At 63.6% G+C, this 57,671-nt stretch carries 52 protein-coding genes and 1 pseudogene (1 of these 53 only partly in view); 17 read left to right on the forward strand and 36 right to left on the reverse strand.

What is annotated here, in order from left to right:
* Window position 1: 1 nt before the first annotated feature.
* Window positions 2-493 (reverse strand): FBP domain-containing protein, encoded by a 492-nt coding sequence (locus IV500_RS00260; protein ID WP_196394827.1) that lies wholly within the window; start codon window positions 491-493, stop codon window positions 2-4.
* Window positions 494-1,493: 1,000 nt separating this feature from the next.
* On the opposite strand from IV500_RS00260, the gene IV500_RS00265 reads away from it, so the two are divergent.
* Both IV500_RS00265 and IV500_RS00270 read left to right on the forward strand, forming a co-directional pair.
* Window positions 1,494-2,804, forward strand: a complete 1,311-nt coding sequence (locus IV500_RS00265) for an MFS transporter (protein WP_196394828.1) — start codon at window positions 1,494-1,496, stop codon at window positions 2,802-2,804.
* 101 nt (window positions 2,805-2,905) lie between these two features.
* On the forward strand, window positions 2,906-3,844 hold the full coding sequence (locus IV500_RS00270) for an EamA family transporter (protein ID WP_230854283.1): 939 nt from the start codon (window positions 2,906-2,908) through the stop codon (window positions 3,842-3,844).
* A gap of 179 nt (window positions 3,845-4,023) precedes the next feature.
* Here IV500_RS00270 and hrpB read toward each other — a convergent pair whose 3' ends face one another.
* From hrpB to IV500_RS00325, 11 genes are all read right to left on the reverse strand, one after another.
* On the reverse strand, window positions 4,024-6,825 hold the full coding sequence (hrpB, locus tag IV500_RS00275) for an ATP-dependent helicase HrpB (protein WP_376770172.1): 2,802 nt from the start codon (window positions 6,823-6,825) through the stop codon (window positions 4,024-4,026).
* A 189-nt stretch (window positions 6,826-7,014) separates the two neighbouring features.
* Window positions 7,015-7,824, reverse strand: a complete 810-nt coding sequence (locus IV500_RS00280) for a triose-phosphate isomerase family protein (RefSeq protein WP_196394829.1) — start codon at window positions 7,822-7,824, stop codon at window positions 7,015-7,017.
* A gap of 33 nt (window positions 7,825-7,857) precedes the next feature.
* Window positions 7,858-9,195, reverse strand: coding sequence for an MFS transporter (locus IV500_RS00285; protein ID WP_196394830.1), 1,338 nt, complete (start codon window positions 9,193-9,195; stop codon window positions 7,858-7,860).
* A gap of 180 nt (window positions 9,196-9,375) precedes the next feature.
* Entirely contained in the window at window positions 9,376-10,143 is a 768-nt protein-coding gene (locus IV500_RS00290; RefSeq protein WP_196394831.1) for an SDR family NAD(P)-dependent oxidoreductase, read from the reverse strand.
* 74 nt (window positions 10,144-10,217) lie between these two features.
* Window positions 10,218-11,165 (reverse strand): 3-hydroxyacyl-CoA dehydrogenase family protein, encoded by a 948-nt coding sequence (locus IV500_RS00295; RefSeq protein ID WP_196394832.1) that lies wholly within the window; start codon window positions 11,163-11,165, stop codon window positions 10,218-10,220.
* Window positions 11,166-11,168: 3 nt separating this feature from the next.
* Window positions 11,169-11,681 carry a ribose-5-phosphate isomerase gene (locus tag IV500_RS00300; protein ID WP_196394833.1) on the reverse strand — a complete coding sequence of 171 codons (513 nt, stop codon included), beginning with the start codon at window positions 11,679-11,681 and terminating at the stop codon, window positions 11,169-11,171.
* A gap of 1 nt (window position 11,682) precedes the next feature.
* On the reverse strand, window positions 11,683-13,404 hold the full coding sequence (dhaL, locus tag IV500_RS00305; RefSeq protein ID WP_196394834.1) for a dihydroxyacetone kinase subunit DhaL: 1,722 nt from the start codon (window positions 13,402-13,404) through the stop codon (window positions 11,683-11,685).
* A 37-nt stretch (window positions 13,405-13,441) separates the two neighbouring features.
* Window positions 13,442-14,464 carry a sugar phosphate isomerase/epimerase family protein gene (locus IV500_RS00310; RefSeq protein ID WP_196394835.1) on the reverse strand — a complete coding sequence of 341 codons (1,023 nt, stop codon included), beginning with the start codon at window positions 14,462-14,464 and terminating at the stop codon, window positions 13,442-13,444.
* A 130-nt stretch (window positions 14,465-14,594) separates the two neighbouring features.
* The gene (locus tag IV500_RS00315; protein ID WP_196394836.1) at window positions 14,595-15,284 is read right to left on the reverse strand and encodes a GntR family transcriptional regulator; all 690 of its coding nucleotides are present in this window, start codon (window positions 15,282-15,284) and stop codon (window positions 14,595-14,597) included.
* 80 nt (window positions 15,285-15,364) lie between these two features.
* Entirely contained in the window at window positions 15,365-16,282 is a 918-nt protein-coding gene (locus IV500_RS00320; protein ID WP_196394837.1) for an NAD(P)-dependent oxidoreductase, read from the reverse strand.
* 24 nt (window positions 16,283-16,306) lie between these two features.
* Window positions 16,307-17,755, reverse strand: coding sequence for a four-carbon acid sugar kinase family protein (locus IV500_RS00325; protein ID WP_230854284.1), 1,449 nt, complete (start codon window positions 17,753-17,755; stop codon window positions 16,307-16,309).
* Between the two features lie 267 nt (window positions 17,756-18,022).
* Between IV500_RS00325 and IV500_RS00330 the strand changes: the two genes are divergently transcribed.
* Window positions 18,023-19,342, forward strand: a complete 1,320-nt coding sequence (locus tag IV500_RS00330) for an MFS transporter (RefSeq protein ID WP_196394838.1) — start codon at window positions 18,023-18,025, stop codon at window positions 19,340-19,342.
* 42 nt (window positions 19,343-19,384) lie between these two features.
* Window positions 19,385-20,431 (forward strand): 2-hydroxyacid dehydrogenase, encoded by a 1,047-nt coding sequence (locus IV500_RS00335; protein ID WP_196394839.1) that lies wholly within the window; start codon window positions 19,385-19,387, stop codon window positions 20,429-20,431.
* A gap of 41 nt (window positions 20,432-20,472) precedes the next feature.
* Here the strand turns inward: IV500_RS00335 and IV500_RS00340 are convergent, their stop codons facing one another.
* The 11 genes from IV500_RS00340 to IV500_RS00390 all read right to left on the reverse strand — a co-directional run bounded on the left by IV500_RS00340 (window position 20,473) and on the right by IV500_RS00390 (window position 30,738).
* Complete coding sequence (locus IV500_RS00340) at window positions 20,473-21,789, reverse strand: MFS transporter (RefSeq protein ID WP_196394840.1); 1,317 nt, start codon at window positions 21,787-21,789, stop codon at window positions 20,473-20,475.
* Between the two features lie 57 nt (window positions 21,790-21,846).
* Window positions 21,847-22,671: a cyclase family protein gene (locus IV500_RS00345; protein WP_230854285.1), complete on the reverse strand. Its 825-nt coding sequence runs from the start codon at window positions 22,669-22,671 to the stop codon at window positions 21,847-21,849.
* A gap of 310 nt (window positions 22,672-22,981) precedes the next feature.
* Window positions 22,982-23,650: a 3-oxoacid CoA-transferase subunit B gene (locus IV500_RS00350; RefSeq protein ID WP_196394841.1), complete on the reverse strand. Its 669-nt coding sequence runs from the start codon at window positions 23,648-23,650 to the stop codon at window positions 22,982-22,984.
* Complete coding sequence (locus tag IV500_RS00355; protein ID WP_196394842.1) at window positions 23,647-24,342, reverse strand: 3-oxoacid CoA-transferase subunit A; 696 nt, start codon at window positions 24,340-24,342, stop codon at window positions 23,647-23,649. Before IV500_RS00355 ends, IV500_RS00350 begins: the two co-directional genes overlap by 4 nt.
* Window positions 24,343-24,373: 31 nt before the next feature.
* The gene (locus IV500_RS00360; protein ID WP_196394843.1) at window positions 24,374-25,585 is read right to left on the reverse strand and encodes a thiolase family protein; all 1,212 of its coding nucleotides are present in this window, start codon (window positions 25,583-25,585) and stop codon (window positions 24,374-24,376) included.
* Window positions 25,582-26,025 carry a 4-carboxymuconolactone decarboxylase gene (pcaC, locus tag IV500_RS00365; protein ID WP_196394844.1) on the reverse strand — a complete coding sequence of 148 codons (444 nt, stop codon included), beginning with the start codon at window positions 26,023-26,025 and terminating at the stop codon, window positions 25,582-25,584. Before pcaC ends, IV500_RS00360 begins: the two co-directional genes overlap by 4 nt.
* Window positions 26,026-26,136: 111 nt before the next feature.
* Window positions 26,137-26,940 carry an alpha/beta fold hydrolase gene (locus tag IV500_RS00370; protein ID WP_312875768.1) on the reverse strand — a complete coding sequence of 268 codons (804 nt, stop codon included), beginning with the start codon at window positions 26,938-26,940 and terminating at the stop codon, window positions 26,137-26,139.
* Window positions 26,937-28,400 (reverse strand): lyase family protein, encoded by a 1,464-nt coding sequence (locus tag IV500_RS00375; protein WP_196394846.1) that lies wholly within the window; start codon window positions 28,398-28,400, stop codon window positions 26,937-26,939. Before IV500_RS00375 ends, IV500_RS00370 begins: the two co-directional genes overlap by 4 nt.
* Window positions 28,397-28,993: a protocatechuate 3,4-dioxygenase subunit alpha gene (gene pcaG, locus IV500_RS00380; protein WP_196394847.1), complete on the reverse strand. Its 597-nt coding sequence runs from the start codon at window positions 28,991-28,993 to the stop codon at window positions 28,397-28,399. Before pcaG ends, IV500_RS00375 begins: the two co-directional genes overlap by 4 nt.
* Window positions 28,993-29,811 carry a protocatechuate 3,4-dioxygenase subunit beta gene (gene pcaH, locus IV500_RS00385; protein ID WP_196394848.1) on the reverse strand — a complete coding sequence of 273 codons (819 nt, stop codon included), beginning with the start codon at window positions 29,809-29,811 and terminating at the stop codon, window positions 28,993-28,995. Before pcaH ends, pcaG begins: the two co-directional genes overlap by 1 nt.
* 171 nt (window positions 29,812-29,982) lie before the next feature.
* Window positions 29,983-30,738, reverse strand: a complete 756-nt coding sequence (locus tag IV500_RS00390) for an IclR family transcriptional regulator (RefSeq protein ID WP_196394849.1) — start codon at window positions 30,736-30,738, stop codon at window positions 29,983-29,985.
* Between the two features lie 426 nt (window positions 30,739-31,164).
* Here IV500_RS00390 and IV500_RS00395 point away from each other — a divergent pair, with 426 nt between their 5' ends.
* Window positions 31,165-31,734, forward strand: coding sequence for an NAD(P)-dependent oxidoreductase (locus IV500_RS00395; RefSeq protein WP_196394850.1), 570 nt, complete (start codon window positions 31,165-31,167; stop codon window positions 31,732-31,734).
* A 250-nt stretch (window positions 31,735-31,984) separates the two neighbouring features.
* Complete coding sequence (locus IV500_RS00400; protein ID WP_196394851.1) at window positions 31,985-32,428, forward strand: YdeI/OmpD-associated family protein; 444 nt, start codon at window positions 31,985-31,987, stop codon at window positions 32,426-32,428.
* Between the two features lie 31 nt (window positions 32,429-32,459).
* Here IV500_RS00400 and IV500_RS00405 read toward each other — a convergent pair whose 3' ends face one another.
* The 6 genes and pseudogenes from IV500_RS00405 to IV500_RS00420 form a co-directional block, all read right to left on the reverse strand.
* Window positions 32,460-33,656, reverse strand: coding sequence for a 4-hydroxybenzoate 3-monooxygenase (locus tag IV500_RS00405; RefSeq protein WP_196394852.1), 1,197 nt, complete (start codon window positions 33,654-33,656; stop codon window positions 32,460-32,462).
* 190 nt (window positions 33,657-33,846) lie between these two features.
* Window positions 33,847-34,101, reverse strand: a pseudogene (locus IV500_RS00410) (ATP-dependent helicase C-terminal domain-containing protein); the annotation flags it as partial.
* A 135-nt stretch (window positions 34,102-34,236) separates the two neighbouring features.
* The gene (locus tag IV500_RS21180; RefSeq protein ID WP_230854287.1) at window positions 34,237-34,551 is read right to left on the reverse strand and encodes a hypothetical protein; all 315 of its coding nucleotides are present in this window, start codon (window positions 34,549-34,551) and stop codon (window positions 34,237-34,239) included.
* Between the two features lie 18 nt (window positions 34,552-34,569).
* On the reverse strand, window positions 34,570-35,016 hold the full coding sequence (locus tag IV500_RS21185) for a hypothetical protein (RefSeq protein WP_230854288.1): 447 nt from the start codon (window positions 35,014-35,016) through the stop codon (window positions 34,570-34,572).
* Window positions 35,013-35,627: a DUF4158 domain-containing protein gene (locus tag IV500_RS21190; RefSeq protein ID WP_230854289.1), complete on the reverse strand. Its 615-nt coding sequence runs from the start codon at window positions 35,625-35,627 to the stop codon at window positions 35,013-35,015. Before IV500_RS21190 ends, IV500_RS21185 begins: the two co-directional genes overlap by 4 nt.
* Window positions 35,628-35,786: 159 nt before the next feature.
* A complete protein-coding gene (locus tag IV500_RS00420; protein ID WP_196394853.1) occupies window positions 35,787-36,395 on the reverse strand; it encodes a DnaJ family domain-containing protein in 609 nt (202 codons plus the stop codon).
* 515 nt (window positions 36,396-36,910) lie between these two features.
* Between IV500_RS00420 and IV500_RS00425 the strand changes: the two genes are divergently transcribed.
* From IV500_RS00425 to IV500_RS00450, 6 genes are read left to right on the forward strand one after another with little or no spacing between them, the layout of a single operon-like run.
* The gene (locus tag IV500_RS00425) at window positions 36,911-38,428 is read left to right on the forward strand and encodes a fumarylacetoacetate hydrolase family protein (RefSeq protein WP_196394854.1); all 1,518 of its coding nucleotides are present in this window, start codon (window positions 36,911-36,913) and stop codon (window positions 38,426-38,428) included.
* Window positions 38,425-39,114: a GntR family transcriptional regulator gene (locus IV500_RS00430; protein ID WP_312875769.1), complete on the forward strand. Its 690-nt coding sequence runs from the start codon at window positions 38,425-38,427 to the stop codon at window positions 39,112-39,114. The genes IV500_RS00425 and IV500_RS00430 overlap by 4 nt, the downstream gene beginning before the upstream one ends.
* Window positions 39,115-39,153: 39 nt before the next feature.
* Complete coding sequence (gene hpaE / locus IV500_RS00435; protein ID WP_196394855.1) at window positions 39,154-40,674, forward strand: 5-carboxymethyl-2-hydroxymuconate semialdehyde dehydrogenase; 1,521 nt, start codon at window positions 39,154-39,156, stop codon at window positions 40,672-40,674.
* Between the two features lie 43 nt (window positions 40,675-40,717).
* Window positions 40,718-41,791, forward strand: a complete 1,074-nt coding sequence (gene hpaD / locus IV500_RS00440; protein WP_196394856.1) for a 3,4-dihydroxyphenylacetate 2,3-dioxygenase — start codon at window positions 40,718-40,720, stop codon at window positions 41,789-41,791.
* 12 nt (window positions 41,792-41,803) lie between these two features.
* Entirely contained in the window at window positions 41,804-42,589 is a 786-nt protein-coding gene (gene hpaH / locus IV500_RS00445; protein ID WP_196394857.1) for a 2-oxo-hept-4-ene-1,7-dioate hydratase, read from the forward strand.
* Window positions 42,574-43,383: an HpcH/HpaI aldolase family protein gene (locus IV500_RS00450; RefSeq protein ID WP_196394858.1), complete on the forward strand. Its 810-nt coding sequence runs from the start codon at window positions 42,574-42,576 to the stop codon at window positions 43,381-43,383. The genes hpaH and IV500_RS00450 overlap by 16 nt, the downstream gene beginning before the upstream one ends.
* A 147-nt stretch (window positions 43,384-43,530) precedes the next feature.
* Here the strand turns inward: IV500_RS00450 and IV500_RS00455 are convergent, their stop codons facing one another.
* From IV500_RS00455 to IV500_RS00475, 5 genes are all read right to left on the reverse strand, one after another.
* On the reverse strand, window positions 43,531-45,162 hold the full coding sequence (locus IV500_RS00455; RefSeq protein WP_312875770.1) for an HD domain-containing phosphohydrolase: 1,632 nt from the start codon (window positions 45,160-45,162) through the stop codon (window positions 43,531-43,533).
* A gap of 106 nt (window positions 45,163-45,268) precedes the next feature.
* Entirely contained in the window at window positions 45,269-45,862 is a 594-nt protein-coding gene (locus IV500_RS00460) for a peroxidase-related enzyme (RefSeq protein ID WP_196394859.1), read from the reverse strand.
* Between the two features lie 70 nt (window positions 45,863-45,932).
* Window positions 45,933-46,307 carry a DsrE family protein gene (locus tag IV500_RS00465; RefSeq protein ID WP_196394860.1) on the reverse strand — a complete coding sequence of 125 codons (375 nt, stop codon included), beginning with the start codon at window positions 46,305-46,307 and terminating at the stop codon, window positions 45,933-45,935.
* On the reverse strand, window positions 46,304-47,062 hold the full coding sequence (locus IV500_RS00470) for a hypothetical protein (RefSeq protein ID WP_196394861.1): 759 nt from the start codon (window positions 47,060-47,062) through the stop codon (window positions 46,304-46,306). Before IV500_RS00470 ends, IV500_RS00465 begins: the two co-directional genes overlap by 4 nt.
* Window positions 47,063-47,273: 211 nt before the next feature.
* On the reverse strand, window positions 47,274-47,885 hold the full coding sequence (locus IV500_RS00475) for a TetR family transcriptional regulator (RefSeq protein WP_196394862.1): 612 nt from the start codon (window positions 47,883-47,885) through the stop codon (window positions 47,274-47,276).
* Between the two features lie 219 nt (window positions 47,886-48,104).
* Between IV500_RS00475 and IV500_RS00480 the strand changes: the two genes are divergently transcribed.
* Together IV500_RS00480 and IV500_RS00485 are read left to right on the forward strand one after the other, a co-directional pair.
* The gene (locus tag IV500_RS00480; RefSeq protein ID WP_230854311.1) at window positions 48,105-51,236 is read left to right on the forward strand and encodes a glycoside hydrolase family 2 TIM barrel-domain containing protein; all 3,132 of its coding nucleotides are present in this window, start codon (window positions 48,105-48,107) and stop codon (window positions 51,234-51,236) included.
* A 120-nt stretch (window positions 51,237-51,356) separates the two neighbouring features.
* On the forward strand, window positions 51,357-52,142 hold the full coding sequence (locus IV500_RS00485) for an AfsR/SARP family transcriptional regulator (RefSeq protein ID WP_196394864.1): 786 nt from the start codon (window positions 51,357-51,359) through the stop codon (window positions 52,140-52,142).
* Between the two features lie 50 nt (window positions 52,143-52,192).
* On the opposite strand, the gene IV500_RS00490 is transcribed toward IV500_RS00485, so the two are convergent.
* Window positions 52,193-52,984 (reverse strand): AfsR/SARP family transcriptional regulator, encoded by a 792-nt coding sequence (locus IV500_RS00490; protein ID WP_196394865.1) that lies wholly within the window; start codon window positions 52,982-52,984, stop codon window positions 52,193-52,195.
* Window positions 52,985-53,121: 137 nt separating this feature from the next.
* Window positions 53,122-54,168: a hypothetical protein gene (locus IV500_RS00495; RefSeq protein ID WP_196394866.1), complete on the reverse strand. Its 1,047-nt coding sequence runs from the start codon at window positions 54,166-54,168 to the stop codon at window positions 53,122-53,124.
* A 156-nt stretch (window positions 54,169-54,324) separates the two neighbouring features.
* On the opposite strand from IV500_RS00495, the gene IV500_RS00500 reads away from it, so the two are divergent.
* The 3 genes in view from IV500_RS00500 to IV500_RS00510 are tightly spaced (at most 38 nt apart) and all read left to right on the forward strand, a layout consistent with a single transcriptional unit that may run on beyond the window.
* Window positions 54,325-54,918, forward strand: coding sequence for a Pvc16 family protein (locus tag IV500_RS00500; RefSeq protein ID WP_196394867.1), 594 nt, complete (start codon window positions 54,325-54,327; stop codon window positions 54,916-54,918).
* Window positions 54,906-55,754, forward strand: a complete 849-nt coding sequence (locus IV500_RS00505; protein ID WP_196394868.1) for a hypothetical protein — start codon at window positions 54,906-54,908, stop codon at window positions 55,752-55,754. The genes IV500_RS00500 and IV500_RS00505 overlap by 13 nt, the downstream gene beginning before the upstream one ends.
* Before the next feature lie 38 nt (window positions 55,755-55,792).
* A protein-coding gene (locus IV500_RS00510) for a phage tail sheath family protein (protein ID WP_196394869.1) crosses the window boundary here: on the forward strand, window positions 55,793-57,671 show its 5' portion. It continues 77 nt past the right edge of the window; the window shows 1,879 of its 1,956 coding nt (coding positions 1-1,879); it begins with the start codon at window positions 55,793-55,795; the stop codon falls past the right edge of the window.

Here is a 57,671-nt window from a genome sequence, read left to right on the forward strand (position 1 = left end):
GCTAGGCGCGCACTCGGGCGACGAACTTCCCGGTCCGCTCGCGTAGACCGCGGATCTGCCGGTCGACGACGACGGCCGGGTCCGGCTCAATGTCACTGGCCGGCGGCTCCTTCCGGACGTTGGCCGAACAGAGGAACTGCGCGCAGATGAGCGTTCCCAGGGTATTTCCGTCCCGGCCGGGCTGGCCGGCTCTTTTGGCTACCCACAGGTAGACATCCTCTTCGGAGAAGACATCGCGGCACAGTTCGCACAGGACCTTGCGGTTCCTGGCGTTACCGCCCTGCGGGGCGCGGAGCATGAGCCCCACCAGCCGGTCCCCAGCGTGGCTGACGAGATACCCACGTTGGGGCATCTTCTCATCCCGCCAACCCAGAAAATCCAGCCGGTCCCATTCCAGCGTTTGGAAGTCCGCAGGCAGAGTCAGTTTCGCCGCCTCTGAGCGGCTGGCATTGACGAAGCAGGCACGAATTTGTTTCTCAGATATTTTGTCCACAGCAATGCGTCCTCATGGTAGGAAGTTGCTCCCTTGGAGCCGGTCATGCAGAAGGCAAGGGCGACAAGCGGGGCGGCCAGCTACCCAAGACCTCTTTCCCGGGTAGCCAAAATCGTCACCGTCAGCGTCCTTGCATGCCCGCAGCCGCAATGCAGGCCTTTAAGGCCGCCCCGCTTTCCGCGGGTACGCTCAGCTGATTTGCTGTCGTCATTGCTGCCGTCCCCCTATCAGTGTGGAATCCTACCTGCGGAAGTTTAGCATTCAGGCATGCGCAGGGCGCCTGCTGACTAATGCGTGAAGCCGGCCCCGACACCGCAGCCCCGACTCCTGCACCCGGCAATCACCACACACCGGGAATTCCGCGGTACAGCCCGCCGGCGGGCATGCTCGGTGGGATGTTCAAAAAAATAGCCCGGAAACCAATGCCAAATCCGTGCGTTAGCGGTAGACCGGATGCCACAGAGGCCGATCAGAATGCCGAAGATAAAGGCGCCATATCGCGGGCATTTCAGCTGGGTCTCGACGTGATCTTGACAAGCATATTTCCCGTATCTATAACTGAAATATAGTCGTTGTTGCCGTGGACCTGGCAGCACCCCTATTTCAGTGAAGTCAGGGAGCAGCACGTGTGTCTCTTCCATACGGCAAGCATCCGTGACAGCCGTCGCCAAGGAGCGGCGGCGTCCGGTATTACATCCGTCAGGTCCACAGCTTTTTTGCGGCCTCAACGGCATATGGGTGAGGGCCTCTGCATGGATCGCGAAGGGGATCCGGAAGTCCGCCTTTCCGGTCGAGGTGCAGCGGGCCCAAAGGACAGCGCTGCGCTGCTGGCTACCCCACCGGCTGCGTGCCGGCGCACATCAGGCTTGATCGCAATGCGCCACCCCGGTCCTGGTGTTGCAGGCAAGCTTAAAGAAGCAAGGCCCTCATGGAAACTTCCAGATGCGTTGACCGCAACACCCAAGGGTCGCAACCGTCCCCGTGAGGAAGTGTGGTCGCTATGACCATCCCAAGCGCGTCAAATGCGCTTTCTTCTGCTCGATGGCGTCGGCTGGTGCCGATCGCCTTCATCACATATTCGTTTGCGTACCTGGACCGATCCAACTATTCAATCGGAGCGGCCGGAGGACTGCAGGATGCTCTCGGGATAACCTCGGGCCAGACCGGTCTGCTGGGCGGCTTGTTCTTCATCGGTTACTTCATTTTCCAAGTCCCGGCGGCGCGATTTGCTGAACGACGCAGCGTGAAGACGCTGATGTTCTGGTCGCTGATTCTGTGGGGCATTCTTGCCGCTTTGCAAGGTGTTGTCCCATGGTTCTGGGCCTTGCTGGTGATCCGTTTCCTGCTCGGTGTTGTTGAGGCCGCCGTTCTCCCGGCCATGCTTGTGTTCCTCGCGCACTGGTTCAGTGCGTCGGAACGAGGGCGGACTAACACGTTCCTCATTCTCGGCAACCCGGTGACGTTGCTGTGGATGTCGGTGGTCTCCGGATATATTATCGCGGCCACTAGCTACCAGTGGATGTTCATCATCGAGGGACTGCCCGCGATCGCGTGGGCGTTCATCTTCCGCGCGGTGACCGCTGACCGCCCGGCCGACGCCGACTGGCTGGATGAGGCCGAACGCAAGTCCATCGAGAAGAAGCTTGCCGAAGAACAGGCCGCCCTGCCGGAACCGCTCGGACTTCGCCAAGTACTGACGTCGCGCAACGTCATTATCCTCGCCATTCAATACGCCTTGTGGAGCGTCGGGGTGTACGGTTTTGTGTTCTGGCTTCCGACAATTATTGAGTCGGCCAGTCAACAAGGGATTGGCCTGACCGGCCTGCTCTCAGCAATACCCTATGCCGCCGCAATTGTGCTTATGATCATCGCCTCGTTTTTCTCTGACAGGTTGGGGCACCGGCAGCGGTTTGTCTGGCCCTTCCTGCTGGTGGCGACTGTGGCGTTCTTCGCGTCCTACCTGATCGGCCCCGGAAATTTCGTATTGTCCTTTGTGTTGCTCATAGTCGCCGGTGCGGCCATGTATGCCCCGTATGGACCGTACTTCGCATTCATTCCCGAGTTTCTGCCTGCGGATTCCGCAGCATCGGCAATCGGCGCAATTAATGCCTTCGGGGCGCTGGGCGGGTTTGCCGGTGCCTACGTCGTCGGGCTGCTCGGCGGCGGCACGAAGTCAGGGGCCGCGTTCGTGTTCATGGCTGCCTGCCTGCTCGCCTCGGCCGTGTTGATATTCTTCGTCAAACAACCGCAGGCTCCGGCCAGGGACACCGCTGGAGGGAGCACATCGGGCCGGCCTGCACCCACACGTTGAAACCGAAAGAAGTTAGAGTCCCAGGCCAACAGCACCGCTGGCAGTGTTGTTTGGGCAACATCACATGGACATACCCGGGCGGATCCGGGTCTACTTAGTACATGTTCAGCAACAACTCTGACGGCGTCCGTGCCGGCACAGCGATGGCCGTAGCGGCCATGTGCTGCGTGCAGTTGGGCCTGGCCGCATCGATCGGGTTAGCCGATCAGCTCGGGCCCGAGGGCGTGGCATGGCTGCGTTTAGTGTGGGCCGCCGTCATAATTGTCGCCGTGTCGCGTCCTTGGCGGGCGCCGTTCAGCCCTGCGGTGCTGCGCACCTGCGTACTGCTCGGAATTGCGACGGCGGGAATGACCATGTTGTTCATGGCCGCGGTTGTCCGGTTACCGCTCGGGACCACCAGCGCATTGGAGTTTCTCGGCCCCCTCTACGTTGCCGTCCTGCGCGGACGCGGAACGGCCCGCTGGTGGGCACTTGTCGCCGCGGCCGGGGTTGTGGCTCTGACCGAACCGTGGCAGGGAGGTACCGATCCGTTGGGCATTCTTTTCGCCCTCGGCGCTGCCGCCTGTTGGGCCGCATATATTGTGCTGACGCAGAGGGCCGGTGATGCTGTGGCCGGCCTGCACGCGCTGGGCATCTCCATGCCTGTTGCCGCCGTTGTCTCGACCATCGCAGTCGGTCCCTCGATCCTGGGCCACCTCAATTGGCAGCTGCTGCTCGTCGGTGCCGGACTGGCTCTGCTGCTCCCCGTGGTCCCGTTCAGCCTGGAACTGCTCGCGCTGCGCAGGCTGCCGGCGTCCGCCTTCGGGACGCTGATGAGTCTGGAGCCGGCCATCGCCGTAATGATCGGGCTCAGCGTCCTCGGCCAGGTCCCGCGCGTCAGCGCCCTCATCGGGATTGTGCTGGTCATCGTCGCGGGAATCGGCGTCACCGTGGAGGCAAACGGACCGAACGTGCGTGCGGCCCGGAACAATACCGAAGGCCCCGGGCGGGCTGCGGGCGAATCCCCGGTCATCGTTTCGACGGAGCGTGAGAGCCGGTGAAGTGCTCCTCAAGGGTATTCCAGCTACCTAAGCGGGCACCGACACACCCGCAGCGCTGCGTGCTTTCGTTGGTGTCGCCCGGGCGACGCTGCGCATATTGTCGGCCTGGGTAAGGTCCGAGTCCGACGACATCCGGGATCAGAACGCCGGCGGATGCAGTTCCCCGCCATGACCGGCAGTCATGGTCGGCCCTTGGTCCGTGCCGTAGCCGGTGCCGTCCACGGGTCCTCCGGCCAGGGATGTTTCGGATAGCGCCCGCGCATCTGCGACCGCACCTGCGCGTATGGACCCGACCAAAACGAAGCCAAATCATCCGTGACAGCCAACTGCCGACCTGCCGGAGAGAGCAGATGGAACAGCACCGGCACCCTCCCATCCACCAGCTGCGGCGTCTGTGCCCAGCCAAAGCACTCCTGCAGCTTGACCGCCACAACCGGCCGGCCGCCGTCGTCCGACACGTCCGGGTAGTCGATCCGCACGCGCGAACCGCTGGGCACCGTGAGCCGTTCCGGCGTCAGTTCATCCAGCCGCGCCGCGTCCGGCCACGGCAGCAGCCGCCGCAACGGAACGGCCAGATCGACAGTGCTCGTGGCGGCCCCGCCAGCCAGAGCCGCAAGCTCCGGCGCCAGCCACTGCTCGAGCCGGGCCAGCAGGGCCGGCCCGGAAACGTCCGGCCAGGGGGCGCCCAGTTCCCGGTACAGCAGGGCCAAGCGACGGCGCAAGGCCTCCGCTGCCGTCGACCAGCCGATCATCCCGAGCCCGTCCTTCTCCAGCGCCCGCGCCACTGCCGCACGTCCTTCCTCCGCCGAAGGGCGCACCGGCGTGGAGGAGAGCAGTATTGCCCCAAGCCGGCGTTCGCGCCGCGCTGTGACCTTGCCGTGGCCAAGCCGTGCCTGCGCCGTGTCACTAAGCAGATGCCGGGCGGCGGTCTGCGCAGCATCCGCAGTCAGCGGTGCCGCTGACCGGATGACGGCACCGGTCCCGGCCGCGTCACGGCCCTGCGCCCGCGACACCTCGGCAACGGCCAGCCAATCATGGCCGGATAGCGGGCTGCCGGCCGGTAGTCCCGCCTGCGTGCCCGAGGACAGCAGATAGCGCTGCGGCCCCGCGCCCGGGACGCGGCGCGCCACCCGGTCCGGAAACGCCAGGGCGACGACGAACCCCACGGACTCCGCGGCGGTCACCGGTGCGGCGGTCACCGGCGTACCAACGGCCTTCGCAGCGGTCACCGGCGTAACGGGCGCGGCGGCGGCTGGCATAACGGCTGCGGCTGGCATAACGGCGGCGGCGGCGGCTCTGGCGGCTGCGGCGGCGAACCCGGGCAGCTCTCTGCGGACGATCGCCTCCATTCGCCGGACATCCTCCGCCCATCGACGGGACGCCGGCTCCTTGCCCGACCGCAGCATGCTCAGCTGCCGCGTTAGGTCAGCATCGGCAGCCCGCTGGTCCCCGGACACCAGTGCAACCACCTCCGCAGCAGTACGTTGACCTACGACGGCGGCACCGACCAGCAGCGCGCGGGCCAGCCGCGGATCCGCAGGGATACTGGCCAGCATCTTGCCCAGATCCGAAGCGAGGCCGCCCGGTTCGACCGCTCCGAGTTCGCGCAGCACCTCAACGGCCTGATCCATTGCGCTCTGGGGCGCCGCATCCGGCAGAGCCAGGCCACGGCCCCCGGGTGCTCCCCAGCAGGCCAGGAGCAGCGCCGCACTCGTCAGGTCCGCCACCGCGATCTGCGGGGTTTGATGCGCCGGCGCGGCAGCAAATGCCTGCTGTCCGTAGCAGCGGATCACGCTCCCAGGCCCCTGCCGGGCGGCCCGTCCGGCGCGCTGTTCTGCCGACGCTTGGGAGCAGGAGACCGTCACCAGGCCGGACATGCCGCGCGTGGAGTCGCGCCGCGCTTCGCGGGAGAGCCCCGAATCGACAACCAGCCGGACGCCTGGAACGGTCAACGACGATTCGGCGAGCGCGGTAGACACGATGATCCTCGCGGGGCCGCCGGGCTCCCGCCCCGAGACCGCTCGGTCCTGAGCCGCCGGGGTTATCGAGCCGTGCAGTTCCAGCACCTCCACGCCGGCGCTGGACCGGCCGCGCAGACCGTCCCTGATCTGGGCGGCGACGTAGGACACCTCCCATGCACCCGGGAGGAACACCAGAGCGTCGGTGTCCGGGTTGCCGGCCAGCGCTTCGGTGTGCGCCGCCATGGTTACTTCCGCTACATGATCCTGGAAGGGCCGCGTTACTCCGCGTTCATCCAGCCGGGGAACCGACGCCGGCGCCCAGTGGGTCGTCAAGGGGTGGAGCACTGACGGACAGCTCACCACAGGGGCCGGCGCCCCGTCGTCGTCCGTTCCGAGCAGGGCCGCGAAGCGCGTCGTATCCAAGGTGGCCGACATGGCGACGAGGATGAGGTCATCCCGGAGCTGGCCCACCTCGGCCAGCATGCCGACCAGCAGGTCCGTCTCCAGGCCCCGCTCATGAACCTCGTCAAGAACCACCGCCCTGGTGGATTCCAGCCCGGGATCCGCAAGCAGGCGACGCAAAAGTATCCCCGGAGTGACAAACTCGATCAGGGTGGCTGGGCCGACGTGGCGTTCCCCACGTACGGTGTACCCCACGCGGTCCCCTACTACGCTGCCGTCGAGGGCCGCGAGGCGTCGGGCCGCGGAACGGGCAGCGACCCGGCGGGGCTGGGTCACGACCACCCGCAACTGATGGCCGTTCCCCCGCAGTGCGGCGGCCTGTGCGGTGCTGGCCTGTGTGGTGCCGGCCTGTGCGGCGGCGATGTTGGCCAACAGCGGCGGAACCAGCGTGGTCTTACCTGTACCGGGAGGTGCCTGCACGATTGCGGCCCTCCTCGAGTCAAGTGCCCCGACCAGCTCCCCTAACGCCGCTGTGAACACCAGACCTGCGCCGATCGTCTCCATCTCAAAGGGCACGCTGGCGTCGGCGGCGAACTGAGGTGAGTGCGGGGAAGTCACGCCTCCATTGTGCCTGCAAACTTTGTAGTCAGCGCGAAGGGTCACTGATGCTAAACCGGGGACGTGCTGATAATGAGGTCGATTACATCTGACGCTTCGTACCTTGAAAGGACCCCGGCCCTCCTTTGGCGAACAGAATGCACGGATAAAGTTCGATAGCTACGCGGTCCTTTTCGGCAGAATCAGGGCTTACCGAGGCGCCTGTCCATGAGATCGGCGGTCCAGTGCTTCATCGAGAACCAGGCCAAAGTTTTTCGTATCGTGCGCAAACCTGCCGAGAAACAATCCATCCAATAACTGCAGTTCAGGCAGAAGCCCTGGCCCGGCGCTGCCGCCGTAAATGATGGCGGGAACTTCCTCGGTCCGCTCCGCCAAGAGCCGCCGCAGCCTATCTCCCACCTCGTTGACATACTCCGCGGGTGCGGGAGCCGGAGCGCCGATGGCCCACACTGGTTCATAGCCCAGCAGGAGCCGGCCGAGGCTTTCCTGCTGGCCGGTGGGTCCGATAGCCGAAAGTACCTGGGCCAGGCAATGGCCGGCGGCCGCCCGAGGAGTCATCCGAACGGATTCGCCCACGCACAATAACGGTTCCAGCCCCGCTGCCAGGGCCTTTTTTGTTTTTAGGGCGACGACGGCGTCACTTTCGCCAAAGAGCGAGCGGCGTTCGGCGTGGCCGATCTCAACCACGCTCACGCCCAGCTCGGCCAGCATCGCGGCGGAAACTTCTCCGGTTAACGCGCCCTCACCCCAGCTGCAGTTCTGCGCGCCGAGCAGGACCGGACTGCCCGCTAGTATTTTTCCGGCGCTTTCCAGTACGGGATATGACGGGATCACAATGACCCGGACGGGACCGCCCGGGTAGATTCCCGGACGCTCTGCAACGACGCGCCGAATCTGCTCAAGCCACCGAAGGCTTGCGTTATAACCCAAATACATCTTCGTGCTCACGCCGATGCAGGTGGCCGCTAACGCGCCTTCGGTGGTCTTGTGCGTTGTCATCAGATTCCTTAGGGTTGCCGCCTCAGGTTTGGCCTAAAGCAGCTCATCGGCCTTGTTCTTGAACCTGCGGGTGTAGAACATCATGGCGGCGGCCAGGAACGGGAGGACTCCCAGCGCATAGACGCCTGCGGACCCGGTAGGAGACTTGGCAGCCTCATTGACCGCTGTGCGCAGAATCGGAGCAACAAATCCGCCGAGGTTGCCCAGCGAGTTAATCAGGCCAATACCGGCTGCGGCCGCTGTTCCGGTAAGGAATGCCGTGGGGTAGGACCAGGTAATGGGGCCGACGGCAAGAAAGCTGCAGACGGCCAGCGTGATGAAGATCAGTCCCAAAACGGGCTGATGATTCGTTCCTGCCCATGCGGAACCGAAAATACATAACCCGGTGGAGGCGAACAGGATGCCGCCCATATTGCGCCGGCGTCTGATGGTCGTTGCAGCCTTTCCCATGAAGTAGCAGGCAAAGATACCAAAGAACCATGGAATGCCGACCAGTAGTCCGACCGCGAGGCCAACCTTCTGACCCGTCAGCGAGGCTACCTGCTGCGGAAGGAAGAAAGTAACACCATAGACCGCGACCTGCAGGCAGAAGTAGATGACCGTGAAGTACCAGACTTTACCGTTCCGCATGGCCGCCCATACCCCCCGTGGACCTGTCTCGTCCTTGACGACGTTCTCCAAGGCCATAATCTCCTCCAGCGCGTCCTTTTCCGCTCTGCTGAGGAACGTGGCCTTTTCCGGTCCGTTGATAAGGAATATCAATGCCGCTATTCCTGCCAAAACGGCCAAGGAGCCCTCGACGAGGAACATCACCTGCCAACCGTGCACGCCCGGGATCTGGTCGCCAATATTGATAAGCCAGCCGGAGAGCGGATTGCCGATAATCTGCGAGAATGGCTGCGCCAGGTAGAAGATCGCGAACATTTGCACGCGGACCTTGTTGGGGAACCAATCGGCCAAGAACATGATCACGCCCGGAAACAGACCGGCCTCAGTTACGCCGAGCAGGAAGCGCAGGACAATGAACGAGGTTTCCCCCTGCACAAATGCAAAGCATGCCGAGACAATGCCCCAGGTAATAGCTATGCGGGCGAGCCAGATCTTGGCGCCTATTTTTTTCAGCAGGAGGTTGCTGGGGATTTCGAAGATCGCATAACCGATGAAGAAGATCCCGGCTCCAAGGGCAAAAGCACCCGCACCCACTCCCCTATCGGTCTTGAGGGCTGCCTCGGCAAAACCGACGTTGGTGCGATCAAGGAAGGATACGACGTAAAGGATCACGAGCATCGGCATAAGCCGCTTTGCTGCCTTGGAGATGGCCGCTTTAAGGACCGGCGACTCCAAGAGTTCCCTACTGGTGGTGGTGGACATCAAGACTCCTCATTGAGCTCATAAAGGGGTGGTGAAGAACAAGTGCTTGAACCGCATGCCAGCGGTTAATGGCCGCCGACAATCATGAAGATGCCGAAGGCACAAATCAGGATCCCGATCGCCAGATACAGCAAGCGCGACCGGTTCCATCCGGATTCTGGTGGTGAGACCATGACGCTCCTAATGCATGTAGAGTCCGCCGTCGACGTTGAGTGTCTGACCGGTGATGTAACCGGTGTCTTCGCTGATCAGGAAGGCTATGGCTGCGGCGATGTCGCGGGTGGTTCCCACCCGGTTCACCACGAGGTCTTTGACCATCTCGTCTTTACGTTCATCAGTCAGGGTGCCGCCCATGATGTCCGTGTCAATGGGACCGGGCGAGATGGCGTTTACGGTGACGTTGAACGGGCCAAGCTCACGGGCCACGGAACGCGTCAGCCCGATCACGCCGGCCTTGGCCACAGAGTAGGGGGTTTTGCTGAAGGTGCCTCCGCCGCGCTGGGCCGAAACGGAGGAGATATTCACAATCCGTCCGATGCCGTTCTTGACCATGCTTTCGGCCACGCGCCGGGTGGCGTAGTGAACGCCGTTGAGGTTGATGTTCAGTACGCGGTCCCATTCGGCGGCGTCCAGGTCCAGATACGGCACCGGCGAGCTGACGCCCGCCACGTTGGCCAGCGCTACGATCTGCGGCAGGGTTGCTTCCAGCTGGTCGACGGCGGCACGAACGGATGCCTCGTCCCCTACGTTGGCACCGGCACCGGCGGCCTTGATCGGGTACTTGTCGCTCAACTCGCGCGCCAGCTCTTTGCTGGCGGCGTCGTCGAGATCGATGACGCCGATGTTCCAACCCTGTTCAGCCAGGTAATGGACCGTGGCCCGTCCGATGCCGCGGGGGGAAACGGCTCCGGTAACGATGACGGTGCGTTCGGCGGGAAATTCGCCCATGGTGATTCCTTCGTAAGGTATTCGGTTTATGCCGGATGGTCATCCGCCGCTGGACGGCGTTGGTCTGGAGCGCGCTATTTAATGGGGGCTGGGCCAAGCTCTTCGATGAGCTTCTGCATCAGTACGTAGGCCTTGTTACGGTATGCAATCAGCTCGGGAATCCGCTCGGCCGGGACATCAAGGAAGCCGGATCCGGTTTTGGTGCCAAGCTTTCCTTCGGACACCAGATCGGTGAGGATCTTTGGGGTGGCGAAGCGCTCCGGGAATCCGGTCTGCAGCGACTTGTAGCAGAAATCGTAGACGTCCAACCCGGCCATGTCAGCGATCGCAAACGGGCCAAAGAACGGCAGCCGGAACCCGAAGGTGGTGCGCACCAGGGTGTCGATGTCCTCCGCGGTGGCGGTGCCGTCCTCCACCAGCTGCGTAGCCTCGTGGAAGAGGGCATACTGCAACCGGTTCAGGACAAATCCCGTGACGTCCTTGACCACGGCGGTGGACTTACCGGATTCGTGCACCAGTTCGCGGGCGGCGCTGACCGTCTGTGGGTCCGTACCTTCATGCGGGATGATCTCCACCCCGGGGATAAAGGGGGACGGGTTGGAAAAATGTACGCCCAGGAAGCGACCGGGGTTCGTGACGGCAGTGGCCATGTCCCCAATCGAAATGGTGGACGTGTTGGAGCCGATGATGGCGTCCGGGCGGGCGGCGGCGCTGATTTGTGCCAGCGTGTCCCGCTTGATGTCCAGCACCTCCGGAACGGCCTCTTCGATGAATTCCGCATCTGCCACGGCCTCGGCCAGGCTGGCGGCCCACAGGTTCTTTTCCAGCGTTTCGGTGGCACCGGCCGGGAACAGACCGTCCTTGACAAAGTCGCGCGACTCGGCGATGAGCCGGTGGTAGTTCTTCTCCGCCACCTCGGCGCTGACATCCGCCAAGGCCACCCGGGCACCGGCAAGGGCCAGCACTTGGGCAATACCTCCGCCCATGTAGCCCGATCCGATGACTGCGATATTCCTGCTCATTCTCTACCCCTCATTCGATGCTGCCGGCGACTGCAGATCGGACATATCCGCCTCATAGGAGCTGATCGCGTCCACCTTTGCCGCGGAGGACGAGGCGGGATCGAACCGATATCCCAGCCACTCGGAGACGAGCCGCTTGGCCAGTTCAAGTCCGATCACGCGCTGGCCCATGGTCAGCACCTGCGCGTTGTTGCTGAGCACCGAGCGCTCCACAGAGTAGCTGTCATGGGCAGTGACTGCACGGATTCCCGGAACCTTATTGGCCGAGATGGCCACACCAAGTCCCGTGCCGCAGATCAGCAGCGCTCGGTCGGCTTCGCCGGAGGCGATCCTGCGCGCCGCTTCTACGGCAAGGTGGGGATACGCCGTTTCGTCGTTGGCGCCCACGCCGACGTCCTCGACGGAAGCGACCCGCTCATCGGCGGCCAGCAGATCCCGCAGCGCCGTTTTGTATTCGACCCCCGCCGAATCGTTTCCTATGACAATACGCCATCCTGTTTTCTGTTCGTCGCTCATCTCATGCTCCTCTTTTTTTCAGCAGTGGTTCCAGAGTGTTGGCGACACCCTCGGCGATGAGGCCGAAGGAGATCGCACCAGGATCCGGGTGGCCGATGCTTTTCTCAGCCAGCGGCCGTGCCCGTCCCTTTTTTGGGCTCAGCTCGGCGGTGCTGTCGGCCGCCCGTTTGGCAGCCTTGGCAGCGGCCGCGAGGGCCTGGGACAGCGTCGCTCCGCCGCTTTGCTCGTGAGTGAAGGTTTCTGCGTAAGGCAGAAGCGCGTCCACCATGGTCTTGTCCCCCGGGTCGGCTTTCCCCAGCTCGATAACAGCCGAGACGAAGGCGTTAACACAATCCGCGGCGTCTTGATCGCCATAGGTGCCCCTGTTGCCCAGTGAGTTCGCTGCGGCAGTCAACGCAGCGCCCCAGAGCGCACCGGAGGTGCCGCCGGCCTTTTCGCTCCATGCCTCAGCCGCTTGGAGCAATACATTGCGCACCCCGGTACCCCGTGCTTCCGCGGCCGCCGCCGACGCCGCGTCAGCGCCGCGCCGCATCCCGATTCCATGGTCTCCATCGCCGGCGATTGCATCCAGCTTTCCCAGGAACGTCTCGTGTTCGGCGACGACGGCGGCGACGGCGTCGAGGGCCGACGCCGCGTACTCTCCGAGGCGGATTGCCTCGTCAGTTCCCTGTTCTACTTCTTCGGTGGCCTCAATGAGCGCCGTGGTGTCCCGGGGCGCACGAGGAGACAGATTTCCCTTCCTGTAGGCGGGGGTATCGGCGGGAGCGGACCAGTGCGTTGCCAGTTCGTCATCGAGCCAGAGCAGCGTCAGGGAGAGTCCCGCCATGTCCAGGCTCGTCACCAGCTCGCCGCATTCAGGCTCTACGATCTGAAGACCGGCGGCCACAAGCAACGTCTCAACCTTGCCGAACAGCAGAAAAAGCTCGTCGTATTTGACCGTGCCCAGACCGTTGAGGATCGGCACCACGCGGGTGCCGGCGTCGTCTGGCTTGTCCTGCAGCAGCCGCTCCACCAACAGCTCGGCCAGCTCCGACGCCGTCGGCATCTCATGGTCAGAAATCCCGGGCTCGCCGTGGATACCCAGACCCAGCGACATGTGCCCCTTGGGTACGTGAAAAAGCGGTTCGTCGGCGCCCGGAAGCGTGCAGCCGTCGAAGGCAACACCGAGGGAACGCGTACGATAGTTGGTTTTGACCGCCAGCCGTTCGACGTCGTCCAGGCTCAGCCCCGCTTCGGCAGCGGCGCCGGCGACCTTGAAGACGGTCAGGTCCCCGGCAATGCCACGACGGTTCTGAAATTGGTCGATCGGTGCGCTGGCAATATCGTCCGTGACCAGGACGGTCCGGGTTTCGATGCCTTCTTTGTTGAGCCTTTGTTGGGCCTGACCAAAGTGCAGCACGTCACCGGCGTAGTTTCCATACGACAGGAGCACTCCCCCGCCCATATTCGCCGCTTTGACGACCCGGTAAATCTGGCCGGCCGCAGGTGAGGCGAACAGGTTTCCACACGCTGAACCAGCGGCCAGGCCCGGGCCGACCAAGCCTGCAAATGCCGGGTAGTGACCCGATCCGCCGCCGATGACGAGCGCTACCTGGCCGGACGACATTTCGGTGGACCGGACGACGCCGCCGTCGACCCTTGCGACGTACTGCCGGTTGGCGGCGACGAAGCCGTCCAGGGCTTCCTCCGCAAAGGTTGCAGGATTGTCAAATATTGAAGTCATTGATTCCTCGTTGAATCCGGTCGGGTGGATGGAAGGATCAGCTGGATCCCAGCGGCGACGCTTCGGACGACCGTGGCCGCCGTTGCGCTACAAGGCTGGTTCCGAGGACGTAATCAGCCGTCTTCGGCAGGACCCGGGACCGCAGATAATCCTGGTTGACGGCAGATACGCTCAGTCCGTCGCCGCCGTAGTGCTCGGTGCAGATGATGCCCTGGAAACCGACCGAGATGGCCGTGCGGAAGGCCTCCCGGTAGTTGATCAATCCACTCTCCATTGGCGCTGGTACCGCAACGTAGTAGCCGCGCGCCACGTCCTCATCACGCGCGTAGTTCTTGACGTGCCAATAGTTCGCGTACGGGAGGGTCTTGGCAACCAGGTCCTGCCAGGACTCAATGGGGCGGTGCAGACGGATCAGGTTGCCAATGTCCGGGTTGAGTCCGACATTGCTCAGGTCGATGTCCTGAACCAGGTTGACGGCCGAATCGGCGCTGCCCAGGTAGGTATCCTCATACAGTTCCAAGGACATCAATACACCCACCTCAGCTGCGTGCCGGCCCAGCTCCTTTAGCCGCGAGACCGCCGCTCCCCAGACTTCCTTATCGCCGATGGGGTCCTTGTGTCCTTCGACAGTCCAAAACCACAACTGCTTGCGTTGCTCGGCCGTCAGCGCCTGGTGGAGTCCGAAGGAGACAACCTCGCAACCAAGGCGGGCGGCGGCGTCAAGGGTGCGGTGGCTGTAGGCCAGATTGTCTTCCCAGTTTTTGGCATCGATAACGCTGCGCCTGATGGCCGAGATAACGGGAAGGCCGGTGCCGGCATTATCCGCGGCCAGCTTGAGCTCAGCCAGACGGTCCTCGGACAAATCCCCCGGCCGGACCCAGCTGTCGGTCAGATCCGTGTTGGCGAAGCCGGCTTCAGCAACCTCCGCAAATGCGGCCTGCCAGAAGTCGGGATCCGCATCGTTGACGCTGCGGCCCTGCGGATCAGTACCGGAAAACTGCAGTAGCGCGGCGGATATAGGCCAATTTTCGGCTGTGTACGGAGTGGGTTCGGTGGACATAAGTTCTCCCTCGGTGGAATCCTCTTTCCTATAGGATTCCCTAAGACAGCGGAGGTGTCAAGAGTCACAGTTTATCACGCGCTGACGACGAAGCGCCGGGAAGGTCGCCGATGGACCACCTCGGGAAAGGCTATGCGTGGTCCGCGACATCCTTTACGGCCCGCTGCTTGACGCCGGAGATATGGGCAACCATGGCGCGTTGGGCCTGCTTGGGGTCCCCTGCGGTAAATGCGTCGAAGATTGCCGTGTGTTCTTCGATTGCACATTCCGCATCGGTCACGCCCAGCCCGCTGAAGAACCGAAACCGCTGGACTTGGCCGCCCAGTGAATTGTAGGCGGACAGGATGAATTGGTTGCCGCTGCTTTCTGCTATCAACCGATGAAATCGTTCATCGGCCTCCCAATATTCGCGGAATTCGGCGAAGGAGACGCCCCGTGGTGCGGTACGCAGATCCGTAATGGCCTGCGCCAACGCCTGGTTCAGCGCCGGGGTTCTGCGCTCGCAGGCCCGGAAGGCATTAACAGGTTCAATGACAAGTCGGGCATCCATTAGCTGCGCCAGGTCCTCCGCGCTGAACAGCGGAGCAACGCTGTACCCCTTCAACGCCACCCTACGCACCATTCCTGTGGCCTCAAGCCGGGCCAAGGCCTCTCTGACAGGAGTCGGCGAGACATCCAGCTCCCGGGCCAAGCCGTCGATGCTGATTCCAGCTCCAGCCATCAGCCGGCCATCCATGAGGGATGCCAGGACTTCTTGATAAACATGATCTGCGAGTACTTGGCGGTTCACAGTGCGCGGTTTATCAATTCTCGCAGTCATAAATAGATCCTATAGGTCCGCTCCGTCCGGGCCGCCGCTCGTTCTCTTGTGGTGCACCGGTATCTGCCCGCGCCACGGACTCAGTGCGGAGGCCCGGAGGGCGCGACGACCCTAATCACGGCGGAATCGTCCGCTGTGCCAAGTCCCTGCGCCTGGCCCAGGAGATATAGCTGCTCCGCGGCTGCCGCTACCGGGGCCGGCAGGCCCGCGGCCCGTGCGGCCTTGCCGACTATTCCCATGTCTTTGACAAAAATGTCCAGACGGCTGAGCACCTCGGCACCTCCTTCTGCATAAGCCTGAAGCATGCGGGGGCCGCGGTTAGAGAGCATGAACGAACCGGCGGCGCCGGCTTCGAGCGCTGCCAGAGTCCGTGCACCGTCCAATCCAAGCGCCGTTGCGAGTGCAAGGGCTTCCGCCGCAGCGGCAATGTGCACTCCGCAGAGCAGCTGATTGACCGTTTTCAGAGCCTGCCCGTCGCCGGGCCGGTCGCCCACGATGGTCAGCGTCGAGGCGAGCAGTCCCAGCACCGGACGCGCCTGCTCCAGCGCCGCCGGGTCGGCCCCCACAACGATCAGCAGGTCTCCGGTTCCGGCGCGGGCAGGTCCCCCTGACAACGGCGCATCCACTAAAGCGATGCCATGCTCAGCCAGGCGCGCTACCGCTGCGGGAATGGCTTCCATGCCCACCGTGCTCGTGAGAATTACGACAGAGCCGGAATCCAGCACCTCGGCGATACCGTCCGCGCCGAAGAGTACGTCGTTGAGTTGGTCGGCATTTCGCACGGCCAGCAGTACGGCGTCTGCACCACTGGCTGCCGCACGGGCGGATTCGAAACGCGCTATGCCCGCCGCAGCCGCCAACGCCAGCCGATCCGCGGAAATATCGAACCCGTGGACGGTGAGTTGGCTGGCCAGACGTGTGGCCATGGGCAGACCCATGGCACCAAGTCCCAGGACTGCGACCAGGTAAGCGGAGGAAGCGTTGTTTTTTATCGGCATGACATGTCTCCTGTCGTGAAGGAATCAGATTTTACTGCTGAGTTTGCGCACCACGTCCAGAAGCGATGAGTCGTTGCCGACATTGCCGGCGAATATTACGTACGGAATTCCCTTGGCTGGACCGTCCACGGGTGCCCACAGCGAGACGATGCCGGGGAGCATCGGACCCCGCACTATTCCGTGCCGGATTTCCAGCCCGTGCGCGGCCACATCGGAGGACGTAATACCGCCCTTGGCTATCACGAACCGCGGCGGCCGGATTTTTAGGGTCCGTTGGACAACCTCGACGACGGCGGCAGAGACCGTCCGCGCGATCTGCAGACTTTCGACCGCATCCTCGGCCGTGACTACGAGGCGGCTGGTATGGACGACGACGTCAGCTTGTGCCAGCGCGGCGCTCACCGCTGCAACCGTGTCAGCAATGTGTGCGGCTGCCCGTTCTCCATCGAGCAGTAACTCGACCTGGATTTCCACGAACTTAGCCAATGAATGATTCTCCCGCAGCACCTTTAACTGCCGTGTGGTGACGCCAACATGAGAGCCAACAACGATCAACCCGCCGCCGGGCGCAGGAGCACTTCCTGCATAGGCCTCGTCGCTGGTGAGCGGAAGGCGCTCATCCTGACCGATTCGGGCACGGACAAAAGGAGGTCCCACGCGGTACAGCAATTTCATGCCGCGCGCTTCGGAAGCAGCCAGTCCCAAGGCCAGGGCGCGCAAATCATTTTCGCTCACACAATCGACGACGATCGGAGTGGAATCCGTGGCTTTGGAGAGTGCATCCGCAATACCTTCCGTGCCGCCGCGAACAATATTCAGGTCCAAAACCACAACGTCCTCAGCGCGGTACCGACCGCCGGATTTTTCCTCGACGTACTTGGCGAGCCCGGAGCTGGTGAAACCGAAACTCGCGTCCCGGGCGAACTCCGTCTCGGCGACGGGAGTTAAGCCGCCGGATCCGTCCCGCGTGTAGTGCTGACCACCGATGGTGACCCGGCCCGCATCGGGGAATGCAGGAACAATCACAACGCCGTCGATTCCTTGTCCGGTTTCCTGCAGAAGGGTCGCTGCGATGACGTCGGGTTCGAGCGGGTAATGCCCGCGCAAGGTGGAATCACTGCGGCTGACGAATGCGACGTCTGTACCGGTTTCCGAGGCTGCGGCGAGGGCATTGGTGACCACTTCACGGTTGCGTGCCGCTGCCGTGTCAGGATCCAGGCTCCGCGTATTCGTTAGTACGTAGACTGCGGCGGCAGGGCCGTCGTCGATCCGGAAGCTGAACGCCCACCGGAAGTCCTCGACATCCCAGCTGGTGAGCACCGGGAGGTTCGAGACGGACTGGGTTCCGGTCGGATCATCATCCAACACGACCAGGACCTTCCCGGTGCCGCGCTGAACCGCCATCACCACGGAGGCTGGCACGGCTACCTCCGGCAGGTACTGCGTTAACAGGTCTTCTTCTTTAATCACCATTTATCCCTTCGGCCCGACGAGCAGGTAAGCCACATCTGTCAGACATCTTACGTTCCTGTGCCGCTGCGGCGGCGGCAAGTCACAAACCTTCTGGAAGCGAAAAAATTTTGCAGTGGACTCTGGAAATTGAACAATCCTAGGTCTATCGTATAGGAAATAGGATCTGAAAGCCTACCGCCCAGCGGTATACGGGGCTGACCTCATCCCACCACCGGAGCGATCATTCATCGTGGAATTAGCACAAAAATTTGCGCACAAAGGAGTGTCATGAGTCAAAAAACGGGAACCGTCGCCAGCACCCGAGAGAAGGACTACAAGAAGGTAAAGAACCTTCGATACTGGGTCCTCGGGTGGTTGCTCTTCGCCGGAGTACTCAACTATCTGGACCGGTCAGCCGTCTCGATCGCAGCGCCCAATATGATCAAAGATCTCGGCCTGACCAAGACCGATATCGGTCTGCTGGGAACCGTATTCTCCTGGACTTACGCCTTCTTCCAGCTGCCGGCCGGCTACCTTATTGACAAGTTCGGGCCGAAGAAGATGTACTTCATCGCGATGGCTGTCTGGAGTGTGGCCACCGCCTTGATGTCGGCCGGGCGTACGATGACGCACTTCATAACCTTCAGGATCCTGCTCGGAATCGGTGAGTCCCCGAACTCCCCGAACTGCTCCAAGATCACTACTACTTGGTTCCCACGCGAGGAGCGCGGCCAGGCTTGCGGGATCTGGGACAGCGGGTCCAAATGGGGTTCGGCAGTTGCGCCGCCTCTGCTCACGGTCCTGATGCTGGCGTTCGGGTGGCGTGCGATGTTCGTCGTCATCGGCGCGGCTGGCATCGTACTCGCGTTGGCGTTCTACCTGTTCTACAAGTCCCCGGAAGAAGCCAAACACCTTTCCGAAGACGAGTACCGCTACATCCTGGCCGGTCGGGACAACTCGGCTGCCCCGGCCGCCAGCATACCCTGGCTGACGTTCTTCAAGTACCGCCAGACCTGGGGCATGATGCTCGGATTCTTTACCTCGATCTGGATCTGGAACATCTTCATTACGTTCCTGCCGCTCTTCCTGCAGGACACCCTCGGAGTCTCTATCGCCAAGACCGGATGGCTTGCGGCCATCCCGTATCTCGCGTCCGCAATCGCAGGAATTTACGGCGGCCGGATCACCGTAATGCTCGTGCGCCGTCGGGGACAGACGGCGATGGGCTCCAAAAAGCTGGTGCTGATCATTGCTTCGGTTCTGACAGGTGCGCTGCTGATCATCATTCCGTTTGTGCACTCCCTCGTGTTCGCTATCGTCGTGTTGTGCCTGGCACTCGGGCTCATCGCGATCATCCAGTCGCAGTCCTGGGCCTTGACGAGCGATATCGTCCCGGACACACATGTGGCCCGTTTCGGTTCCATCATGAACTTCGGTGGCTACTTCGGCGGCGCGTTGGCGCCTGTTATCACCGGAATCATTGTCGACCGGACGGGGTCTTACACACCGTCCTTCATCCTGGCAGGCTTCATCGCGGCCCTCGGGGCGCTGTTCTTCGGGCTCATGGTCCGTCGGCCGATCGAGGCGAAGGAAATAGTGGCTGCGTGATCGGCATATCCAGCGGACAAGGATCGAAAAAGGATGAGAAGCATGGCTCGGAACAATAGGGAGTACGTCGTAGGTCTCACTCCTGACGGTGCAGGGCCAGACGGTTCGACCATCTTCGGTGATATCGGCCTGGGGCGGCTTGAGGAGGCGGGCATCACCTGGCGGCTCATGCCGGAAGTGACGGCGGGCCAGCCGGTGCACCGCATGTTCGATGGGCTCGATGCCGTGCTCTCGTTCGGGCACATGCCCTTCGACGCCGAACTGGTACGCCAGGCTCCGCGCCTTAAGCATGTGGCGAGGTTCGGCGCCGGTTACGACGGCATTGATTCCGTAGGGCTCGCCGCTGAAGGGGTCATCGTGACGACCGCCCCAGCCGCCGTCCGGAAACCGCTGGCGCTCGCCGGGTTAACGCTCGTGCTCGCTGCCGCGCACAGGCTGATCGAGAATCATCAGGTGGCTGTGTCCGGACAGTGGGACACCGGACGCGGAAAGTACCGAGGAATCGGCGTGGACGGCAGGACAGCCGGCATTATCGGCTTCGGAAGTGTGGGGATCCAGCTTGCTGAGTATTTACAGGCTCTTGGCGTTACGGTGATCACAACTGAGCGCAATGCCAGCGCAGCCCAGCAGCGCGGTATCGACAGTCATCCGCTGTTTGAGCTCGCCCGCAGGTCCGACTTCGTCATCGTAACCGCCGCACTGACCGATGAGACGCGAGGGATGCTTGCCGCCGACTTCTTCGCCGCGATGCAAGCGAGCGCTTACTTCGTCAATATCGCCAGGGGCGGCCTGGTGGACCAGGCGGCGCTTGTCCGGGCGCTCCAGGAGGGCGAAATCGCTGGTGCCGCCCTGGATGTGTTCGATCCTGAACCGCCCGCGAAGGACGATCCCCTGCTTGCGCTCGAGAACGTGATCCTTTCACCCCATGCGTTGTGCTGGACGGCTGACTTCACCCATAGCGTCTCGGCAAGTGTGATGGCATCGGTGGTCCAGGCTGCCCGAGGAGAGATACCTGCGGCCGCCTTAAACCGTGATCTGCTGGATCCCAGCACGTGGCGCGGCGCCGCTCAGAGTTCCTCCACCCGCTAACCGGCGCCGGCTAAGCCGGTATTTTTAGCATTGAACGGGAGCTAGTCAACAATTGCTTCCAGCTCTTGACCGGGTTTAATGTTCGGCAGGAAGAATGTGCTGATACCTTGGGCGAAGCCAATGATCACTGCGATGACGATCCAAGTGATGATGAGGCTTGTGGTAGCCGTCATCCCGGTCCATATCGCGCTGCCGATGAGCTGGCCGCCAACCATCATGGCTCCCATCCATCCCACGGCGGTTCCGCGAACCCGGGTTGGGAAGCATTCCGCCTGGTAGGAGTAGCCGGCTCCGGACCAGGTTCCATTGGTGGCCTGATAAATACAGAAGAAGACGATTGCTACCCAGGTGTGATCCGAAACGATGAGAATCAGCAGGTTGAGAGGACCAACAAGGCACCCCGACACCAGCATCACGTTTCGTCGACCGAATTTCTCGCCCAGGAGACCGCCGAACACGTAGAAGAAGAACCCAATACCGCCACAGACAAGCAGCAGGACCGCCGCTTCACTGGCCGTCCAGCCTTTCACTTGGGTCAGCCAGTACGCAATGAAGACATTCGTGGCAACAAACGAGATCGCATACAGCAGCCACGTCACCGTCAACCGGGTGAGCGCCGAGCGAACCGGACCGGCTGTTGAGAACAGCTGTCTAACAGAACCCTGCTTCAGGTCCTCCACCTTCACCGGACGCTGGGCCTGCAAACGTTCCACTTCGCCGCGATCGCCGCCCTTCACTGCCGCGCGAAGAGCCTTGATGTGTACATAACGATCCGATTCCCGAACCTTCCAGCGACCAATCGCGACCAGGAGCAGGGGAATGACGCCAAAGACGTAAACGACCCGCCAACCGAAACTTCCGACCAGCAGGTACAGCCCGGAGGCCAGGAAGACTCCGATGGGCCAGCCACCTTGGACAATGGAGTACAGAAAACCGCGGCGCTTGGCGGGAACTTGCTCGTTGACCAGAGTCACAGAAACGGCGAGCTCAGCGAACGCGAAGGCGGAAGCTATTGCGCGGACGAGCGCCAGTTGCCAGAAATTCTGAACGAAGAATGTCAGGCCCGTGAATATACCGGCAACGGCCAGGCAAATCATCCACATGTTCTTCCGGCCTGCACGGTCCATTCCCCAGCCTACGAACAGCGCGACAATGACTTCGGCACCGAAGACGATGAATTCCAAGGCTCCAAGATCGGTGGCCGACAAGTGCAGATCTTTTGCAATCGCCGGCATTGTTAACGTGAGGAGATTCGAATCGTATGACGCCAGGGACCACCCGAGCAGCGCGATGATGATGAGGTAGATGATGTACTTGCGGTCCTTGGATTCAGATGTTGCCAAGGTGTCGGCAGACATTGTGGCCACCGTTCCTTTCTTCCTTATTCGCCTCAGTGCTGTTTTACAACCCGCCCGTCACAGTTGCGGGACCCATGCGAATGCACGGCCCGGCGCGCCGGTGCCGCGGGCGATCTTCAACGGCGCGAAACAGAAAACGGCACCGCGGACGGGCAGCCGGTCGAGGTTCCCCAAAGCCTCGATGAACGCCACCCGCGCTTCCAGCCCCGCGTAATGGACACCAGCCCCGTCATGGCAGGACCCCATACTCACCCCGTCCGTCCCAACGCAAGTCACACCACGATCCATAATGTGGCGCATTGCGTTGCTGTCCGGGGCGGGCCAACCGGGACCATCCCGTGTGACGAGCGCGCGATAGCAGTACTCGAGCCCTGCAGAACCCGGCAGATAGCGCTTGTCCCAACCTGTACGGAAGAGAACAATATCGCCGACGGTAAGCTCACCGTTGTCACGCTCCCATTTAGCGATGAAATCCTTGGTGATCGTGGGCGACACACCCGGCGCCGAATCAGGAAGATTTGCTGGAATATCGATCACCACGGCCGGACCGATGAGCTGATTCAGGGCTATCTGTTCCACCGTTACGGAGCCAACGTCCGCAGCATGGGGTAACCCGGTCTTCACTTCGGGGATAAAGTGAGCCGGGGCATCGACGTGGGTTCCAGTGTGCTCGTCGATGAGCAACCATCGGGTCTGATAGGGCCCCGTTGCATTCTTCAGCGGAGCTGCCTGATCGTCAACGTTGTTGAAATAGTTGAACGTCTTTTGCTGGTACGGCATATGCGTCGCCCAGGCCGCCGGCAGTTCCTCTGCAAGGAGCAGCGTGAGGTCGACAATGGTCAGCTCCGTTAACGAGCGCGCTGTGGAGTCGTCGAGCGTCATGGTAATGGCTTCCCGTCTGTGACGGACTTCCATAAACCGTACTCACGATCCGTAGCATACAAGGCCGCCGTTTGTTATTATCCGCGTCGATTGGGGGAAGCGTCAATGCCCCAGGTGCCCCCGCGTATCATTGCGAACACCGCGATCTGCTGGTCGGCTACGCGATCCGGGACATGGTCTTGCTCGCCCCGCAGGACGGCCCGCCCAGTCCTTTTCCATCGCTGACGTGCTGCGCACGCTGGACAAAACCAGCCGGCAGCACCGCGCCTGACGCCGGATCAGCAGCAGGCGATTCACGGTATGAGCTCGACTAATCGTCAAGCAGCTCGACGCCGATCCGCTCCTGCAGTTCCGCAAACGTGGTCCCGAAGGTTTCCCGGACGCGCACGCCGTCGGGCCCGATCAGGAAAACGGCTTCATTCGTGTATATCCGGGTCACGCAGCCAACACCTGTCAGGGGATAGCTGCATGTCTGCACCAGCTTGGCCGCGCCTTCCTTGGTAAAAAGGGACATCATCACGTATACGTCCTTGGCGCCCGTGGCCAAGTCCATGGCCCCGCCCACGGCGGGAATCGCGTCCGGTGCGCCGGTGTTCCAGTTCGCCAGGTCGCCGGTAGCGGATACTTGGAAGGCTCCGAGGACACAGACATCCAGATGTCCGCCACGCATCATGGCGAACGAGTCCGCGTGGTGGAAATAGGAGGCTCCGGGTAGCTCCGTGACGGGGATCTTGCCGGCGTTGATCAGGTCCTCGTCGATTTGATCGCCCACGGCCACCGGGCCCATGCCGAGCATTCCGTTCTCGGTGTGCAGCGTCACGTGCTGTTCCGCGGTCAAGTAGTTGGAGACCAGCGTCGGCTGGCCGATGCCCAGGTTCACGAAGGATCCTTGGGCTATATCACCGGCCACCAGTTGGGCAAGTTGCTCCTTGCCCAGTCGTTGGCTGCCCGGTCGTTTACTGCTGAGTCCTTTGCTCATTGCCGGCTCCGCTCTCTTTCGGTTCGAGCTGGTGCATCCAACCGGACGACCGTGTTGACGTAAATCCCCGGCGTGACGACGTTCTCGGGATCGAGGTCACCCGTGGGCACCACGCTGCCCACCTGCACAATCGTATTGATCGCCGCGGCGGCCATGATCGGGCCGAAGTTCCGCGCTGTCTTCCGGTACACCAGGTTCCCGGCTTTGTCTGCCGTGAGGGCCTTGATCAGGGCGACGTCGCCGTAAATCGGGGTTTCATAGACGTGTCCGCGCCCATCGATCATTCTTGTTTCCCGGTCTTCGGCCAGCATCGTGCCGTAGCCGGTGGGCGTGAAGAAGCCGCCGATTCCCGCCCCGGCGGCGCGGATGCGTTCGGCCAGGTTGCCTTGCGGAACCAGCTCCAGTTCGATCTCCCCGGCACGGTAGGCGGCGTCGAAGTGCCACGAATCCGACTGGCGGGGGAAGGAACAGATGACCTTGTCCACTCGGCGTTCCTTGATCAGCAGCGCCAAACCTGCATCCCCTTGACCGGCATTATTGTTGACCACTGTCAGTCCCGTCGCGCCGCCGTCGAGCAGGGCTGTGATCAGTTCCATTGGCTGCCCGGCGTTGCCGAAACCACCGATCAGCACGGTTGCCCCGTCGCTGATGCCGGCCACTGCCTCGGCAGCGGATTGCACAAAATTGAGCATCAGCTCAGCCTCCCTAAGTGTGTGAACGTCCTCAATTGCGGGCCGCGTGGACGTTTTCCAAGACGACGGCCAGCCCTTGGCCCACCCCGATGCAGATCGCGGCCACACCCCACCGCTCACCGCTGCGCTCGAGGCGGCGGGCCAGCGTGCCCAGAATCCGGATGCCGGAGGCACCCAGCGGGTGGCCGATGGACACGGCACCGCCCCAGGCATTGACGATCTCCGGAGCGATGCCCCACGCATCGATGCAGGCCAGCGATTGTGCCGCGAAGGCCTCATTGAGTTCGACGGCGGCTACTTCACCCCAGCCGATTCCGGCCCGTTTGAGCGCCAAATTCGCGGCCTCCACGGGGGCAAAGCCAAAGAATTGCGGTTCGAGGGCACATGCGCCGCGCCCGACGATGCGGGCCAGCGGTTCCGTTCCCAACAGGCCAGCCGCTCGCTCCGAACCAATCAGCGCAGCAGAGGCGCCGTCGTTCAGCGGTGAGGCATTCCCGGCGGTGACAGTGCCGCCGTCGTCCGTTTCGGACTCCTTACGGAAGACTGTCTTCAACCCAGCCAGCTTCGCAGCAGAACTGCCGGGACGGATGCTCTCGTCGCGATCCAGCGTGGTGCCCGGGACCTTGACAATCTGGTTGTCGTAATACCCTGCGGTCCAGGCAGCATCGGCCCGATTGTGCGAGGACGCCGCGAACTCATCCTGGCGCTGGCGCGAAATGCTGTGCCGTTGGCGCAGCTGCTCGGTGGCCTCGCCGAGGGAAACAGTCCACTCGGCCGGCATCGCCGGGTTGACCAGCCGCCAGCCCAAAGTGGTCGATGCGAGGGCAAGGTCACCAGCCGGGTAAGGTCTTTCCGTCTTGGGCAGGACCCACGGGGCACGGCTCATGGACTCAACCCCACCGATGGCGATCAGCTCGGCTTCACCGGTATTGATTTGGCGGGAAGCGATAATCGCCGCATCCAGGCTGGAACCGCAGAGCCGGTTGACCGTGGTCCCTGGAATGGACGTCGGCAACCCAGCCAGCAACGTCGCCATCCGCGCTACGTTGCGGTTTTCCTCACCGGCACCGTTGGCGTTGCCGAAGACGACCTCATCAATGTGGGCCGGATCCAGAGCCGGAGCCCTGGAAATTATTTCCCTAAGCACCAGCGCTGCCAGGTCATCCGGACGGACGCCGGCAAGAGCTCCACCAAACCTGCCAAACGGTGTCCGGACTGCGTCGTAGAGAAAGGCCTGATTCACTGTGCTCCTTCAACGGGATTCTCATTATCAATTGTCGCAAATACCCCTTGGGCGATCTTGAACCCACTGTTCGCGGCCGGCACCCCACAATATATAGCCGAGTGCAGCAAAACCTCTTTAATCTCCGCGCGGGTCATGCCGTTAGTCAGGGCGGCCCGAACATGCATGGCGAACTCCTCCCAGTGCCCGTGGGCAATCATGGCGGTGAGCGTAATGGCGCTGCGGGTGGCGCGTGGCAAGCCCGGGCGGGTCCAGATGCTTCCCCACGCATAACGGGTGATCATGTTCTGAAACTCGTCGGTGAAGTCATCGATGCCGGCGTTGGCACGATCAACGTGGGCATCGCCAAGGACTTGGCGGCGGACGGCCATTCCCTCGTCGTAGATGCTTTGCTGGGAGGCGGCCGGATCGGTACTGGCCGGAGGGGAAGTTGCGTTCATGGGTGTGGAGTCCTTTTGTCGGCGGGCGGGCGGGGCGGCCACCGGGCGTGGCGGCGAGGGCGGGCGACGGCGGGTATGCGGCTAGGCGGTGGGCGCCGGTCGGATGGGCTGCTAGGCGAAGAATCCGCGCAACAGGGCGGCCGTTTCTTCCGGCGCCTCAAGTGGCGCCTGGTGTGCAGCACCGGGTACGACGGCGGAACGGCCGTTCCGGACGCCTGAACCGATCGTCTCGGCGACGGCGGGCGGGCAAATCGGGTCGAGTTCGCCTGCGATGGCCAGCAGCGGCGCCTCGATGGCACCGAGGCGGTCGCGGACATCGAAGTCCGCCAGCGCCCGGCAGGCGAACGCGTAGCTGAAGCGGTCGGCGTCTTGGAGCGAGTGCAGGAGCGCTGCGGCGCGGTCCGGGTAGGCTTCCATGAAGCCCGGAGCGAACCAGCGCTGAGCCGATCCGACCACCTGCGTGGGCGTCCCCTGCACGCGCACGGTTTCAGCCCGGTCCAACCATCCCTGCGGCTCGCCGAACTGTGCGGAGGAACAGATCGCCGCGACCGCCGAGAACACCCCCTCGTGACCGGTCCCCTGGTCCAGCGCCAGCTGTAGCGCCACCCCACCGGCCAGTGAGACACCGGCGTAGTAGACCTTCCGGTCCGCTCCGTCGCACAACTGTGCAGCGATGTCCCTGACGCCGGAGGCGAGCTCGGCGACGCTGAATGCCTCGGTCGCCGCCGGGCTGGCACCGTGACCGGGCAGGTCAACACCCACCACCTCAAAGCCCTCGAGGTAGGGCACCGCCGCGCCCCAGAGAGCCCGCACACCCGTGCCCAGTCCGGCACCCACGATGAGCAGCGGCTTGGCAGTAGCCGGTAGTGGGTTGCCCGCACCCAATAGCGTCGCAGTGATTTTCGGGATGCTCACGTGGCACTCCATTCCTGATGGGTGGCAATTATCCGGAAGATTAGTTCGTCCGCGGCACCGAGGTACTTCGACGGATCCAGCAACGCTGCGAGCTCGGCATCATTGAGCCGCTCGGGCGGAACCGTCTGGCGGAGGGATTCCGCCAGTGCTGCGGGGCCACCCCGCGACTCCTCCACGAGGGCCTGCACCCGCTTCTTCCCGGCCCCGGGATTCCCCTCGTCGAGGAGGGGCGCCACGACGGCCATGATCTTTTCGCTGAGCAGCAACGGTCCCGTAAGTTCCAGGTTGGCCTGCATACGGTCGGCGTGCACCTGGAGGCCGGTGGCGAGTTCGGCAAGTTTCGCGGCTGCTCCGCCAGCAAGCCGAAGCAGCTGCCGAAGGGCCTGCCACTCGACGTGCCATGACCCGTCCGGCCGCTGGTCGACGACGGCGCCGGCGGCTGCTTGAAGCTGCACCTGGTAGCCGGGGCCGGCCAGTGCCGCGCTGTGGATGAGCACGGAGAGCACCGGATTTTGCTTTTGCGGCATGGCAGATGAGACTCCCCTGCCGGCGGCAACCGGCTCGGATACCTCGCCGATTTCGGGCCGGTTGAGCAACAGGACGTCGTTGGCCACGGTCCCAGCAGCGGCCAGCACATCGGCGAGGGCCTGGCCAAGTTCGGTGACGGGCAGCCGGTTCGTCTGCCAGGGAAAACCAGGATCCGTCAGCCCCAATCGAGCGGCGAGGTCGGCGGCGAGGTCCAGCGCGCCGCCGTCGGCTGAGCCTGCCGCCCGTCCACCGATTTGGCGACGCTCGGTGAGCAGGCTTACGCCCGCCATCGTCCCGGCTGCTCCTCCCCACTGTAACGGCAGACCGGCCGCGACGGTGCCGAGCCGGCTACCGGCGTGGCCCACGCCGGAGAGCCATTGGGCGGCTTTCAGTCCGAAGGTGGAGGGCAGCGAATGTTGCGTCAGGGTCCGGGCGGCGCACAGAGTACGGCGGTGCCGCTCGGCCAGTGCGGCCATGGCCCGGGCCGCGGTGCGCAGGTCCGCTTCGATCAGTGCCACGGCCCGATGAGCCACCAGCATCAGTGCCGTGTCCACAATGTCCTGGCTGGTGGCGCCCTGATGGATCGCGGCCGCTGCGGCCGGGTTGCTGGTACGGACCTGTTCGCGCAGGTCCGCCAGCAGCGGGATCAGCGGGTTGCCCCCGCCCTGGGAACGGGCTGCGATGGACGCCGCGTCATACCGATCCTGACTGGCCGCGGCCAACACCGGATCTACTAGCTCCGGATCCAGGTAGCCAGCGTCGGCCAGGACGCGAACCCAGGCGGCTTCGACGTCGAGCATCGCTTGGATCAGCGCACGGTCACCGGTCCGGGCAGCCACGGGTGTCCCAGCCCAAGCCGGTGAGAGCAGGCCGACGTCGGCACTGTCCGCAGCGTTGTCGGCGGCGGCGGCAGCGGAATCCGGCACGCTCATGCCTCCGCGAAGCTAAGGAAAACCGTCTCGCCAGGTCCCTGGAGTCGGATGTCCCACAACAAGTCTCCGCTGGATTCGCGGGTGGCGATAAGCGTGTCGCGGCGGTCCTCGGGCAGTGCCGACAGTACTGGATCCTGCGCCAGCGCGGCGGTATCCTCCGGCAGGTATACGCGGGTGTGCAGCTTGTTCAGCAGTCCGCGCGCGAAGACGACGACGGCGATGAAGGGTGCGCTGCCGGGTTTCGTCGCGCCGGGGTTAAGCGTAGTGAAGGTGTAGGAGCCGGTGTTGTCCACCGACTCGCGCCCCCAGCCGGTGAAGGTGTAGCCGTCCCGGACCAAGGAACCCGGTTCCTGCACGATCGTGCCATCCTCGTCCGCCTGCCAAATTTCCAGCAAGGCATCCGGAATGGGGTCACCCTGGCCGTCATAGACGGTCCCGTGCAACCGGAGGGCGCCCGGCCGCGCCTGAGGGACAAGTTCTCCATCTTTGGCATATGGCAAGGCATATTCGAAGAACGGCCCAATGGTCTGTCCGGGCGTGGCGGGAAGCTTCGGGATAGTCCGCGTTGCTTCAGTGCCTGTTTGTTCTGGCATTATTCTGCATCCTCGTCTTCCATCCAGGTCCGGTTGCTACCACTGAGGACAATGTCCCAGTTGTAGCCGGTGGCCCACTCGTGTGTCGTGATGTCGTGATCGTAGCGCGCCACGAGCAGGTCCCGGGCCTTCTGGTCCGTGATGGACTGGTAAATCGGGTCCAGCGCAAACAACGGGTCTCCGGGGAAGTACATCTGGGTGATCATGCGCTGCGTGAAGTCTGTGCCAAAGATCGAGAAGTGGATGTGCGCGGGCCGCCAGGCGTTGTAGTGGTTCTTCCATGGGTACGGGCCCGGCTTGATGGTGGTGAACTCATAGCTGCCGTCGGCACCGGTAATGCACCGCCCGGCGCCGGTAAAGTTTGGGTCGATCGGCGCCGGATGCTGGTCCCGTTTGTGGATGTATCGACCGGCCGAGTTGGCCTGCCAGATCTCCACCAGCTGGCCCCGCACCGGGTGACCATCGCCGTCGAGCACCCGGCCACGCACCTCCAACCGTTCCCCCAGCGGCTCACCGTTGTGCTGGATGGTCAGATCGCTTTCCAGTTCGTGGACGTCCCGATGCCCGAACGCGGGGCTCCACAATTCAATGGTCTCCGGATCGGCATGATGCAGGTCCTTCGTGGGGTGGCGCAGAACGGAGCTTCGGTAGGGGGCGAAGTCAATACGTGGCTGCGTTTCCTGGGCCGCCCCGCCCGCAAGCCCATCCTGGTAACTGCGGTGGACGGCCTCGATTTCGGCACTCAGCGAGGCTTGGCTGTCAGCTGCCGCCTCGGAACTGACGACCACGTGGCTGTCGTCAAAGGTTTCATCTGCCATGATATGAACTCCTATTCGTGGTTTGAGTATGGTGTTCCGGCTGTGATGGCGTCGAAGAGCACCAACGTGCCGGCCATTGGGTCTCCCGTGACAAAGCTGATGTGAACCTCTCTCCACTGTGACAGGGACTACATTTCACCGCCTTCCTTTTCTCAATCAATGAGAATGTGACTAGTCAACATGCTCCCCCATCGCCCGGGCTATTCCCCGGGCACCGGTCAGCAGGACAGGAAGGATTGAATGGACTTTGCCCTCATCGCGGGCAACCACGACCCCCAATGCGGCAACGGCAATTCGCCCGCGGCCCAACACCGGAACGGCGATCCCCGTCGTCTCCTCGTCCACCAGTCCGTTAAAAGCGGCGAACCCCTGTCCCCTGACCAAGGCGAGAGCCTGCCTGGAGTCAGCCAGTCCAGTTTCAGAAGGCAGGAACGCATTTGGGTGGCCGCGCAGATACGCCTCCTGAACGTGGACGGGCGCAAAGGCCAGAAGCACCATGCCGGCAGAGGTCCGATGGACGGGAAGCCGACCCGCCACGCGGGCCTGATTGACCACCGAATCGCGGCCGGAAAGCCGTTCGATGACCAGCACCTCATCATCTCGAAGCACCGCCAACTGGGTGTGCTGGCCAACCACCGCCTGAATGTCCTCCATGAAGGGCATCGCGGCTTCCCGCAGGTCCAGGGCAGCGGAACTCCTGTTCGCCAGCTCCCACAAGCCGAGGCCAAGCCGCAGGCTCCCCGATGCATCTTTACGCAAAAAGTCGTGGGACAACAACTGATCCGCCAAACGATAAGCGGTTGCCAGCGGGACGTTCGCCCGGACGGCCAAGGCACCAATTGTGAGCGACGGAGCATCCGCCCCAAAGGCGCTCAGAATCCGCACCAGCCGATCCAGCGATGAGTCCCCCGACTTCGAATTAGCCATAATGCCATGCTGCCACGCCCCAACCACTGGAGGTGATTTCCCCATCCTCGAGCCCCCGGAATTCAGGTCTCAGGTAAAGAGCCCGGCAAGGCGCCTAAGGCACGTCATACAGTGAGGCAACGGTGGCCTTTTCCCTCGATGCCTCTGACTTTGCTGGGACGCTGCACCGTTTTGTCCACAGAGCAAGTCGCAGTACTGGTAATCGCCAACGCTGCGACTCTTGAATAGCATGTTCGGCAGCACTCTGCCGGTCCCCGAGACGTGCCAGAATTCTCCCCAGATGGATCTGACTGAACCTGCATCGCCCGGGCCAGCCTGCCGGCTGGCACCGGCCGGACAAATCTCCTTTGGAGCACCGTCCGGCGATCACCGATATGGTTTAGTTGGCAAGGTTCGGCTGCCGAATAGGCCGGACAGGAATCGAAAATGGAGCAGAAAACGGCACGCATCACCGTCCTCGGTGGGACAGGATACGCAGGCAGCGCAATCGTGAAGGAGGCCAGCAGGCGCGGGCACGAGGTCACGTCAGTCAGCCGTTCGACACCCACTAAACCATTAGGCGGAGTCAGCTACATCGCTGGTTCGGTCCTGGACCAGGAAGTCATCACCCAAGCGGTCGCCGAGCGCGACGTCGTCTTCGAAACGTTATCCCCGCGGGGAGACATGGCGGGCAAGGTCGAAGGGATTGTCGACACCCTGATCAGCCTTACCGCTGGCACCAGAACCCGTCTCGGTGTACTTGGCGGAGCGTCCTCGCTCCTCGAAAAGCTCAAGGCCAGCCCTGCAGACCTGGACTGGTTCTACGTCAGCCCTCCCGCCGAGTTTGGCGCATGGGCCCCCGCAGAAGAAACCGGCACCTACCGCCTCAGTGACGACGTCCTCCTCAGGGACGACACCGGCCGCTCGAACATCTCAGCGGCCGACCTCGCCAGGGCGGTACTCGACGAAATGGAACAGCCGAAGCACCGCCGTCAGCGCTTCCACGCCGCCCACTGACACCAAGCCAACCTCATTTCCGGCCGTACGAGTATTTTTGACATGTGGGGTGGGACTCCTCAGATCCCAGCGGGCGCCGTTACGGCGTCGACCCGCGCTTAGTGCCGTTTCTGCCAATTGGCTGAGAATTTGCAACCGTCCCGGTTTTCGTCAGCTCAGAGGCTCCTCGAAGGGGAAGGGGTGGCCCCCAAACCAGATGCAACAACAACGCCTGGGCGGCGCTTGTCGGTAGCCAAGGGATACTGTGAGTATGAAATTTACAACGACCATCCTGGGCAGTGGCAATAAGGCGGGGATCGAGGTCCCGGAAGACATCGTCACCGGACTCGGGGCCGGAAGGCGGCCACCGGTGGTCGTCACCATCAACGGGCAAAGCTACCGCAGCAGCATCGCGGTGATGAGTGGGCGGAACATGGTGGGCGTCAGCGCAGCCAACAGGGAACTGACCGGCGCCGCGGCCGGGGATACCGTCGAGGTCAACCTCGAACTCGACACGCAACCGCGGGTCATGCACGTACCCGAAGACCTTGCCGCCGCCCTGGACGCAGAGCCGGACGCCAAAGCGTTCTATGCGACGCTGAACTACAGCACCCAGCGCCGTTACGTGGAGCCAATCGGAGATGCCAAAACGGAGGAAACCCGCTCGCGCCGAATCACCCAGCTGATAGCCAACCTCAAAGCGGCCAAGAAGTAGCCCCCCGGTCGCAGCGCGATACGGGTGCCGCTCAGCCGTGCGGCCAGCCGGTGTAGGCCTCGGCCAGGTACTGCTGCCCGTAGCGTGAGGTAACAACGCTGTTCAACTCGCCCTGAATACGCTTGCGTTCAAAACTGCTGTGATCATTCCGGCTGTGCAGCATACTGGTCATCCAGTAGGAGAAGTTCTGGGCCTTCCAGACCCGCTCCAGGGCGTTATCGCTGTAACCGTCCAACAAATCCCTGGACCCGGTAGCGTAGAACATTTCGATGGCGTCGAAGAGGACTTTGACGTCCGCCAGGGCCAGGTTCAAACCCTTGGCACCGGTGGGTGGGACGGTATGTCCAGCATCTCCGGCCAGGAAAAGGTTGCCGTAACGCATGGGTTCGCAGACATAGGAGCGGAACGGCAGCACCATCTTTTCAAAGATGGGCCCGCGCTTGAGCGTGAAGCCGTCCGGCCCATCGACTCGTTTTTGCAGCTCGTTCCAGATCTGGTCCTCGGTCCAGTCGCTGACATCCTCGGTCGGGTCGCACTGGAAATACATGCGCTGGACGCTTTCATTGCGCTGGCTGATCAGGGCGAAGCCGTGCTCGGAGTTGGCGTAGATAAGTTCCGGGGCACTCGGCGGCGCTTGGGTAAGTATGCCAAACCACGCAAACGGGTAGGCAATGAAGTTGTCGGTGCGCTCTTCGGCCGGAATGGCTCGTTTGCAGATCCCCTGGGAACCATCGGTACCGGCAATGCTGTCGGCGTGCACCTCGAAACGCTGCCCGTCGGCATCTATGAAGCGGATCTTCGGCACATCGGTTTCCAGGTCAAGAACTTCGGAATCAGTAACGGAGAAACGGACATCGCCGCCGTCGCGCTTGCGTGCCGCCGCCAGGTCCACGAAGACCTCGTTCTGCGGGTACAGCCATACCGACTCGCCCACGAGCTCCTGGAAGTCCAAGCGGTGGCTGACACCGTTGAACCGCAGGTCGATGCCGTCGTGGCGGTGCCCCTCCGTCAGCACCCGGCCGTCAACTCCGGTGTCCGTGAGCATTTTCACCGACCCAGCTTCCAGTATCCCCGCCCGATGGGTGTTGTGGATGGTGTCGTGGTCCCGCTTTTCGATGACGATGTTATCAATACCGGCCCTGGACAGCAGGTGGGAGAGCATGAGTCCAGCGGGGCCGCCACCGACGATGCCGACGTTTGTTTTGATAATCTGGGGCGCGGCGTCCATGCAGGTCTCCTTTGGCAAAAGTAAAGCGATCTTGATCAACTGTGACACCGGTAACAGAGCATCTCACTGCACTTCCCATTGAATGCGAAAAGCAACTCCCAAAACGGCGATGGCGGTATTCGACACGAATGCCGTTGTATTAAAATGATGGCGATGGCGCCGGCGTCGCACAGGAGCACGCGGCCCGGGGTCACCTCCGGTTTTTGGTCCCGGCCGTCAGAGGAGCCGTCCACGGATCCTCTGACCAGGGATGCTTCGGATACCGGCCCCGCATCCGGGATCGGACCTGCGCAAAGGGTCCGGACCAAAAGAAAGCCGGATCGTCCGTCACGGCCAACGGCCGTCCGGCCGGAGAGAGCAGGTGGACCAGCACCGGCACCCTCCTATCCACCAGCCGCGGCGTCTGCGCCCAGCCGCTGCACTCCTGCAGCTTGACCGCCACCACCAACGCGGGACCCGGAAGTCGCACCGCCTCCCAACCCGTGCCCATGAGCAGGCGGGCGCGTGGGTCCGACCAACGGTGCGAGGGCGAGGCGAAAATGTCCCGACGCTTCAGGGCGCGAAAGAGCAGTTCCAGGACTCAGACCACGTACGCGTCGCGGTCCACCGTCCCCTCCGGCAGCTCGGTGTTCGCATACACAGCCTGGTGCCAGTGCGGCGGCACGAGCGTTCCGTCGATCTCCCGGGGCAGCAGCGGCTTCTCGCCGACCTTTAGAGGCGAGAGTGCGGGCAGCTTCTTCACCCCGGCCAAGATTCTCGCCCCGCCGGTCGCTGCGTCCAGCGCTGAGGTCTCACCCAACAGTGACAGGAACGGCTTGACGGTGTTGTAGCGCAGCGCCAACGCCCCGCGAAGTGCGGACTGCGCTGAATCGTCGTCCTGGGGCACCAAACTCACCACCGTGGACGCTGCATCTTACATCACCGACCGGGGTGCGACTTCCTCCAACGCCCGCCACAGCGCGGCCACATCCACCTCAACCCCGGTCTCCTCGATCGACTCCGGCTTCTCGATGAACACCTTCGCCGCCCTTGCCACGATCCGTGATGCCTTCTCCAGCTGCGGCAGGGTGAACAGGCGCTGCTTGTCCGTGGAGCGCTTCGCGGTGCTGATCAACCTGGTCGCCATCCGGATCTCGAACAGGTCCAGGACATCATCGATCGCCTTGGCCTCCAGATGGCGCATCACCGCAGTGAGTATCGCCGTGCGCTTGGGCTCCGCGGTCTGCTCCAGCTTCGCGGCCTTGGTGCCAAGCCCGTACCGGGCCAGCACGGAGAGCCGGTTCGGCGGTATCTGTTCCAGCTTCAGCCGGCCCAGCCCGAAGGTGGCTATGTCCTCAACCCGCTGCAACGCACCCTTCATCGCGGTGCCGTGCTCCGCGTTGGCAGTCGACGCATCCGCTCCAGTTCCGAATACCGTGTGCCCTCCGGTGTTTTCAGCGTTGCAACCAAGTCCCCGGGCAGCGCCGGAGCCGCCCGCAGGGCGGCCTTGGCAACCGCGGCGTGCAGCCGCTTCTCGGCGATGGTGCGGACCTCGGAAACCTGTCGGGTCAGCACGTTCACCCCGGGTAGCAGTACCCGGTGCCGACGCAGCCAACCCGCCGCGTGGTTGAACAACTCGACCGGTCCGTCGGCATGCGTCCATGCCCGCCCGTGCAGGAACGCCCTGAACACCCGGCCATGGGCGGGGTCCTCGTACCGGTGGTAGCCGTACGCATCGCCGATCTCCCACGCGTGCTCATACGCCGTCTTTGACCGCTCGGTGTACTCCTTGAGGCAGGAGGAATCTTCAATCTCCAGCTGCTCCGCCAGATGCTCAATAACCGGCCACGGAACAGCCAAGGGATCCTCCAGGAAAAGCCCGATATATCGGACCGTGCACATCTGCAGGGCGCAGCCCAGGCGATTGTGGTCACCGCGCCGCTTCGCGATCAGGTTCCGGTCCTCGTCGTCGAGGAAGAAGAAGCGCTCCAACTCGGGCCGCGCGTCGGTTCCTCGGCGAATCCGACGAAACCCCGCGCAACTTGGATCGCCTGCGTTAAACGATCATGATCAAGTGCTTAGCGCCAACCGCTGTACCGATAGTCCCCAAGGCCGTCATCGGCAGCAGGCAGGCGTTCTAACGTTTCCCGTCTACAGCGGCCTGCGCCAAATGCGGAGCCACCACAGCCGTCCGGGCTGCCGCGCCGGCCCCACCTGCGCTACGGCTGCGCGGGCGGTACGGCGCTCCTGCCAACGGAACACCTCAAGGTCAGCGTCGCGGGTCTTCGTCACGACCGGCGGTCCGCCCAGGAGTTGGCGGCGCGCATCAATCACCCTGGCGTTGAAGTCCTCGACGACTTCATGGACCTGCTTCGCCGAGCCGAAGGTATCCAGCCGGTCGTCCAGCCCGGCGTCCTCACCGCGGAGCATAATGGCCTTCGGGCCCAGGCCGGTGAGATGTTCGCGCTGGATCAGTCCCTTGATCCACCAATCAGGATCGGGAGCGCCCCCCAGCCCCGGGATTGGTTTTCCGGCATACTCCAGTTTGTCGAAGTCCCCGCGCGCCATGGCGTCCTGGATCAGATATTCAGCACGGCCCGCGGCCGTGGTCTTCTTCCGCTGCCGGCGTGCCTCTTCCCGCGCATCCTCTGCGCGGTGCTGAATATCTGCATTGGCAGAGCGGTCCGCGGACCGGGCGGCCCGCAGCTCCGCGGCCTGTTCCAGCCGACGCCCGCGGTCCCCACCTGGCCGACTCTCCATCTCCGCGCCTCCTTTGCTACACCCGGATGCCCTACGCGCTCACATACCTGTTCCCTACGTTGCCACCGGGACTACGCCGCAGACAAGTGTCTGGCACCGGAATCACGCCCAATCGTATTGATCGGCCCGGACGGGTTCTCTACGCTGTCCTGAATCCTGTCCGCACTGGTGGTGGACACCATTTACCTGGCCCATGCCGGCGGCCACCTGTGTGGTCTTCCTGTGTCCAACTTGTATCCGGCAGCCACCGGTTCCCGTCTGACTGCGGCTGCGCACACCATCGAGCCGCAGCTGCCGTAAGGAACGTTCGACGCCGGTTCTCACCTTGGGCATGAAAGTCACCGATGCCGGTGCGGATGAACGATGCATCCATACTGGAGAAATTAACCGCTCAAAGGGGGTTGACGTGGCGGCAGTTACGAGGCAGACTAAATCGTATACGATTTCATACTTGATTATGTGAGCACGTCAACAGGACCGCTTCAAACCAATCATTGTCAGCCCAGGAGAGTTCCGTGGAACAAGTCACCGCAGCCACCGTCAAGCAGGCCGGCAAGGTCATCGCCGTCCATCTGTCGTACCAGTCGCGGGCTGACCAGCGCGGTCGTACCCCGGCCAAACCGTCCTACTTCCTCAAGGCGTCGTCGTCGTTGAGCCTGACTGATTCAAAGACCGAGCGACCTGCCGGTTGCGAACTCCTCGCCTACGAAGGCGAAATCGCCCTGGTCATTGGCACCGCCGCCCGCCGCGTCAGCGTCGAAGACGCCTGGTCCCACGTTGGATACGTCACCGCCAGCAACGACCTAGGAGTCTACGACCTCAAGTACGCGGACAAGGGCTCCAATGTCCGCTCCAAGTCCGGCGACGGATTCACCCCCTTCGGCCCCGGTCTGATTCCGGCAGCCGACGTCAACCCGACGGCCCTGCGCGTGCGCACCTGGATTAACGGCGAACCCGTCCAGGACGACACCACCGCGGGATTAATCTTCCCCTTCAGCCAAATCGTGGCGGACCTGTCCCAGCTGATGACACTGGATCCCGGGGACGTCATTCTCACCGGCACCCCGGCGGGATCCTCGGTTGCCGTGCCCGGGGACGTCATCGAGGTGGAAGTCAGCTCCGCCGCCCCGGACTTGAGCACTGCAGGATCGAACACGGCAGGATCGAACCCGGCAGGATTGAGCACCGGGCGGCTGCGCACCGTCGTCGTCCAAGGGGAAACGCAATTTGCCGACTTCGGCAACGGGCCCAAGGCCACCGATTCCGACCGGGAGGATGCCTACGGCTCCGCCGAAGCGGCTGGACTGACACCGAAGGGCCTCAGCGCCGAGCTTAAGCGCAAACTCACCAGCGTCGGCACGGCCACCCTCAGCGCCCAGCTTCGTAAACGCGGCCTCAATAACGTCAGCATCGACGGACTCAAATCCACCCGCCCCGAGCTCCGGATTGCCGGGACCGCGCGCACCCTGCGCTATGTGCCCAACCGCGAGGACCTGTTCAAGGCGCACGGCGGCGGCTACAACGCCCAGAAGCGCATCATCAACACGCTTAACGACGGCGACGTACTGGTCATGGAGGCCCGCGGCGAGCCCGGCACGGGCACCGTGGGCGACATCCTGGCCCTGCGCGCCCAGGTCAAGGGCGCCGCGGCCATCGTGACCGACGGCGGTGTCCGTGATGTTGCAGCCGTGGCAGCCCTGGACATGCCGACCTTCTTCACCGGCTCCCACCCGGCGGTCCTGGGCCGCAAACACATCCCATGGGACACCGACCTGACCATCTCCTGCGGCGGTGCCACCGTCCAGCCCGGCGACATCATCGTCGGCGACGCCGATGGGGTGCTCGTCATCCCGCCGTCACTGGCCGAAGAAGTGGCCGACGACGCCATCACCCAGGAGCACGAGGAAACCTACATCGCCGAAATGGTCGCGGAAGGCAACAGCGTGGAGGGACTGTACCCGATGAACGCGGCGTGGAAGTCCAGGTTCGCCGACTGGGCAACCACGCATCCGAACCCGGCAGCACAACCGTGAGCAGCGAAACCGGCAGCAAGTCCGAGCGGGCTTACGCCGCCATCAAGGACAAGATCCTCGGCGGCGAATACACCCCCGGCTACCGGCTGGTCCTGGCCAAGCTGGCCGAGGACCTCGGCTTCTCCGTGGTGCCGGTGCGCGAGGCCATCCGCCGGTTGGAGGCAGAAAGCTTCGTCACGTTCGAGCGGAATGTCGGCGCCACGGTGGCCGGGATCGACCCCACCGAGTACCTGTATACGATGCAGACTCTTAGCATCGTGGAGGGTGCCGCGACCGCACTGTCAGCGCCGCTGATCACCGGCCCGGACATCACCAGGGCCCGTGCCGTCAATGCGAGAATGAGCAGGTCCCTGGAACATTTTGACCCCATCCGCTTTACAGCGCTGAATCTGGAATTCCACAGCATCCTGTTTGAAAACTGCCCCAACCCGCACATACTGGACCTGGTCCACCGCGGCTGGAACCGGCTGCAGGCCCTGCGTTCCTCCACGTTTAACTACGTCCCGGGCCGTGCCGGGGAATCGGTCACCGAGCACGAGGCGCTGCTGAAGCTGCTGGAAAGCGGGGCCGGGGCCGAGGACATCGAACGCGCCGCCCGCGCCCACCGCGCCGCCACTTTGGACGCCTACCTTGCCCACAACGCCAGTGACCAGCAGGCCCACGCGCTTTTGACTCCCTCCTATTAGACAAGCCCACCGAGCAAACAGAAGAAAAGGACATCTTCAATGGCTGAGCACTACCTTCCGGACAACCTTCCCACCCACATCCAGCACTACATCGACGGCAAGAAAGTCGATTCCGTTGGCGGAGAGACCTTCGACGTGCTCGATCCCGTCTCCAACACCAACTACGCCACCGCCGCCGCCGGACAAAAGGCGGACATCGACCTCGCCGTCGCCGCCGCCACCAAGGCCTTCAACGAGGGCCCCTGGCCGCGGATGAAGCCGCGGGACCGCGCCCGCATCCTGAACAGAATCGCCGACGCCGTCGAGGCCCAGGAGGCACGGCTCGCGGAGTTGGAGACCTTTGACTCCGGCCTGCCCATCACCCAGTCCCGCGGCCAGGCGCTGCGTGCGGCGGAGAACTTCCGCTTCTTCGCCGATCTGATCGTTGCCCAGTTCGACGACGCAATGAAGGTCCCCGGCGCACAGATCAATTACGTTAACCGCAAGCCGATCGGAGTAGCCGGGCTCATCACGCCCTGGAACACGCCCTTCATGCTGGAATCCTGGAAACTGGCCCCCGCCCTGGCCTCCGGCTGCACCGTGGTGCTCAAGCCCGCCGAGTTCACGCCGCTCTCGGCGTCGCTGTGGGCCACGATCTTCGAGGACGCCGGCCTGCCGCAAGGCGTGTTCAACCTCGTCAACGGTCTGGGCGAGGATGCCGGAGATGCACTGGTCAAGCACCCGGACGTGCCATTGATATCCTTCACCGGCGAAACCACCACGGGCCAGACGATCTTCCGCAACGCCGCCACCAGTCTCAAGGGTCTGTCCATGGAGCTCGGTGGCAAGAGCCCTTGCGTGGTGTTTGCCGATGCTGACCTCGACGCCGCGATCGACTCGGCCTTGTTCGGCGTCTTCTCACTCAACGGTGAGCGCTGCACGGCCGGGTCCCGCATCCTGGTGGAGCGATCTATCTATGACGAATTCTGCGAAAAATACGCCGCCAGGGCCAAAAACATCATCGTCGGCGATCCGCACGACCCGAAAACCGAGGTCGGTGCGCTGGTCCATCCGGAGCACTACAACAAGGTCATGTCCTACGTGGAAATCGGCAAGTCCGAGGGCCGCCTGCTCGCCGGTGGCGGCCGTCCCGAGGGCCTGGAGCACGGCAACTACGTGGCCCCCACCGTCTTCGCGGACGTGAAGCCGGAGGCCCGGATCTTCCAGGAGGAGATCTTCGGTCCGGTCGTTGCCATCACGCCGTTTGAGAACGACGACGAGGCGCTGGCTTTGGCCAATGGCGTCAAGTACGGCCTGGCCGCCTACATCTGGACGCAAAACCTCACCCGTGCCCACAACTTCGCCCAGAATGTCGAGGCCGGGATGGTATGGCTGAACAGCCACAACGTCCGCGACCTGCGGACCCCCTTCGGCGGAGTAAAGGCCTCGGGCCTGGGTCACGAGGGCGGCTTCCGCTCCATCGACTTCTACACCGACCAGCAGGCCGTGCACATCACCCTGGGCACCGTCCACACCCCAAAATTCGGCAGCGTGGAAGCCGCCGCCACACTCGAGGGCTAGACCAGTCCCCCCTCCCCTGCTTACTCAAAGAAGAGAGAACCCCATGACCGACTTCATCCCCACCCCCACCGTCCCGGCCCCGGACATTGTCCGCTGCGCCTACATGGAAATCGTGGTCACCGACCTGGCCAGGTCCCGTGCGTTTTACGTGGATGTGCTGGGCCTGCACGTGACCGAGGAGGACGACAGCACCATCTACCTTCGCGCCTTCGAGGAATTCATCCACCACAACCTCGTGCTGCGCAAGGGACCCGTCGCAGCCGTGGCCGCGTTCGCCTACCGGGTCAAGTCCCCCGCCGAGGTCGATGCCGCCGAGGCGTACTACAAGGAGCTCGGCTGCCGCACCGAGCGCCGCAAGGACGGCTTCGTTAAGGGCATCGGCGATGCTGTCCGCGTGGAGGACCCGCTGGGCTTCCCATACGAATTCTTCTATGAGACCACCCACGTGGAACGCCTGACCCAACGTTACGATATCTACAACGCCGGCGAGCTGGTCCGTCTGGACCACTTCAACCAGGTCACCACTGACGTGCCGAAGGGCCGCAAGTACCTGGAGGACCTGGGCTTCCGCGTCTCGGAGGACATCAAGGACTCCGACGGCGTCAGCTATGCGGTGTGGATGCACCGCAAGCAGACCGTGCACGACACCGCCCTGACCGGCGGCGACGGCCCCCGCATGCACCACATCGCCTTCGCCACCCACGAGAAGCACAACATCATCCAGATCTGCGACAAGATGGGTGCCCTGCGCATTTCCGACCGGATCGAACGCGGCCCCGGCCGGCACGGCGTCTCCAACGCCTTCTACCTGTACATCCTGGACCCGGACGATCACCGGGTGGAGATTTACACGCAGGACTACTACACCGGCGACCCCGACAACCCCGTGGTCACCTGGGACGTCCACGACAATCAGCGCCGCGACTGGTGGGGCAACCCCGTGGTCCCTTCCTGGTACACGGAAGCGTCCCTGGTGCTGGACCTGGATGGCAACCCGCAGCCCGTCATCAAGCGCACGGACGCCTCGGAGATGGCCGTCACCGTCGGCGCCGACGGCTTCTCCTACACCCGCGAACCCGGCGAGGAACGCGGCTTCAAGATGGGCAACCAGCTCTAAGGGAGACAGAACATGCTTGATGATGAAACCATTGCCGTGATTGCCGACGAGCTGGTCGAGGCCGGCCGGAGCCGTGTTCCAGTGCCCCGGCTGACGCACCGGTACCCGCAGATGACGGTGGAGGATTCCTACCGTGTGCAGAGCCTGTGGCGGCAGCGCGGCGAGGCCGCCGGGCGGGTGTTGGGCGGGCACAAGATCGGCCTGACGTCTAAGGCCATGCAGTATGCCACGGGCATCACGGAGCCGGACTACGGGATCATCTTCAAGGACATGATCCTGGAGAACGGCTGTACGGTGCAGTGGGACCGATACTCGCACCCCCGCATCGAAGTTGAGCTGGCCTTCATGCTCAAGGAGGACGTCGCCGGTCCGGACGCAACCATTTTCGATGTCCTGCGCGCCACCGAGTACGTGGTGCCCGCGCTGGAAATTCTCGATTCCCGGATCGAAATGGAGGGCCGGACCATCGTGGACACCATCAGCGACAATGCCGCCATGGGCGCCATGGTGGTAGGCGGGACACCGGTGAAGCCCGACGACGTCGACCTTCGCTGGGTGGCCGCCATCCTCTACAAAAACCAGGCGGTCGAGGAGACCGGGGTGGCGGCCGGTGTGCTGAACCATCCGGCGTCGGGCGTATCCTGGCTGGCAAACAAGATCGCCCCACACAAGGACGTGCTCAAGGCAGGCGAGCTCATCCTTGCCGGTTCCTTCACCCGCCCCATGTGGGTCCATGCCGGGGACACCGTCTTCGCCGACTACGGAAAGCTGGGCACCATCACATGCCGCTTCGAGTAAATCCCGATCCGTCGTTCAAGGACGCGCTGGCCGCCGCGGACCGTCCGCTGGCCGGCATGTGGGTGTGTTCCGGCAGCCCGCTGGTCGCCGAAATCTGCGCCGGGTCCGGACTGGATTGGCTGCTGATCGACGCCGAACACAGCCCCAACGGCCTTGAATCCATCCTGGCCCAGCTGCAGGCCGTGAACGGCTACCCGGTCACGGTCGTCGTCCGTCCGCCGGCCAATGATCCGGTGCTCATCAAGCAGTACCTGGATTTGGGTGCGCAGACCCTGCTGATTCCGATGGTCCACACAGCCGCGGATGCGGCAGCCGCCGTGGCCGCAGCCCACTACCCGCCGGACGGCATCCGCGGTGTGGGATCCGCGCTGGCGCGCTCGGCCCGCTGGAACCGGATTCCTCACTATCTGGCAGGCGCCGGCGAAACCGTCACCATGCTGGTCCAGATCGAGTCCGCCGAAGCCGTGCAGAACGCCGCTGACATCGCCGAGACGGACGGAGTCGACGGCGTCTTCATCGGCCCGTCCGACCTCGCCGCGTCGATGGGGCTGCTGGGCCAGCAGGACCATCCCGACGTAGTCGCCGCCGTGGAAAACAGCATCCGCGCCGTCAAGGCGGCCGGTAAGCCGGTGGGAGTCAACGCGTTCGTCGAGGCCACCGCGCGCCGCTATCTGGCCGCCGGCGTGGACTTCATTCTGGTCGGCGCCGACGTCGCCCTGCTGGCCCGCGGCAGCGAAGCCCTCGCCACCGGGTATGTCCCGGCGACCGACACCGGACCTACCGCCAGCTATTAGTGGGTACATGCGGCGGCAAATCGCCAACGCAGTTTGTTGCCGACCAAGCTTGCGTACACCCGGCCCGGCGGTGCGCACGTAGAAGGGCGGCGGTGATCATGCCCGCCGGGCCGGACCCACAATGAGCACGTCCACCTCGTGGGCTGTTTACCGCCCGGCGGCGCCGCTCCACAATCCCTGATCCAAGGCGAACAGCGTGGCTCCGACGCGGTTTCCCGCGCCGATCTTCAGATAGATATGTTCCACATGGTTACTCGCGGTTTTCGGGGCGATGTAGAGAGTGTTGGCAATTTCACGGTTGTTTAGACCCTGGCAAAGCAGCCTGAGCACCTCCGCCTCCCGGTCGGTCAGGCCGCACGGCAGCAGCCGCCGTCGTCGTGCCTGCTGTCCCGCCGCGACAAGGACGGCGTCCACCGACTCCTCTTCCAACCGCCCCGCGCCCGCCTCTGCGCGGAGCCTCGTCCCTGCCTCCAGAGGAGTAAGCGCCGGACGGTGCGGACGCGGCTCCAGAGAGGTCTGATAGGCATCCGCCGCGGCGAGAATCCGCTGGCTTGGATCCAGGGCGGTACCGCCGCGGCCGCGCGGATAGCCGGATCCGTCGATGCGTTCATGGTGCGCGCCGGCCACTTCCGCAACCCGGCTCATGCCCGGAACGCGGCCAAGAATCCGCTCGCTCAGATACGGGTACATCTGCAGCCGCTCCCGCTCCACATAGGACAGCGGAGATTTCTTGTCCCAGACACTGTTGGAGACACCCATCCGTCCAAGATCGTGGACCCAGCCGGCACGGCGGAGAACCTCGATCTCCTCGACACTCGATCCGTACTCCCGGGCTGTTTCGGCTGCCAGTGCGGCCACGCTGCGGGAATGGCCTACCGTATGGGGGGACTTGAGGTCGGCGAAATCACCTATCGCCATCAGCACCGAGTCCAGCTCCGGCCCGGACAGCACGGCGTCCTCCGGTGCGGCAGCCAGCGCGGCCGGCCACGGATCAATGTCCAGCAGATTCTCTGTCAGCCCGCGGGCATGCGCGCAGAAGAGGTCTGCCAGCTCCGGATCAAACTGCGTGCCGCGGCGCTTCCTGACCATGGCCACGGCGGCGTCAACCCCGCCGGTGCGCAGGAAGACCTCGGCCGTATCCGCCAGCTGCGTTATCCGCATCTCGAGCGGAATTTCGACGCCGGCGCGGCCCGCTGGGAGCCCCTTGCCGTCCCAGCGTTCGAACGTATTGCTCAAGATTTCGGCCATGCTCTCATCCAGCCCGACCTTGGTGGCAAGCTGACCGGCCGAGGTGCAATGGGACCGGATCAAAGTCCGGACCGCGGTCGGCGCCGTTGCGGCGAAGCGGGACCTGAGACCGGCCCTGCGCAACGCCGGCAGCCCGGAACCCGTGCGCCGCAGCATCAGGGAAAACATCGGCAGACCACGGGAATCGATCATGTAATAGTCGGCACGGAAACCAATATCGTCGCCGAAAAGCGCGGCAAGCTCGAAAGAATCCGCGTGACAACCGATCCAGGCCAACAGGTTTGCGTAGTAGATTCTCCCCCGACCGGCCTGGCCGACGCCGGCCCGGTCCGCGATCCGCAGTCCCAACAAGGACGCACGCAGCATGTGTTCCATTGGCTGCCCGAGACCCAGATCAATGGCCAAGGACAACGCCGCGAGAATTTCAGAGCGACGCGGAACTACTGCCCTGCCCCATGGGTCCGGGCCCGCAGGCCCAGCGGCCTTGGGATTTTGGCACAAGCGGCCTGACCCTAACGGTGGATCCGTCACAAATCCCAGTATATGGCGGGCCAGCTCCGCCGTCTCCAGGTTTGTCTGGTCACTCAGGTTTGTCTGGTCAATCAGGACGGTCCGCCGATCAGGATTGTCCTGCCGATCAGGCGGCTGCGCTGTCGTTGCCTCCGAGGGGTTCGAGTAACGCGTCCCGAAGGGCGGCGCTGAGACCGGGCGGGACATCGACATCAACGGCCAGTGCCTGCAGTACCCGGCTGAGGTAATTACGGGCTGCCGCGGCAAGTGCGATGTCGACGATCTCCCTGTCGCTGAAGCCGACGTCGCGAAGTTTAACGCTGTCAGCATCTGTCATCGTGGCGGAATCGGTGCTGAGCTTCACCGCAAATTCCATCATGACGGCTTCCGCCTCGGAAAGACCGGCATCGCGGTAGTCACGTGAAATCCGAACCAATTCCTCTTCGCCGATGAATTTCAGCGACCTGTTGCCGTGGGCAAGCCGGCAGTGCCTGGACCCGATGCCCTGTGCGGCGGCGAGCGTGACCAGTTCGAAGCGGCGCATGTCCATTGATCCGGCGATCGCGCCCTGCAGCGCCTTCCACGCGGCCAGCGCTTCGGGGTGCACAGCCAAAACTTTGGTGTGGCTTGGAACGTATCCCAGAGCTTTCCTGTCTTCTGCGTATATCCCGGCTGTCCTGCCCGTAGCGTCCGCTTCCGACACACTTTCAATGATGCTCATGATGTATTACCTTCACTGTGTTGAAACAATATGTTTTTTTCCGCCGCGGTCCGCGGATAAATTCAGCAGCTCAGTAACTAAATGTCACCACCGGATCCCCGCCGATCCAGTTCCACAGCTGGACCGTACCCCCGGCCTCCGCATTGGCCATGAAGCCGGACCTGTCGACCCGGCGCGAATCCAGGCAGATGGGGCAGACCAGATATCTGCCGCCGGCCCTTTCGTAGCGCTCCAGAAGGGCAGTCAGGGGCGGGCAACCATCGCATGCGACAGTGTGCGCGAACCCCTGAAGCACCAGCCGCACGGCTTCCTTGGTGAGGAACATCAGGGTCTCCCTGCCCTGTTCCGCGGCGCCAACGGCCACCAAAAACGCGACCGTGACACGCTCGGGATCTTCCAGCCCGGTCGTCAGACTGATAACTGCCCTATTCATATTGCTGTTCATGATGCTCTCTTTTCCGATATATCTTCCGGAGCTTGAACCGCAACGGTGCCATCCGTCGCTGTGGAGGGGAATGTGACGCCAAGGTCGGCGACGAACAGGCCGCGCTGCGGAAGCCAGAAATCGCCCAGGTGTTCCTGCTGCGCCAACGGACCAGGTCGTCCCGCGTCCGTGCCGTCAATGCTGGCGGATGCGGACCGGACCATCCATACGCGCAACGGCCGTGCTTGGAAGGACTGGCCATTGGGGACCACGCCGGAAAACCTCATCCTGCCGGCATGCAGTAACGGACCGACCATTATTCCCATGGTGCGGAGCATCCGCTCATCCCGCCAGAGTTGTGCAGGCATCCTTAGGGCCAATGCGCTGACGGCGCTGGAAGTCCGCGAACTTGCCAGCTCAATCCGCCAATCCAGCACACCGGGAATGCGTATGGTGGCGGAGGACGGACTGTTCCACCTGACGGTGATCTCAGCGGTTATCGCCGCGCTCAGCGCGGATCCAAAATACCTGGCGCAGCTTTGGTGCGGCGGGGCGTCGGCATACACCGTCCATTGTTGGTCGGGTCTGCGCAGCCAGACTGCGCGGTAGCCCGGGCCGATCGAGCTGGCGGGAAAATCCCGGAAGGCCAGATAATAGCCGGAACTAAACGGCAATCCCAGGACCGCATATCCGGCGAACCGTTCGGCGGTGTCAGCGGGCAATTCCGCCAAGGGTTGGGTCGCTTCGGCGTATGTCTGCGGCTGCTGCGTGATCATTTCGTTCTCCTCTGCGCTTATGCGCAGATCGTCTCCGCTGCGCTTATGTGCAGATCGTATGGCCGCCAACGATCATGCGGCATGGGGCGAACACCCCATTTTTCACTCGTGATTTGCCGTAGTCGCCTCCGGCCGCGCCGCACCGCGCCGCACCGGGGCAGCACGGACGGTGAAACACGCCACGCTGTGCGTGCGGGGTACGGGAAAGAGACTACTCGGGCAAAATTATAAGCCGAAGATAATCGCGCAGGCTCCCGGCCATATCTATGCTGTCCGGGGCGAACAGCCACTGGGTCTGGATGCCATCCCAGAGCGCAATGAGCGAGGCCGCAGCCCGCTGCGGATCAACGCCAGGACGAAGGCGGCCCTCCTGCGCCATGCGCATGAACGCTTCGGCGTAGCTGATTCGAAGCCTGGCAAACCGGTCGATAAAAAATTGACGTCCCGGGTGGTCATCCGTCACGGATTCCGCGCACAACACCGTATACAGCTCGATCACACCGGGAATGTCCTCATTGAAGCGGGCCTGGCGGATCACCGCGTCGACGAGGCTTTCCTCGGGATCGGGCAGAACCGCGCCGTCGCCGGAGATCGAGTCCCGCCAGGTGAGCACAGCAAGGAGCAGTTCACGCTTCGTCGGGAAGTAATGCAGCAGACTCGTCTGGCTCATGCCGACACGGTCGGCCACCTCCTGCAGCGAGCCGCTGCGGTAGCCACGCGCGGCAAACACGGCGTGGGCGGCTGTGACGATCGTCCGACGACGGTCCGCCGACTTCGCGTACGGTCCCCGGCGCCCCGCCTGGCTCGGCTCTGTTGCCTTCATGGCATGCCACTGTACAGCAGGACGAACAGTAGTTTCCTAAATTTCGAGTGGTCACTCGAACTTTGTGTTATCGTCGTTTCATCCGGGCGCGTCAAGGTCGTCCTGCGGTGCCTGAGGCGCTGGCAGGCATACAGAAGGATTGGTCAATCAGTGACAGCTCTCCCGACAGCCACACACACAACACCCACACAGACTGCACCCGCCCTTCCTGCCGCTGCGCTGACGACGGACGTCTCGTATCTGCTCGACCGCGGGCCCGGCTCCGGCCGGCGGGTACCAGCCCGTTCCTGGCTGCAGACGGATGCCCCGACGCAATCGCTCAATGGCCACTGGCGCTTCCGGCTGCTCGCCGGTGCACCCGGGACACCCGGCGGACGCCGCGTGCTGCCCGCGGGCGAGACCGTCGAAGGCGTGGCCGAGGTGTCCTTGGATGATTCGTCGTGGGATGAGATCGCGGTGCCGTCGCACTGGGTCCTGCAGCCTGACGGACGCTACGGCCGCCCCATCTACACGAATGTGCAGTTCCCGTTCCCCATTGAGCCGCCGTACGTTCCCGACGAGAACCCAACGGGTGACTACCGACGCCACTTCGAAGTCCCGGGGTCCTGGTCGGATGCGGCAGCCATCGTGCTCCGCTTCGACGGCGTCGAGTCCCGTTACAAGGTATGGGTCAACGGCACCTCGATCGGGGTGGGCGCCGGCAGCCGCCTTGCGCAGGAATTCGATGTGACGAAGGCACTACAGCCTGGCTCCAATCTGCTGGTGGTGCGAGTGCATCAGTGGTCAGCATCGAGCTATCTGGAGGATCAGGACCAGTGGTGGCTGCCCGGGATCTTTCGTGACGTGACGCTGCAGGCGCGTCCCGTGGGTGGAATCGATGACGTCTGGCTGCGCACCTCCTTTAGTGGCGTTTCCTCCCATGACAACAGCACCGGTGCGTCCGGTGCCGGCAGCATCGACCCCGAGATCACGGCATCCGCCGCAGCGTTCCCGATCACGCTCAAGGTGCCCGGGCTGGGTGTCGATGTGACGTGGGACTCCCCCGCCGACGTCGGCCCGGTCGACGTTGCCGCCGTCGAACCCTGGTCCGCGGAGACTCCGCGGCTTTACGACGCGACGGTCGGCGGCGCTGCCGAGACAATCCGGCTCCGGCTGGGCTTCCGCACGGTGGAGATCGTCGGCGACCGCTTCCTCGTCAACGGCCGCCGCGTCGTGTTCCACGGCATGAACCGGCACGAGACCCACCCCGACCGCGGACGGGTCTTTGACGAGGACTTCGCCCGTGCCGACCTGATTCTGATGAAGCAGTTCAACGTCAATGCGATCCGCACCAGCCACTACCCGCCGCACCCGCGGCTGCTGGATCTGGCCGACGAACTCGGTTTCTGGGTCGTGCTCGAGTGCGACCTCGAGACGCACGGTTTCGAGGCAGGCGGCTGGGCGGGCAACCCCAGTGACGACCCGGCCTGGCGTGCGGCCTACGTCGACCGCATGGAGCGCACCGTCGAGCGGGATAAGAACCATCCCTCGATCATCATGTGGTCCCTCGGCAACGAATCCGGAACGGGGTCAAACCTCGCAGCGATGGCGGCGTGGGCTCATGCCCGGGATTCCTCCCGCCCGGTGCACTACGAGGGCGATTACAGCGGCGCTTACACCGACGTCTACTCGCGGATGTACTCCTCGGTCCCGGAAACCGCGGCGATCGGCCGCGACGATTCCCGCTCATTGCTGCTCGGCTGCTCGGCTGCCGAATCGGCCCGCCAGCGCACAAAGCCGTTCATTTTGTGCGAGTACGTACACGCGATGGGCAACGGACCCGGTGCCATTGACCAATACGAAGACCTGGTGGACCGCTATCCGCGCCTGCACGGCGGCTTTGTCTGGGAGTGGCGGGACCACGGCATCCGGACCCATGCGGCGGACGGAACCGAGTTCTTCGCCTATGGCGGTGACTTCAACGAGGTGGTGCACGACGGCAACTTCGTGATGGACGGCATGGTGTTCTCCGACTCAACACCGAGTCCTGGCCTCTTTGAGTACAAGCAGATCGTTGCGCCGATCCGGCTGCGCCTTGCTGCCGACGACGGCGGCGCGGGCACTGAGCTCTTTGCCACTGTCTCCAATCTGCGCCATTGCGCCGATGCCGCCGACATCGCGTTCCGCTGGCGGACCGAGCACGACGGCGACGTGCGGGAAACGGGCGAACTCATCGTCGCCGGCGCAGCGGGTGCCGCTCTCGCCGCCGGCGAGTCGGTCCGGGTTCCGCTGCCGCAGGTGACTGCTGAGGACACCGGCGAGACTTGGTTCACGCTTGAGGCAGTACTGCGGGAGGCAACGGCGTGGGCGCCGTCCGGCCACGTGATCTCGACGGCGCAGCTGGACCTGACGACGACGGCGGCTTACGCCCGCACCCGGCGGCCCGCTTCGTCGGTGCGCAGCGGCGCCCTCGATGCCCTGCCCGGCGACCCGATGGCCGACTCCTTGGCCCTCGGCCCGGCCGTATTCGACGGCGGACGGTTGGTGTCCCTGGCAGGCGAAGCGGTTACGGGCCCCCGGCTCGAGCTCTGGCGGGCACCAACGGACAACGATGAAGGAGCCGGACGAGGCTCGTATGACCTCGCCGACCCGTGGCTGAACGACGGAAACGGAGTATCTGCGCCGTCGTCGGCCGTCCTCTGGCGCGCGGCCGGACTGGACCGCCTCACCGGTCGGGTCGAGGAGGTCGCAGCGATCGACGGCGGCATCCGGGTCCGCACCCGGTATGCCCCGGCGAACACCCGCAACGCCGTCATCGCCGAGGAATCGTGGCAGCTCGTTGACGGTGAACTGTGGCTGCGCATCGACATGGTCCCGACCTCAGCATGGAACATGGTCTGGCCGCGCCTGGGCGTTCGTTTCGACCTGCCGGGCTCAGTGGATGGTGCGTCGTGGTTCGGGACCGGGCCGCGCGAATCGTATCCGGACAGTATGCACGCCGCGCTCGTCGGACGGTACTGCGCAGCTATCGACGAACTCACCGAGCCGTATGCACGGCCGCAGGAAAGCGGGCACCGCAGCGACCTGCGCTCTCTCGAGCTGAACAACGGGGGAGCGCCGTGGCTGCGGATCGATGCCGCTGCCGACCCTGGCGGACGCCGCCCCGGCTTCACACTTTCCCGGCATACGGCGCAACAGGTGGCCCGGGCGCCGCATCCGCACGAATTGCCGCCGACCGGGCGCAGTTATCTGTATCTCGATGCAGCACAACACGGGCTGGGTTCGCGCGCCTGCGGGCCGGACGTGTGGCCGGACTTCGCGCTCCGCCCCGAGGCACGAACGCTGACCCTGCGGATCACCGCTGCCCCGTAGTCCGGTGGCCTGGGCCCGGTAGCCGGACAGCCCGGCTCGTCATCGGCTCCGCCCGGTCCCGGTTAGGCCACCTGTGGAGGGTCAGGCCCGTAATACGGCGAAATTACTGGACAGCACCCGATGACAGGTCTCAGAATGGGACCTCACGACGGTGGGGGAACCATGGGCAGCAGCGCGGGTTCACTACACCGGGGAGCCCGCGTGCAGCTCCTCGGGAGGTGGCGACTGTCCTTTATCGACAGCGACTTGGCGGTACCGGCCGGGAGCACGCAAAAGCTGATCGCCCTCCTGGCCCTGCGGGGCAGCCTGTCCAGAGCACAAATCTGGGGAACGCTCTGGCCCGAAGCCAGCACTGCCCACGCCTCCGGCCGCTTGCGAACGGCAATGTGGAGGTTGGCCGACAGCCGTTTGCTATTGCTCGACGACGATCATGGCCGGATGAATCTGGCGCCCAGAGTGCAGGTGGATGTCTGGGATTTGTACAATGCAGTCGCCGAGCTTGCCCACGGTGACGCCGACTCCTCCAGTGCCCCGGCCCACCCTGAAATTTCCCTGTTCGGCGCCGATCTACTGCCGGATTGGGATGATGAATGGCTTGTGACTGACCGCGAACGGATCAGGCAAATGAGACTACACTCGCTTGAATCCCTATCCGCACAATTGGTCCGGGAACGGCATTTCGGCGCTGCCGTCGAGGCGGCGCTGGCCGCCGTTAGCGTTGACCCCCTGCGGGAGAGTGCGCACCGTGCCGTGATTTGCGCGCACCTGGCGGAAGGGAATACTGCCGAAGCGCTGCGCCAGTTCCATATCTGCCGCACCCTGTACGCCCAGCAGCTAAATGCTGTCCCCAGCCGCTCGCTGTATTCCCTGGTCTCGGAGTTCCTTGTTCCCAGGCCGGACACTTGATAGGCCTATCTTCTTGTGCTCACCTTCGGGTGCCCACCTTCTTGGGGGCCTCAGCGCCGGCAGGTATCTGCAGCCCAGACCGATGCCGGTTCCGTCCTTTCGATCAGCCCGCGGATTCTGCTGCCTGGCAAAACACCGAGTTCCTTGGCCACGAGGACACCATACGCCTTGTAGATCCGGCGCGCTTCGGCAACATTGCCCTCGGCCAGATGCGCTTCCACCAGTACTCTTTGAGCGCTTTCCCGCAAGGGGTCGATGTCGACGGCTTCCATGGCAACCTCGACCGCTTCGGCGTAGCGCTCCAGCCGGATCAGCTGGCAGCACAGGGCCTCGAGTCCATGCAGGAGGCGCTGGCGGAGGCGTTCGCGCTCAAAGATAATCCAGTCGTCGTACCAGCCGGGAAGGAGGTCCAGCGCCTCGAGGCTCCACGCGGGCAGCACCAGATCCGTGCTTTGCGCGGCACCGCCGATGACGCGGCCGGCCCAATCGCGCAGGACGTAGATATCGATGCTCGTCTGGTCCCGCAACGCAATGAAAACCTTGTCCGCTTCAAGTACGTCGATCCCTGCTCCTTTAAGGCGCCACAATGCGGATCTGAGGTTTCCGGACGCCCGGTCATCGGAGACGTACGGCCACAGCGTTCCGGCCGCGTGCCGCCTATCGACACGTCCGTCGTGGAGCGCTACGAACACGAGAAGCTTTTTGCTGCCTTCGGGCACCGCAATGCGGCGCCCCGCCTGAATGACGTAGGGACCGCCGAGGAGGCAAATTGCGAGCGAGTCGAGCCGGGCAGGCTCACGGATATCGAGCCGCGGAGGCTCACTGAGTTGGGTGCTTGCCATCGCATCAAAGCCCTCCTTATGTGATGAACACGTAGGAGAACCATAATGTGACGAATGTCACCACAGCGTCACAGGAGAGCCGACCGTCAACGTGCAGTCGCCGGGATTCTCAGGCGGTCCGACAACGCGTCCCATGCTTAGCGCCCGCGCCCGCCATGCCGCTCGTACCAGTCCGGCTCGCCGTGGTGCTCATGGCCCTCCCGCCGTTCGTGCCTTTCGCGTTCCTCCGGCTCTTCGCGCTCTTCGTGTTCCTCCCGCCGTTCCTCGTGCTCCTCATGCCTCTCGTGTCGGTCCTTGTCCTTCTCACAGGGCCGCTCATCGGCGCAGTGCTTGTCATAAATGGCGACTATCTCGTCCACGGTGTTGGTCTGCAGCCGCAGGCAGTGGTCGTCTACTGCCTTGCGCCTGCAGTCCCGCTCGGCCTGCGCGCCCTTAAGCCTGGAGACGGCTCCGCAGCCGTTGGTCCAGCAAGTCAGCGCGCAGCACAGGCACTCAACGAATTCGTGGACATCGGCAAAGCCCAGCCACACGCGCTCTATCCCGCGTTCGGCAACGAGCGCCTGCGCATAGAGCATTTTCAGGTCTGTAGTCGCCTCGTCCGCCAGCAATGCGGCGTTGACCTTGTCGACGTCGTCCTTGCAGGCAGCAACCCTAAGCTGCAAAGCGGCCGGCTCACCCACCAGATCCGTAAAACACTTACTGGCCGCGTCCGTCCGCTGCTGGTACTTATCCACCCGCTTCACCAGTTCATCGTAGGGAATTCCGGTGATATCAAGATCAAAGTCGCAGTCTTCGGCGGAGCAGCAACAACCGGGGTCAGGCTGGCACTTGGCCAGTTCTGCCACAACCTGCCCAAACGCCCGGTCAATGTTCCGGACCACCCGTTCCTGCTCGATCTTGCATCTGACCCGCTCTGTCAGTTGTTTGACGGCGTGCCGAAGATCCTGAACCTTCATCTGCACATCTTGTCGTGCCTGCCGGTACGACTTGCGCGTTAGTTCATAATCGGTTTTCGCCTTCTCCAGCGCATCCTTCAACGGGGCGTTGTACTCCGCCTCTTTGGCGATGCCCATCATCCGGCACTGCACATCATCAATTAGCTTCGGATCGCAGCCGGGACCATCGGTCTGCGGCTTTTCGCAGCCATCCTCTTCCCGCTGCTCCCCATCGTTGTCGGTGTTCATCGTCGGTTCCCTTCATCGCGGTCCGCTGGTACGTCACCAGCCGCGCTGTTAAGTTTCCGGCCCCGGTGTCACTGAGCGGTCACGGCAGCGTTCCGCCGTCAGGTACCGGAATAATGGGCGACGGGCCGGTGACGGAGCACCGGTCAAGATGGGCCCATGGCTGGATATCAGGCCCTCGCTGCCGCCGGTTTGAGCATCGTGGCATTGCTCAACAGGCGCTTCCACGCCGTGCCGGGCGCGGGGAACCTGGACGCTTTCCTGGCCAGCACCAACGAACTCAAGACGATGAAGACCAATTCGGGGCAGCTCGTTCATCAGCCAGCGATTTCCGTCTACTGCTACCGGGTCAGCGTGGACCGCGAGACCCGGGCCGGCTGGTCGGCGGTGGGAAGCATCGACGGCATCCCCCGGCTGCCGCTGCGCATGCACTTTCTCATTGCGGCGTGGGCGCCAAACGTCGAGGATGAACTGAGGTTCCTTGGCTTGGCGGCCCAAACGTTGGAGAGCGAGAGCATCCTGACGGGTCCGCTGCTCGATCCGAGCGGTGAGTGGTCGGCGGGCGATGCGGTGCAGATAGTCTGTGATGATCTTGCCCTGGACTCCATGAGTGAGGCCTTTCAGGCGCTGAGTACCGATTACCGGCTGTCGCTGCCATACCTCGCGCGGGTAATCTGCATTGACGGACGGCAGGAGTCCGACGGCGAACGGGTCACCACCGTTGCCGCGCGGAGCCAAGTGTGGCTGCCATGATGGCCGACGGCGTGATCGACACCGTGATCGGGCCGGCAAGGGTGCTGCACCAGCTTGCGCTGGGCGTACAGTGTCTCGACGCCATTACCGGAAACCCAGTCGCCGGGCGAATCCGTGTAGGGAGCGAGGTTGCCGCTGCGCACCGCCGAAACCACTCCCAGACCGCGTGGCCCTGCTCAGACCTGGAGGGTTCCGCGATGGGCCGATTCAGGCTTCGCTATGGCCCGTTGATCCCTCCTTCGTTTGTGCTGCGCTTTGATGACCCGGACCGGCGCTATGCACCGCGTCGGTTTTCCGTCCTTCTGTGGCCGCTCGTCGCGGTCACTGCTGGCGCCGCGGGTCCGTACATTCCGGCTGCCTCGCGGCTGCTGCGCGTCTGGCTCTGGCCGGGCTCCGCTTATGCGTTTCCCCGCGGCAGCACCGTCATCCGCGGCCGGGTGGCCCACAACGCGCTGCCCACCCGCTGGGCGCGTGTAGCGGCAACTGGGCCAACCGGTGTAATCGCAGGACGGGCGCATGCGGATGAGCGCGGCGAGTTCCTGCTGGTCGTATCCAACCCGGACCAAAATCCGTTGCAGGACTCCGTGGACCTTGATCTGGTGGCCACTGCGCTGCCGTCAACAGGGACGGTCGATGACCGTGACCGCTGTTCGGATTTGGTCATCGAGGACGTTCCCCGCTCCTCGGTCCCGCCACTGTCACAGGACTTGGACAATGCCGTGCTCCGCGGCGTCAGCCCACCGCCGGGTTTCGTGCCCTCGCTTCAACCGGTGCAGCACAAGATTCCAATCGGTACCGAACTAGTCCTGCACGACGATGTTCCATTCAACCCCTAAAGCGTGACCCAGCCCCAAGCGTGACCTAGGAGGTCAACGTGCCTGAATATCTAACTCCTGGTGTATACCTTGAGGAAACCAGCTTCCGGTCCAAATCCATCGAGGGTGTGGCAACGTCCACCTTCGGCGTGGCCGGACTAACCCGCTACGGCCCCACCCCGTATGACATCACCCCGCCCGGATCGGCCCGGCTGCCAATGACGCCGCAGCCCACCTTGGTCACCAGCTTCACGGAGTTCGAACGCGCCTTTGGCGGGCTCGGCGACGTTGGAGCGGGAGCTGACCAACGAAACTACTTGGCGTTTGCCGCCCGGGCCTTTTTCGGCAACGGTGGCCGGCGGCTCTACGTTTCCCGGGTATTTCCTTTCACGCAGGACGCCAACAACCTCATTGATCTGACGGCGAATTTCGCCACCTTACCCCTGACCGCCCCGGCCGCCGGGCCGCCGCCGGTGCCGCCAGCACCGGCGGCGCCTCCGGCCGCGGTTTGGCGCGCGCGTTGGCCCGGTATAGCCGGCAACGAATTCAGCATCAAGGTGAGCCTGCAGCGCAGTAAAAACGTCCTCATCGGCGCCGCTCCGGCTGCGGCGCCGGGTGCACCTGCAAAACCCGGCGTGCTGCAGGGTCTGGGCTTGGACGCCGTCATTGAAATGTACGCCGGTGACGCTAAAATTCCGCCGGGAACCGATCCCAAGACCGGCAAGCCGAATGCCCCCACCGCCGGAAACCTCCGGATCGTGGGCAGCGACGGGAAGGGAAACCAGACCCTGATCGACCCTGCGACGGGCGCCCCAACGCCCGTCCCCTCCGCCGGGGCGCTTGCCAGCCACCTGACCGTCACCGTGACCGTCAGCTGGGGACGCCGGATCGATGTGTATCCCGGACTTGAGCTGGGCACCACCCATCCGCGGTCCATCGCCAAGGTGCTGCAGGCTGCTGACCCCACCGATGAGTCCAGCCTGGTCTGGCTGGACCTGTCCAGTGCGCCGCCGTCGCCCGCGGACCTGCTGACGGCACTACTGACGCTCAACCAGCCCACTTATCTGGCCGGCGGCACCGAAGGAGTCGCCCTGAGTGCGGACGATGTCAAAGGCGAAAAGGCCGACCCCGATGACGTTAACAAGGCAGCCACGGGCCTCGAAGCCCTCCTGGAGGTGGAAGACATCGCCATCGTCGCCTCACCCAACGCCGTCTCGTTTTCCTCCGAGGGCGAGCGCAAGACGGCGGTGGACGACCTGATCGCCCACTGCGAAGCGCCACATGCCTACCGGATCGGCATCATCGACCCACCGGAAAACCAATCACTCTCGGAGGTGCGCACTTTTCGGTCCCAGTTCGATTCCACCTACGCCGCCCTGTACTACCCATGGCTGGAGATCGTGGATCCCACCGTCAAGGTGGATCCCAGCGCCGCGCCGGCGCGGCTGGCTTTGCCGCCGTCGGGCTTCACCGCTGGCATCTACGCCCGCACCGACGTCCAGCGCGGCGTCCACAAAGCGCCGGCCAATGAGGTGATCCTGGGGATCACCAAGTTCGTCCAAAACGTCACCTATGACAGGCAGGCGGTGCTGAACCCGGAGGGCATCAATGCGCTGCGGTTCTTCGAGGGCCGCGCCAACCGGGTCTGGGGGGCGCGGACCGTTAGCTCCGACCCGGAGTGGAAGTACGTCAACGTGCGCCGGCTGTTCATCTACCTGGAGCATTCCATTGACAAGTCCACCCAGTGGGCCGTCTTCGAGCCGAACAACGAACGGCTTTGGGCTTCGATCCGCCAGTCTATCGAGGACTTCCTCCTGGTGGTCTGGCGCACCGGCGCCCTGATGGGCACCAAACCTGAGGAAGCGTTCTTTGTGCGCTGCGACCGGACCACGATGGCGCAGAACGATTTGGACAACGGCCGGCTGATCTGCCTCATCG

Source organism: Arthrobacter terrae (genome assembly GCF_015708085.1).
Lineage (GTDB): Bacteria > Actinomycetota > Actinomycetes > Actinomycetales > Micrococcaceae > Arthrobacter_M > Arthrobacter_M terrae.

Coding starts and splice junctions, on each gene's coding strand:
- IV500_RS00265 (WP_196394828.1), top strand. CDS start 1,494: ATGACCATCCCAAGCGCGTCAAATGCGCTTTCTTCTGCTCGATGGCGT.
- IV500_RS00270 (WP_230854283.1), top strand. CDS start 2,906: ATGTTCAGCAACAACTCTGACGGCGTCCGTGCCGGCACAGCGATGGCC.
- IV500_RS00280 (WP_196394829.1), bottom strand. CDS start 7,824: ATGACAACGCACAAGACCACCGAAGGCGCGTTAGCGGCCACCTGCATC.
- IV500_RS00285 (WP_196394830.1), bottom strand. CDS start 9,195: ATGTCCACCACCACCAGTAGGGAACTCTTGGAGTCGCCGGTCCTTAAA.
- IV500_RS00290 (WP_196394831.1), bottom strand. CDS start 10,143: ATGGGCGAATTTCCCGCCGAACGCACCGTCATCGTTACCGGAGCCGTT.
- IV500_RS00295 (WP_196394832.1), bottom strand. CDS start 11,165: ATGAGCAGGAATATCGCAGTCATCGGATCGGGCTACATGGGCGGAGGT.
- IV500_RS00300 (WP_196394833.1), bottom strand. CDS start 11,681: ATGAGCGACGAACAGAAAACAGGATGGCGTATTGTCATAGGAAACGAT.
- dhaL (WP_196394834.1), bottom strand. CDS start 13,404: ATGACTTCAATATTTGACAATCCTGCAACCTTTGCGGAGGAAGCCCTG.
- IV500_RS00310 (WP_196394835.1), bottom strand. CDS start 14,464: ATGTCCACCGAACCCACTCCGTACACAGCCGAAAATTGGCCTATATCC.
- IV500_RS00315 (WP_196394836.1), bottom strand. CDS start 15,284: ATGACTGCGAGAATTGATAAACCGCGCACTGTGAACCGCCAAGTACTC.
- IV500_RS00320 (WP_196394837.1), bottom strand. CDS start 16,282: ATGCCGATAAAAAACAACGCTTCCTCCGCTTACCTGGTCGCAGTCCTG.
- IV500_RS00325 (WP_230854284.1), bottom strand. CDS start 17,755: ATGGTGATTAAAGAAGAAGACCTGTTAACGCAGTACCTGCCGGAGGTA.
- IV500_RS00330 (WP_196394838.1), top strand. CDS start 18,023: ATGAGTCAAAAAACGGGAACCGTCGCCAGCACCCGAGAGAAGGACTAC.
- IV500_RS00335 (WP_196394839.1), top strand. CDS start 19,385: ATGGCTCGGAACAATAGGGAGTACGTCGTAGGTCTCACTCCTGACGGT.
- IV500_RS00340 (WP_196394840.1), bottom strand. CDS start 21,789: ATGTCTGCCGACACCTTGGCAACATCTGAATCCAAGGACCGCAAGTAC.
- IV500_RS00345 (WP_230854285.1), bottom strand. CDS start 22,671: ATGACGCTCGACGACTCCACAGCGCGCTCGTTAACGGAGCTGACCATT.
- IV500_RS00350 (WP_196394841.1), bottom strand. CDS start 23,650: ATGAGCAAAGGACTCAGCAGTAAACGACCGGGCAGCCAACGACTGGGC.
- IV500_RS00355 (WP_196394842.1), bottom strand. CDS start 24,342: ATGCTCAATTTTGTGCAATCCGCTGCCGAGGCAGTGGCCGGCATCAGC.
- pcaC (WP_196394844.1), bottom strand. CDS start 26,025: ATGAACGCAACTTCCCCTCCGGCCAGTACCGATCCGGCCGCCTCCCAG.
- IV500_RS00375 (WP_196394846.1), bottom strand. CDS start 28,400: ATGAGCGTGCCGGATTCCGCTGCCGCCGCCGCCGACAACGCTGCGGAC.
- pcaG (WP_196394847.1), bottom strand. CDS start 28,993: ATGCCAGAACAAACAGGCACTGAAGCAACGCGGACTATCCCGAAGCTT.
- pcaH (WP_196394848.1), bottom strand. CDS start 29,811: ATGGCAGATGAAACCTTTGACGACAGCCACGTGGTCGTCAGTTCCGAG.
- IV500_RS00390 (WP_196394849.1), bottom strand. CDS start 30,738: ATGGCTAATTCGAAGTCGGGGGACTCATCGCTGGATCGGCTGGTGCGG.
- IV500_RS00395 (WP_196394850.1), top strand. CDS start 31,165: ATGGAGCAGAAAACGGCACGCATCACCGTCCTCGGTGGGACAGGATAC.
- IV500_RS00400 (WP_196394851.1), top strand. CDS start 31,985: ATGAAATTTACAACGACCATCCTGGGCAGTGGCAATAAGGCGGGGATC.
- IV500_RS00405 (WP_196394852.1), bottom strand. CDS start 33,656: ATGGACGCCGCGCCCCAGATTATCAAAACAAACGTCGGCATCGTCGGT.
- IV500_RS21185 (WP_230854288.1), bottom strand. CDS start 35,016: ATGAAGGGTGCGTTGCAGCGGGTTGAGGACATAGCCACCTTCGGGCTG.
- IV500_RS00420 (WP_196394853.1), bottom strand. CDS start 36,395: ATGGAGAGTCGGCCAGGTGGGGACCGCGGGCGTCGGCTGGAACAGGCC.
- hpaE (WP_196394855.1), top strand. CDS start 39,154: ATGGCTGAGCACTACCTTCCGGACAACCTTCCCACCCACATCCAGCAC.
- hpaD (WP_196394856.1), top strand. CDS start 40,718: ATGACCGACTTCATCCCCACCCCCACCGTCCCGGCCCCGGACATTGTC.
- hpaH (WP_196394857.1), top strand. CDS start 41,804: ATGCTTGATGATGAAACCATTGCCGTGATTGCCGACGAGCTGGTCGAG.
- IV500_RS00450 (WP_196394858.1), top strand. CDS start 42,574: ATGCCGCTTCGAGTAAATCCCGATCCGTCGTTCAAGGACGCGCTGGCC.
- IV500_RS00460 (WP_196394859.1), bottom strand. CDS start 45,862: ATGAGCATCATTGAAAGTGTGTCGGAAGCGGACGCTACGGGCAGGACA.
- IV500_RS00465 (WP_196394860.1), bottom strand. CDS start 46,307: ATGAACAGCAATATGAATAGGGCAGTTATCAGTCTGACGACCGGGCTG.
- IV500_RS00470 (WP_196394861.1), bottom strand. CDS start 47,062: ATGATCACGCAGCAGCCGCAGACATACGCCGAAGCGACCCAACCCTTG.
- IV500_RS00475 (WP_196394862.1), bottom strand. CDS start 47,885: ATGAAGGCAACAGAGCCGAGCCAGGCGGGGCGCCGGGGACCGTACGCG.
- IV500_RS00485 (WP_196394864.1), top strand. CDS start 51,357: ATGACAGGTCTCAGAATGGGACCTCACGACGGTGGGGGAACCATGGGC.
- IV500_RS00490 (WP_196394865.1), bottom strand. CDS start 52,984: ATGGCAAGCACCCAACTCAGTGAGCCTCCGCGGCTCGATATCCGTGAG.
- IV500_RS00495 (WP_196394866.1), bottom strand. CDS start 54,168: ATGAACACCGACAACGATGGGGAGCAGCGGGAAGAGGATGGCTGCGAA.
- IV500_RS00500 (WP_196394867.1), top strand. CDS start 54,325: ATGGCTGGATATCAGGCCCTCGCTGCCGCCGGTTTGAGCATCGTGGCA.